55 protein-coding genes and 1 tRNA gene are annotated in these 56,825 nt (G+C 61.9%); 25 read left to right on the top strand and 31 right to left on the bottom strand.

The features are described from left to right. Window positions 1-1,369: 1,369 nt before the first annotated feature. The 8 genes from RCO24_RS17785 to RCO24_RS17750 form a co-directional block, all read right to left on the bottom strand. Window positions 1,370-1,894 carry a hypothetical protein gene (locus RCO24_RS17785; protein WP_308964016.1) on the bottom strand — a complete coding sequence of 175 codons (525 nt, stop codon included), beginning with the start codon at window positions 1,892-1,894 and terminating at the stop codon, window positions 1,370-1,372. A 27-nt stretch (window positions 1,895-1,921) separates the two neighbouring features. After that, window positions 1,922-3,790: a hypothetical protein gene (locus tag RCO24_RS17780; protein ID WP_308964014.1), complete on the bottom strand. Its 1,869-nt coding sequence runs from the start codon at window positions 3,788-3,790 to the stop codon at window positions 1,922-1,924. 51 nt (window positions 3,791-3,841) lie between these two features. Then, window positions 3,842-4,207 carry a hypothetical protein gene (locus RCO24_RS17775; RefSeq protein ID WP_308964013.1) on the bottom strand — a complete coding sequence of 122 codons (366 nt, stop codon included), beginning with the start codon at window positions 4,205-4,207 and terminating at the stop codon, window positions 3,842-3,844. Further along, the gene (locus tag RCO24_RS17770) at window positions 4,204-4,890 is read right to left on the bottom strand and encodes a hypothetical protein (RefSeq protein WP_308964011.1); all 687 of its coding nucleotides are present in this window, start codon (window positions 4,888-4,890) and stop codon (window positions 4,204-4,206) included. Before RCO24_RS17770 ends, RCO24_RS17775 begins: the two co-directional genes overlap by 4 nt. 105 nt (window positions 4,891-4,995) lie before the next feature. Further along, window positions 4,996-5,967: a hypothetical protein gene (locus RCO24_RS17765; protein ID WP_308964010.1), complete on the bottom strand. Its 972-nt coding sequence runs from the start codon at window positions 5,965-5,967 to the stop codon at window positions 4,996-4,998. Between the two features lie 366 nt (window positions 5,968-6,333). Beyond that, window positions 6,334-6,510 (bottom strand): hypothetical protein, encoded by a 177-nt coding sequence (locus tag RCO24_RS17760; protein WP_308964009.1) that lies wholly within the window; start codon window positions 6,508-6,510, stop codon window positions 6,334-6,336. A 140-nt stretch (window positions 6,511-6,650) separates the two neighbouring features. Next, window positions 6,651-6,914 (bottom strand): helix-turn-helix domain-containing protein, encoded by a 264-nt coding sequence (locus RCO24_RS17755; protein WP_308964008.1) that lies wholly within the window; start codon window positions 6,912-6,914, stop codon window positions 6,651-6,653. Between the two features lie 100 nt (window positions 6,915-7,014). Then, window positions 7,015-8,058: a hypothetical protein gene (locus tag RCO24_RS17750; protein ID WP_308964006.1), complete on the bottom strand. Its 1,044-nt coding sequence runs from the start codon at window positions 8,056-8,058 to the stop codon at window positions 7,015-7,017. Window positions 8,059-8,384: 326 nt separating this feature from the next. On the opposite strand from RCO24_RS17750, the gene RCO24_RS17745 reads away from it, so the two are divergent. Both RCO24_RS17745 and RCO24_RS17740 read left to right on the top strand, forming a co-directional pair. Further along, a complete protein-coding gene (locus tag RCO24_RS17745) occupies window positions 8,385-8,648 on the top strand; it encodes a hypothetical protein (protein WP_308964004.1) in 264 nt (87 codons plus the stop codon). A 14-nt stretch (window positions 8,649-8,662) separates the two neighbouring features. Further along, window positions 8,663-9,751: a tyrosine-type recombinase/integrase gene (locus RCO24_RS17740; RefSeq protein ID WP_308964002.1), complete on the top strand. Its 1,089-nt coding sequence runs from the start codon at window positions 8,663-8,665 to the stop codon at window positions 9,749-9,751. 79 nt (window positions 9,752-9,830) lie between these two features. On the opposite strand, the gene RCO24_RS17735 is transcribed toward RCO24_RS17740, so the two are convergent. Then, window positions 9,831-9,905, bottom strand: a tRNA-Lys gene (locus tag RCO24_RS17735). Between the two features lie 269 nt (window positions 9,906-10,174). Between RCO24_RS17735 and RCO24_RS17730 the strand changes: the two genes are divergently transcribed. Next, entirely contained in the window at window positions 10,175-11,113 is a 939-nt protein-coding gene (locus RCO24_RS17730) for a DMT family transporter (RefSeq protein ID WP_308964000.1), read from the top strand. A gap of 12 nt (window positions 11,114-11,125) precedes the next feature. Here the strand turns inward: RCO24_RS17730 and tgt are convergent, their stop codons facing one another. The 8 genes from tgt to coaD form a co-directional block, all read right to left on the bottom strand. Then, window positions 11,126-12,277, bottom strand: a complete 1,152-nt coding sequence (gene tgt, locus RCO24_RS17725; RefSeq protein WP_308963999.1) for a tRNA guanosine(34) transglycosylase Tgt — start codon at window positions 12,275-12,277, stop codon at window positions 11,126-11,128. Next, window positions 12,270-13,385 (bottom strand): tRNA preQ1(34) S-adenosylmethionine ribosyltransferase-isomerase QueA, encoded by a 1,116-nt coding sequence (gene queA, locus RCO24_RS17720; protein WP_308963998.1) that lies wholly within the window; start codon window positions 13,383-13,385, stop codon window positions 12,270-12,272. Before queA ends, tgt begins: the two co-directional genes overlap by 8 nt. Window positions 13,386-13,705: 320 nt before the next feature. Continuing rightward, the gene (locus RCO24_RS17715; RefSeq protein WP_308963996.1) at window positions 13,706-13,951 is read right to left on the bottom strand and encodes a hypothetical protein; all 246 of its coding nucleotides are present in this window, start codon (window positions 13,949-13,951) and stop codon (window positions 13,706-13,708) included. A gap of 48 nt (window positions 13,952-13,999) precedes the next feature. Further along, a complete protein-coding gene (locus RCO24_RS17710) occupies window positions 14,000-14,227 on the bottom strand; it encodes a hypothetical protein (RefSeq protein WP_308963995.1) in 228 nt (75 codons plus the stop codon). A 256-nt stretch (window positions 14,228-14,483) separates the two neighbouring features. After that, window positions 14,484-14,864, bottom strand: a complete 381-nt coding sequence (locus RCO24_RS17705) for a DUF423 domain-containing protein (RefSeq protein WP_308963994.1) — start codon at window positions 14,862-14,864, stop codon at window positions 14,484-14,486. 42 nt (window positions 14,865-14,906) lie between these two features. Further along, window positions 14,907-15,380 carry a peptidylprolyl isomerase gene (locus RCO24_RS17700; protein ID WP_308963992.1) on the bottom strand — a complete coding sequence of 158 codons (474 nt, stop codon included), beginning with the start codon at window positions 15,378-15,380 and terminating at the stop codon, window positions 14,907-14,909. Window positions 15,381-15,469: 89 nt separating this feature from the next. Further along, the gene (locus tag RCO24_RS17695) at window positions 15,470-15,958 is read right to left on the bottom strand and encodes a peptidylprolyl isomerase (RefSeq protein WP_308964080.1); all 489 of its coding nucleotides are present in this window, start codon (window positions 15,956-15,958) and stop codon (window positions 15,470-15,472) included. Window positions 15,959-16,223: 265 nt separating this feature from the next. Then, window positions 16,224-16,727, bottom strand: coding sequence for a pantetheine-phosphate adenylyltransferase (coaD, locus tag RCO24_RS17690; RefSeq protein WP_308963991.1), 504 nt, complete (start codon window positions 16,725-16,727; stop codon window positions 16,224-16,226). Window positions 16,728-16,830: 103 nt separating this feature from the next. Here coaD and RCO24_RS17685 point away from each other — a divergent pair, with 103 nt between their 5' ends. Beyond that, entirely contained in the window at window positions 16,831-17,139 is a 309-nt protein-coding gene (locus RCO24_RS17685; RefSeq protein ID WP_308963990.1) for a hypothetical protein, read from the top strand. A gap of 39 nt (window positions 17,140-17,178) precedes the next feature. On the opposite strand, the gene RCO24_RS17680 is transcribed toward RCO24_RS17685, so the two are convergent. The 3 genes from RCO24_RS17680 to RCO24_RS17670 all read right to left on the bottom strand — a co-directional run bounded on the left by RCO24_RS17680 (window position 17,179) and on the right by RCO24_RS17670 (window position 20,490). Further along, window positions 17,179-17,643, bottom strand: a complete 465-nt coding sequence (locus RCO24_RS17680) for a c-type cytochrome (protein ID WP_308963988.1) — start codon at window positions 17,641-17,643, stop codon at window positions 17,179-17,181. Between the two features lie 75 nt (window positions 17,644-17,718). Next, complete coding sequence (locus RCO24_RS17675; protein ID WP_308963986.1) at window positions 17,719-19,470, bottom strand: PQQ-dependent dehydrogenase, methanol/ethanol family; 1,752 nt, start codon at window positions 19,468-19,470, stop codon at window positions 17,719-17,721. A gap of 321 nt (window positions 19,471-19,791) precedes the next feature. Continuing rightward, entirely contained in the window at window positions 19,792-20,490 is a 699-nt protein-coding gene (locus tag RCO24_RS17670; protein WP_308963985.1) for an OmpW family outer membrane protein, read from the bottom strand. 426 nt (window positions 20,491-20,916) lie between these two features. Between RCO24_RS17670 and RCO24_RS17665 the strand changes: the two genes are divergently transcribed. Next, a complete protein-coding gene (locus tag RCO24_RS17665) occupies window positions 20,917-21,618 on the top strand; it encodes a Crp/Fnr family transcriptional regulator (RefSeq protein ID WP_308963984.1) in 702 nt (233 codons plus the stop codon). Window positions 21,619-21,731: 113 nt separating this feature from the next. Here RCO24_RS17665 and RCO24_RS17660 read toward each other — a convergent pair whose 3' ends face one another. Both RCO24_RS17660 and gyrA read right to left on the bottom strand, forming a co-directional pair. Beyond that, window positions 21,732-22,013: a hypothetical protein gene (locus RCO24_RS17660; protein WP_308963983.1), complete on the bottom strand. Its 282-nt coding sequence runs from the start codon at window positions 22,011-22,013 to the stop codon at window positions 21,732-21,734. A gap of 57 nt (window positions 22,014-22,070) precedes the next feature. Continuing rightward, window positions 22,071-24,842, bottom strand: a complete 2,772-nt coding sequence (gene gyrA / locus RCO24_RS17655; protein ID WP_308963982.1) for a DNA gyrase subunit A — start codon at window positions 24,840-24,842, stop codon at window positions 22,071-22,073. Window positions 24,843-25,172: 330 nt separating this feature from the next. On the opposite strand from gyrA, the gene RCO24_RS17650 reads away from it, so the two are divergent. Together RCO24_RS17650 and RCO24_RS17645 are read left to right on the top strand one after the other, a co-directional pair. Next, complete coding sequence (locus tag RCO24_RS17650; protein WP_308963981.1) at window positions 25,173-25,802, top strand: PRC-barrel domain-containing protein; 630 nt, start codon at window positions 25,173-25,175, stop codon at window positions 25,800-25,802. A gap of 156 nt (window positions 25,803-25,958) precedes the next feature. Beyond that, complete coding sequence (locus RCO24_RS17645; protein WP_308963980.1) at window positions 25,959-27,095, top strand: cation diffusion facilitator family transporter; 1,137 nt, start codon at window positions 25,959-25,961, stop codon at window positions 27,093-27,095. A 218-nt stretch (window positions 27,096-27,313) separates the two neighbouring features. Here RCO24_RS17645 and RCO24_RS17640 read toward each other — a convergent pair whose 3' ends face one another. Continuing rightward, entirely contained in the window at window positions 27,314-27,856 is a 543-nt protein-coding gene (locus RCO24_RS17640; protein WP_308963979.1) for a single-stranded DNA-binding protein, read from the bottom strand. A 681-nt stretch (window positions 27,857-28,537) separates the two neighbouring features. Continuing rightward, window positions 28,538-30,592 carry a pentapeptide repeat-containing protein gene (locus RCO24_RS17635; RefSeq protein WP_308963978.1) on the bottom strand — a complete coding sequence of 685 codons (2,055 nt, stop codon included), beginning with the start codon at window positions 30,590-30,592 and terminating at the stop codon, window positions 28,538-28,540. A 278-nt stretch (window positions 30,593-30,870) separates the two neighbouring features. Between RCO24_RS17635 and RCO24_RS17630 the strand changes: the two genes are divergently transcribed. Next, window positions 30,871-31,230, top strand: coding sequence for a YkgJ family cysteine cluster protein (locus RCO24_RS17630; RefSeq protein WP_308963977.1), 360 nt, complete (start codon window positions 30,871-30,873; stop codon window positions 31,228-31,230). Window positions 31,231-31,472: 242 nt separating this feature from the next. Further along, entirely contained in the window at window positions 31,473-31,916 is a 444-nt protein-coding gene (locus tag RCO24_RS17625) for a hypothetical protein (protein ID WP_308963976.1), read from the top strand. Window positions 31,917-32,021: 105 nt separating this feature from the next. On the opposite strand, the gene RCO24_RS17620 is transcribed toward RCO24_RS17625, so the two are convergent. Then, entirely contained in the window at window positions 32,022-32,636 is a 615-nt protein-coding gene (locus RCO24_RS17620) for a hypothetical protein (protein ID WP_308963974.1), read from the bottom strand. A gap of 466 nt (window positions 32,637-33,102) precedes the next feature. Here RCO24_RS17620 and RCO24_RS17615 point away from each other — a divergent pair, with 466 nt between their 5' ends. Next, window positions 33,103-33,411 carry a hypothetical protein gene (locus tag RCO24_RS17615; protein WP_308963972.1) on the top strand — a complete coding sequence of 103 codons (309 nt, stop codon included), beginning with the start codon at window positions 33,103-33,105 and terminating at the stop codon, window positions 33,409-33,411. Window positions 33,412-34,306: 895 nt separating this feature from the next. Here RCO24_RS17615 and RCO24_RS17610 read toward each other — a convergent pair. Continuing rightward, a complete protein-coding gene (locus RCO24_RS17610) occupies window positions 34,307-35,650 on the bottom strand; it encodes a PAS domain-containing protein (protein WP_308963971.1) in 1,344 nt (447 codons plus the stop codon). Window positions 35,651-35,951: 301 nt separating this feature from the next. On the opposite strand from RCO24_RS17610, the gene RCO24_RS17605 reads away from it, so the two are divergent. Further along, window positions 35,952-38,021 carry a PAS domain-containing protein gene (locus tag RCO24_RS17605; RefSeq protein WP_308963970.1) on the top strand — a complete coding sequence of 690 codons (2,070 nt, stop codon included), beginning with the start codon at window positions 35,952-35,954 and terminating at the stop codon, window positions 38,019-38,021. A 25-nt stretch (window positions 38,022-38,046) separates the two neighbouring features. Here the strand turns inward: RCO24_RS17605 and RCO24_RS17600 are convergent, their stop codons facing one another. Beyond that, window positions 38,047-40,773, bottom strand: a complete 2,727-nt coding sequence (locus tag RCO24_RS17600; protein WP_308963969.1) for an autotransporter domain-containing protein — start codon at window positions 40,771-40,773, stop codon at window positions 38,047-38,049. Between the two features lie 258 nt (window positions 40,774-41,031). Between RCO24_RS17600 and RCO24_RS17595 the strand changes: the two genes are divergently transcribed. From RCO24_RS17595 to RCO24_RS17575, 5 genes are all read left to right on the top strand, one after another. Further along, entirely contained in the window at window positions 41,032-42,003 is a 972-nt protein-coding gene (locus RCO24_RS17595; RefSeq protein WP_308963968.1) for a helix-turn-helix transcriptional regulator, read from the top strand. A 184-nt stretch (window positions 42,004-42,187) separates the two neighbouring features. Further along, window positions 42,188-45,211 (top strand): excinuclease ABC subunit UvrA, encoded by a 3,024-nt coding sequence (gene uvrA / locus RCO24_RS17590; RefSeq protein ID WP_374990977.1) that lies wholly within the window; start codon window positions 42,188-42,190, stop codon window positions 45,209-45,211. Window positions 45,212-45,675: 464 nt separating this feature from the next. Next, window positions 45,676-46,593, top strand: a complete 918-nt coding sequence (locus RCO24_RS17585) for a hypothetical protein (protein WP_308963967.1) — start codon at window positions 45,676-45,678, stop codon at window positions 46,591-46,593. 288 nt (window positions 46,594-46,881) lie between these two features. Then, the gene (locus tag RCO24_RS17580) at window positions 46,882-47,745 is read left to right on the top strand and encodes a DUF5677 domain-containing protein (protein ID WP_308963966.1); all 864 of its coding nucleotides are present in this window, start codon (window positions 46,882-46,884) and stop codon (window positions 47,743-47,745) included. An 821-nt stretch (window positions 47,746-48,566) separates the two neighbouring features. Then, window positions 48,567-48,917, top strand: a complete 351-nt coding sequence (locus RCO24_RS17575; protein ID WP_308963964.1) for a zinc ribbon domain-containing protein YjdM — start codon at window positions 48,567-48,569, stop codon at window positions 48,915-48,917. 147 nt (window positions 48,918-49,064) lie between these two features. Here RCO24_RS17575 and RCO24_RS17570 read toward each other — a convergent pair whose 3' ends face one another. Further along, window positions 49,065-49,319, bottom strand: coding sequence for a hypothetical protein (locus RCO24_RS17570; protein ID WP_308963963.1), 255 nt, complete (start codon window positions 49,317-49,319; stop codon window positions 49,065-49,067). 117 nt (window positions 49,320-49,436) lie between these two features. Further along, window positions 49,437-49,562, bottom strand: coding sequence for a hypothetical protein (locus tag RCO24_RS17565; protein ID WP_308963962.1), 126 nt, complete (start codon window positions 49,560-49,562; stop codon window positions 49,437-49,439). Window positions 49,563-49,893: 331 nt separating this feature from the next. Here RCO24_RS17565 and RCO24_RS17560 point away from each other — a divergent pair, with 331 nt between their 5' ends. After that, window positions 49,894-50,466, top strand: a complete 573-nt coding sequence (locus RCO24_RS17560) for a hypothetical protein (protein WP_308963961.1) — start codon at window positions 49,894-49,896, stop codon at window positions 50,464-50,466. A gap of 132 nt (window positions 50,467-50,598) precedes the next feature. Here the strand turns inward: RCO24_RS17560 and RCO24_RS17555 are convergent, their stop codons facing one another. After that, window positions 50,599-50,910 (bottom strand): hypothetical protein, encoded by a 312-nt coding sequence (locus RCO24_RS17555; protein ID WP_308963960.1) that lies wholly within the window; start codon window positions 50,908-50,910, stop codon window positions 50,599-50,601. Between the two features lie 246 nt (window positions 50,911-51,156). Between RCO24_RS17555 and RCO24_RS17550 the strand changes: the two genes are divergently transcribed. From RCO24_RS17550 to RCO24_RS17525, 6 genes are all read left to right on the top strand, one after another. Beyond that, window positions 51,157-51,348, top strand: a complete 192-nt coding sequence (locus RCO24_RS17550) for a hypothetical protein (protein WP_308963959.1) — start codon at window positions 51,157-51,159, stop codon at window positions 51,346-51,348. Window positions 51,349-51,624: 276 nt separating this feature from the next. Then, a complete protein-coding gene (locus RCO24_RS17545; protein ID WP_308963958.1) occupies window positions 51,625-51,954 on the top strand; it encodes a hypothetical protein in 330 nt (109 codons plus the stop codon). 170 nt (window positions 51,955-52,124) lie between these two features. Continuing rightward, entirely contained in the window at window positions 52,125-52,379 is a 255-nt protein-coding gene (locus RCO24_RS17540; protein ID WP_308963957.1) for a hypothetical protein, read from the top strand. 177 nt (window positions 52,380-52,556) lie between these two features. Beyond that, window positions 52,557-52,865: a hypothetical protein gene (locus tag RCO24_RS17535; RefSeq protein ID WP_308963956.1), complete on the top strand. Its 309-nt coding sequence runs from the start codon at window positions 52,557-52,559 to the stop codon at window positions 52,863-52,865. A gap of 103 nt (window positions 52,866-52,968) precedes the next feature. After that, on the top strand, window positions 52,969-53,895 hold the full coding sequence (locus RCO24_RS17530; protein ID WP_308963955.1) for a hypothetical protein: 927 nt from the start codon (window positions 52,969-52,971) through the stop codon (window positions 53,893-53,895). Window positions 53,896-54,067: 172 nt separating this feature from the next. Further along, on the top strand, window positions 54,068-55,168 hold the full coding sequence (locus tag RCO24_RS17525) for a hypothetical protein (protein ID WP_374990976.1): 1,101 nt from the start codon (window positions 54,068-54,070) through the stop codon (window positions 55,166-55,168). A gap of 141 nt (window positions 55,169-55,309) precedes the next feature. Here the strand turns inward: RCO24_RS17525 and RCO24_RS17520 are convergent, their stop codons facing one another. Continuing rightward, the gene (locus tag RCO24_RS17520; RefSeq protein ID WP_308963954.1) at window positions 55,310-55,753 is read right to left on the bottom strand and encodes a hypothetical protein; all 444 of its coding nucleotides are present in this window, start codon (window positions 55,751-55,753) and stop codon (window positions 55,310-55,312) included. A gap of 293 nt (window positions 55,754-56,046) precedes the next feature. Between RCO24_RS17520 and RCO24_RS17515 the strand changes: the two genes are divergently transcribed. Next, complete coding sequence (locus tag RCO24_RS17515; protein WP_308963953.1) at window positions 56,047-56,295, top strand: hypothetical protein; 249 nt, start codon at window positions 56,047-56,049, stop codon at window positions 56,293-56,295. A gap of 314 nt (window positions 56,296-56,609) precedes the next feature. Beyond that, the gene (locus RCO24_RS17510) at window positions 56,610-56,747 is read left to right on the top strand and encodes an aa3-type cytochrome c oxidase subunit IV (RefSeq protein WP_308963952.1); all 138 of its coding nucleotides are present in this window, start codon (window positions 56,610-56,612) and stop codon (window positions 56,745-56,747) included. The last annotated feature ends 78 nt before the right edge of the window (window positions 56,748-56,825 follow it).

Below are 56,825 nucleotides of genomic sequence, written 5' to 3'. Positions count from 1 at the left end.
GGTTTTAGTGCTCCATGCAGCACCAGCATTAGCCAACCGGCCTGGCTCCACGATCATCTATGACGATGGAGGCTGTTCGGTGTATGCGCCCTTCGACATACCCGACATACCCGACATTCCCTCAATCGCTTGTCCTGGACTAAGCGGTCTGTAACCTCAGCAAGAGCGGCGGAATGCTGAAGCCAATGGCTACATCGACGCCATCCTCACCAGGGTCGACATTCGCCTCGGTCCGCGTCGCCACATATGTGGCCATGTTGTGCCTGATTAAGATGAGGCATCTTGCACTGCCCCCGCTCGAGCATCGGCCGCGATGGCCTTTCTAGGTCTCCCAACACGGGTGACCGTTTGACGGCGATGCCACCGTGTCGGCCAACGCTCTATCGGGACGCCCTCTGCCACAAGTGTTTCTAAGAGTTCCGCTGTCGCGATGAGATGTGATTGCGCTCGAGCTGGGAACCCTCTCGCGTCCCGCTCCTCCCGCCAAATGCGAGACAAATAGTCAGGGGTCATGCCCAGAGCTTCCGCAAGCCGAGGGTTTAGTCCGTCGTGTCCCAAAACTGTGGCAAAGCGACTTTGGATCTCACGGCCGGAAACTTCCAATGGCCGGCCGGCTTGCCTGATCGGCACTATACGTTTGACCACAGGCTGCACGCGCCAACGGTCAGGCCACTCGTCACGGCCGATGTTCCGAGCTGAAAGCAGTTCCAAAAGCTCTGCAATGGCGACAAGTTCAGTTCGACAACCTTCGTAGCGACGCCTCTCAGCCCAGGCGAGCCGCACGGTCTGTTTTGCCAATCCTACTGCTACTGCCGCTGCCACCGAGATCGTCACCTTCTCAGGTCCCAGCAGTTTTACGAACCTGTCTCGCAACGCATCGTCGGCAGCGAGCGAGCGACCACTCCAACGCTCGGGCAACTCGGCCTCGCCTTGGCATTTGGCCCGGACGAACTCGAGGAGCTCAACAACCGCCAACACAACAGGCTGCGGAGGATTATTGAACCTCTCGCAGGTACAGCGAAGCGCGAGCGCAAGACGCTCGCGCCACTGACCGCCAAGCAACAGGCGCATGCGATGTTCAAAGGACAATTCCGACACTTCAATAAACCTCCAAGGCCTATTCCAATCCCTTTTTGAGACGGGACAAAGCGTGAATCGCCACGCTCGTATTGCATCATCACCGAACGCAGCACCGTTGATTTGATTCACGCATTAGCCCCAGATGCCCTGTAACGGCATCCGAGAAATTTTGTCTTTGGTCAAAACCTGCGCCCGGTTTTTCGACAGTAAACGCGCGGTCCCGTGGCCCTCTAACCATATGAATCAGATCCCCCCCTCCCCCATCCCTACAGTCCCGGTGTCCTGACTTTCATTCTGCATCGGCTAACCTCGCCGCCTTCATCGCCGACCTAACGAGACGATCGAGGTCCTGGAGCTTCTCAAGCCGGCGAAACAAATTGATCTGGGCTGGACGAAACCAGGGGCGAGCCGGCATGGCCGGGCGGCCGCGCTTGCGCCTTCGAGCTTTCCGCAAGCGTCCACTTCTACTGCGCTTGTCGACGACACCGGGGTAAAGGAGTTCACCCTTCGCGCTGCCTTTCGTGCCGAACTCGATCCAGAAGAGGTAGTAGGCGGCCTTCTGAATCGCGATTGTGATCATCCCAAACGACCACGTGGTCTCACCGGATCGACCATCCGTGTCCTTTTTCAGCGCCGCTTCCGAAGCAAGCGCGTCCCGAGCCTTACCCGTATCAACGGGGATAAGGCTCACAGCCTCCTCTTGCGCAGCGATCATCTCGCGGTCGTATAGCTCGAAGCAGAGCTTGCCCATCGTGTCGGCAAACACATCGAGCTTTCCTATCAACTGGTCAGAGCCTTCAACGTGAGACATCATCGTTCCATTCTTGGTTGTCGCGATAGGTCAAGCGAGCCCTCGGCGTTCACGTATGTCGGAAACTGTCTCGACCGCTTGACTGACAATCTGCGGGCTTCGCCGTACGACAACGCCTTCCGCAGTGCTGACAACGCGGGCATCAAACTCAGAAGTGCCGTGGACATAAACGTGCACCTCGCCGCCCGTACGAGATGCCCCTTTCGCCGGCGCGAATGCAGGACCTGTCAATTGCGAGAGGTCTGGAATTATTGTTCCTGGGCTACTTGGAATGAACAGCTCTGGCCGGCGCTCGCCGACCAGATAAGCCAACCCAGGAACGACCGGTCCACCTGCTTCGCGTTGGCCACCGAACGCGGGTAAACCTCCAAGAAGAGAGGTCAGCGCTCCTCCTAGCAAACCCCCGCCATCTCCCGGTTTGCTGCTTCCGAACAAAGGCTCGAGCACCAAATTCCTTGCAGATAGCATCGCGAGGTCTTCGAGCATGCTGGCGATCATGGTCTTCCACGACACTTCGCTTCCGCGGATCCAGGACGTGAAACCTTCTTCAAGGGCTCGCCCTGCTATGCGTGCGTGTTCCTGAAGAAGTTGCAGCTGCTCGGACTGCTCAGCAGTGGCCCGGCTCGCATTCACGCGCGCGGCCGCGCTGTCTCGAATACGCTTTATTTCCTCCTCGTTTGGCTCCCTGCCGGCAAGCCTGATCTGAAGCAACGCGCTCTCCTCAAGCGTGAGCCGTTTGGCTTCGTCGGCGGAAAGCCCGACTGTTCGGGCCCTCGTTTCCTCGAGTGCAAGGTCTCGATCCATGCCTTTGAAAATATTCTCGATCGACCTTTCACGGTTCTCACCGATTTGTTGTTGCCGTTTAGCCTCCTGCCCTGCTTCGAGTGTCCTCTGAGCATCAGTGTATTTCGTGATCAGCTCCTCGAGCTTTCTCTCACCGTCGGGAGCGAGCGCAAAACCCTGCTGCTCGTGATCCTGTCTAATTTTTTCCCGCATGACGTACGTTGCTGCCGCGGCCGCACCCATGTTTAGAGCCGCAGCCTTGGCTTCAATCATGCGGATTTCGCGTTCGATCGATGCCAATGAGCGATCTGCCTCGGGAGTAGCAACCGACGCCGTCCATCTTTCTTTCTCAATCGCAACGATCTTTGCGATGACATCGCGCTGCGCGTTCAGAGCATTCACCTGATCTTGCAGCCCCATGCCCCAGCCCCGTTCGAAATCTGCATACTCAGCGAGCACACCCTTCAAGGTGTCCCACCAATTTTTAGATTCCTTCTTTCCGGAGACCATCGAAGCTTCGATGGCTTTGATCTTTGCATCAATCCGATCGAGCGATGTCGCTAGTGTGTTGTATGTCTGCTGTTCGATCGGCGCGAGTTCACGGATTGTTTGAGCTAGATCTGATGTCCTTTCCGCTACCTTTTTCAGAGTCCTCTGCGCAAAATTGTCAGCAGTGGCGTCCGCTTTTGCAGTCGAGGCCTCGAACCCCATGAGCGAGACCGCTGCGTGGCTTGCCTCCTTCTGCACGGCAGAAAATGCGATGCTTGCCAGGTCGAGCAAAGCGTTTTGCACTTCACCGACAGAAGACTTTACGGCATCGAATTCCTGCCCAGCGCCAACACTGTTCGCAACCTTCTCGCCCACGGCGCCGACTTGTTGAATGACAGCGCCTGCCGTCGCCAGCGCTCCGACGGCGATGTTCAATCGACCGGCTAATGATCCGATCGAGCCGCCGACGCGGCCAAGCACACCGTCAAGAGCACCCAATCCCGAACTCGCATCGGTACTAAAGGATCTGATCAGAGCCTGCGCGTCTTTGATGCCGTCTTGTAGAGGGCCTGTCGCGGCGCTGATGACGATTTTGAGATCCGAGACCTTGGAAAAGCCTTCAGGCATCATGCGCTCCTTGTCGCGTTGGGTGGAATGACGGCTTAGTCGAGGAGAAGGCTATTGGCTTTGCCTGCGCTCCGCGTTCCATCGAACGGTTCTCGCAATCTCTTCTCGTCCCATGGTCAGCGAGAACAGGAACACGGAAAGATCGTCATGATTGGTCAGACCCTTTTTGAAGATCCACTCGTCGATTTCGGCCAAACTCGGAATGGCAGGAACTGGCGGCGTCGCCACCTCAAGGATAGCCGCATACATGCGGGCTATTTCCTCGAGCTTGCACTCCTTGTGCTCTAGGCGCTCGGCCCAAGGCGCTACGGGTCCGACCAGCCATTCGGCGCGCTGAAGTGTCCGAAGACAAAACGGGATGTGAAACGCGCGACCGCACACTTCGATCTTGAGAGCTTCGCCAAGTTGTACGGTCATGCCGCTTCCTTCATTTCCAGGGGTCGGAGTCGGTTTGGCACCACCGTCTTTTGCTTTCCGTCAGTGGAAGCGTTAGCCGGCTTTGCACTCTTGCGTGGGGGCGAGATTGTGTAGATCGTCTCTCGCTGCGGAGTGCCGCTCGGCAAGTGCAGCACGCGCCCGGTCAACTTGTCCTTCACGCGCTCGCGGCTCTTTTTGACCTGCGGATGACGTGCAATCATCCGGAGCAAAATGGATTCCGGAAGCGGGACGATGCCAAGCCGTACCGCCCAGGTTCGGTAGTTGCCGACAAGCTGCTTGTCGCGAAATCGCACGTGGTGCGCTTGCCCATCTTCGTCGACACTGGCCCAGAGAATGAACTCGGTGACGTGATCGCTGGCTGGAAGAAGGGCAGAGCCGCGCTCGATAGGCGGCGGAATTGCTCGCGAGTTGCAGAACAAAGGGGGCTGCATCGCCGCTGGAGAGACCTCGGCGCCGGTACCGCGGACTCGGACGTCCGGTCCCTGGACTCGGTCAATATGACCGCGACCCTGACCTTTGGGACCACCATGGACTCCCGAGACCAGTGTGGACTCAACGCCAATCGAGCCGCGGACTCCCGAGTTGCCAACCCAGCGCCACGCGACAACAGTCGCGAGCAGGATGGACAACGCACCCACTACGATCGAGTCAATGCTAAGCATCTGACCTCCTCCGCAGCGACCCGCCGGCGTGAGGCCGCCAAGCCGCCGCGACGATCCAACAGGGGCACGCTGGCCCCATTCCTTTCCGCGCGATAGACAACGGAGTCATCCCGCCGCCCCCTGCGTGTTACCGGATGCTGGCGGCCATTCGCTCGGCACCTGCCACGATGTCTGCTTGCGGACGACGGCGGCTTGGCGGGGATCGGCGGTCTCGAAATATTCGAGCCAGCGCGTCCACTGCGCCATGCCGGGCATGATGACGAACTGAGCGCCGAAATTGCGCGCGCGGGCGATCTCATCGCGGATATTCGCAACCGTCAGCTTGCTCGACTGCGCGGCGAGCCGCTTCACCGCCGCGTCGAGCGCAGGGCGCCCGATGCCATGCGCGGCGGTGGCGATCTCGACAAGCGCCTCGACCGGTGCCTTGCCTAGCGAGAGCCGCTTGTCGGAGGCCAGCAGCGGCGCGATCAGACCGTCTACCGCGTCTCGGTGCTTGCCGCTCTCGAGCAGCGCTGCCAGCCAGGCAGCCTTCCCATTCAGAGATTTTGCCTCAAGTCCCCCATCGGGGGATTTAGGGGGAAGTGATCTCTGATCTTTGATCTCCCGCGCGCGATCTCTATTAATAGGGGCGTGCCTTCCGTCGGCGGCACCCGTGCAACTTTCAGGGGTTGCACCCGTGCCGTCTGTGTGCGGCACGTCCATTTCGGAGGGGGTGCCGTCTGTAGGCGGCACCCCCTCGTCCGTCTCCGGTTCGTCGATCAGCACGCGGTAATGGCAGAAAGCGGTCTTGGTTTGCTTCTGCGTGCGGCGCTCCACATAAAGCCACTCGACGAGATCGCTGATCGCAGCGTTTACAGTATTGCGGTGCATGCCAAAGAGGTCTGCGGCAGCCGTCTGGGAAAGCTGGCACCAGCCCTGCTTCGTGTTGACCTTGCCGATTAGTACCAGCACGCGCAGATGCGCGAGTGTCAGGCGCTCGTCAGTGGCGGCGCGAGGCGGGACGTGCGAATAGCGCGCCGCGTCCCAGTCCTCGATGCGCTCGACTTCGCGAACGCGCTTCGTTGGATTGACGCTCATGAGCGCAGCCCCATGCGGGCGATGTCGATACCGCTTGCGTTCACAGGACGGATAGAAGCTACGCCGACGGTGGGCGTTGATGCGGCGCCGATATGTTCTCGTGTCATGTGCCCTCTGTTCACAATCGTGAGGGCGCACTTGAGCGAACAGAGAAATCATGAGATCCTCTCCGCTTCGAGCAGCGCCCCTGTGCTGCTCACCTACCGAGCGTTCGGCCACACCGAGCGGTTCGGTCGTTTCGGAAAGCCCTGCAGTTGATCGCTGCAGGGCTTTCATTTTTGTTACGCGGAAGAACAACCCGCCATCACGGCGACACTCAAAGGCACGCAGACCAGATAGCGGTAGGGGCGTGAAGCCCGCCCAGCGCTAAATCGGAATTGGAACCGGGAACACGTAGTTCCCCGGCGGATCTGCACCGTAGATTTCGCGATAAGCGACTTGCATCGCCCGTCCCATCTGGGCCCGAGCGCCCACGATCGCGTCGAGCGCGACAAGCTCCGCGGCTTGGCGCGCAACGTCCGCTTCAATACTGGCCAGCAACATGCGTCCGTCTTGTGCGCGATTGGACGCTCGAAAGCCGTCTGCGCCTAAGCGTGCCTCCAGGTCGACTAGAAGAGCACGGAGATCGTTTTCCATCCGACGCGCATGCGCGAGGCTTGCGATTGTTCGGTCGCGCAAATCGATCATGCCCGCTCCCCTATTTTAGGAGGCGATATTTGACGACTTGCGTCGAGTGCAGTGATCAGGTCTGCGCCGCGATAGAAGACCTTTCTCCCGAACCTGGAGAATGGCAGAGCAGAAATACCTGCCCGCATACGCTTGCGACGCATGGTGTCGACCGACACGCCGAAAAGCTCGGCAGCCTCAGGCTCGGGGTAATATGTCTCGGGATCAAGTTTCAGCGGCTTCGCACCGCCGGCGGTTGCCACGTTCGAGCCGTGCTGCATTCTTTGACCTCCACTGCATACGAGTGCACGTGAGGGTCATTGACTGCCTGAATCGCCAAGAAGAGCGCGAAACGGAAAAAGGGGGTACGGCCTTAACCTGTTATTTGAGCGACGCTTTTTTATTTTTTGCACTTCCGGCTTTGGAGCGGAAAGAGCGGCCTTCCCCATACTTGCGCATTCTCTTGTCGTCGGCATCCGTCACAAGTTGCAGGCCGACCAGCTCTCCAAGTTCCTTCACAAGCGAATGAACGACACCGGACCTTTTCGTAATGCGACCCACCGCAAACGAACTGTCTACTTGGGAAACAGTAGCCCCCCCAACTCGTCGGTTTGCAAATACGGCTGCCGCCAGCTGAATGTGCTCGGTAACGACATCATGGGCGTAGAGTGGTGTTCGACTATTGAGTGATCGATCTTCGTCGAGTGCATGCCGCGCCACCGAAACAGCCGCAAGGAGCTCATCGCGGTCAGCGACGAGCCGGCCATCCCGAGCAACTATGGCAAAGTCTGGAAAAGGGTAACGCCCTGCGTGCCGGGCCAGCAAGTCTTGGCAATAAAATGACAATTCATATTCCGCGCGCGTCGCGAGCAGACCATTACAGCCATCCGCCAGAGCATTTTCACACCGGCGTCGGAATAGCTCAATTTCTCGCTTAGGTGATAAATTTTTCCTGATCCGAACTGCACGAGGAAAGCGGCTCCAGACCGGTGTGAAGACCGCTCTGCGCAAAGTTGGATGGATAACAGTTCTTACTTGCCGCCTCTGCCCTCTCCTCTCAGCAAGTCGTCCATAAAGGAGGCCGATGCTCTTAGCCAAGGTGCTATATTGGCTACCGCTAACCCGATAGTCCCTTGCGATCGTCAAGAGGCGCGCGAGGGCGTATGCAGTCAACTTGATATCCACTTCGTCGACTAACGCAGAAGCTTCGCCGTGTTCCGCAGTAAATTCTTGAAGGGTACGAAAAACGCGTTCAACCAAGCTGTCCGCAACGGGATCAAGCTGGAGTGCTAGTGGATCTTCACGGTTCCCGATCCGGCTGCTAATCAAACGAAGAAGGGCATTAACGTCGCGAATATCGTTTAAGTCTTCGGCGTCCGGCAAATTCCAGCACGGATCATCGCAAACATCCTCCGCATCAGGCATGTGCCCTCCTGCCTATGAATCGGACCAACGAAAGCTGCCAACAAATCGCGAGTTGGACCTCTGACAGACGATCGCCCCTTTTTCCGTTTTGTCACGCCACTCGCATGCCACCATACAAGCATTCGAACGCAGCCGACGCACGTCCGCACATATTCGCTGGATTTCGGTCGCGCCAGCAGTTCGATGTAGGCGTCAACTCCAATCTCCACAGATTTGTGTAGTCGGTTGCAAACACATGGCCCGCGAGCGCGAAATCGAGCGGCCCTACGCTCCTCACCAACACCTCTCCGAGAGAGGCTCGCGGAACACTGCGAGGATCACACCTCATGCCTAGAGCCCGCTCCCGCCGTGAAACCCTGCCTCCGAGCCTACCGCCTCGCGGACTCTCCCGCGAGGAAGCAGCTGCCTATATCGGCATCGGCGCCACCAAGTTCGATGAGATGGTTGCAGATGGTCGGATGCCAGGAGCCAAGCGAATCGACAGCCGCAAAGTCTGGGACCGCCATCGGCTTGACTCTGCATTCGCCGCCTTGCCCACTGATGGAGGCGACGACTCAAGTGAGGACATCTGGAGCCGCGTCGCCGTATGAGGGCTGACGCGGACATGATCACGGTCAAGATCCCATACGTCCACGAGGACGTTGACCGGCATGGCAACGTCCGCATCTATTTCTGGCGTAAAGGTCAGCGTAAAATCCGTATTCGCGAAGCGCCAGGCACCGAAGGCTTCGAGAAGCGCTATCGTGAGCTCCTCGCCGAGAGCGAGGCAGGAAAGCTTGCCCCTTCAGACAGCGCGCCCGGGCGCATAGCGCCGGGAACCTGGCGCTGGCTGTGCGTCGAGTATTTCAAGTCAAGCGAGTTCAAGTCTCTCGACCCGACCACCCAGCGCCCCCGCCGCGGCATTCTCGAGTCGACCTTTGACGAGATTCTGTTTCCCGGCTCGGACGAAACGTTCGCCAGCTTTCCCCTTGCCCGCATGACGTCGAAATCCATTCGCGTTCTGCGCGACCGCAAACGCAAGACGCCCACAGCGGCCAACGGGCGCGTGAAGGCTATCAACGGCGTTTTCAATTGGGCGCTGGCCCAAGACCCGCCGCTAGCGCAGACGAACCCAGCGCGAGATGTACCGAAGCTCGCGACCCCCAGCGGCGGGCATCATACGTGGACTGTCGACGAGGTCAGCCAATTTGAGGAGCACCATCCGATCGGCACCATGGCGCGTCTCGCGCTGGCAATCTTTCTGTTCACCGGAATTCGCCGCTCTGATGCCGTACGTCTAGGCCGCCAGCACGCCCGAGACGGATGGTTCAAGTTCCGCCAATGGAAGAACCGCAACCGGCATCCGGTCGACATTGAGATTCCGATCTTGCCTGAGCTGGAAGAGATAATCAGACAATCACCGACCGGAGACCTCACTTACATTGTCACCACGTACGGCATGCCATTTGCCGACGCCGGATTCGGCAACAAGTTTCGTGAGTGGTGTGATGAGGCGGGCCTGCCGCAATGCTCAGCCCACGGGCTGCGTAAGGCCGGCGCGACCCTGGCCGCGGAGAACGGCGCGACAGTCCACCAGCTCATGTCGATATTTGGTTGGCTGACCCTCAAAGAGGCCGAGCGCTACACCAGAGCCGCGGAGCGAAAGAGGCTGGCCAAGAGCGGCATGCACCTGCTTGTCAGGGGCAAAGAATGAACAAAAGTTTCCCACCATTTTGGTGAGATCGGTTTCCCACTTCTCTAAACATATGATATAGAATGGAAATTCCAAGGGGTGGTGAGCCGGGAGGGAATCGAACCCTCGACCCCATGATTAAAAGTCACGTGCTCTACCTCTGAGCTACCGGCCCGAAGCCAACCGCAAACCCGAGCGGCCGACCTCAATGAGAGTGCGCTTTCTAAGGGCCGACCGGCGAACGGTCAAGGCAAGCTCGCACCCTGATGACAAGATGCCCAAGGAATTAGGCGCCCGCACCACCCGGAGCCCGGAAAACCCACCCGCTATCGAGGCCTCCGACCGCGGATTTCCACGCCTCGTACTTTCTTCTCAGGAAAAATGCCGCGTCGCTTTCGCACTCCGATGGAGTAAGAGAGCGCATCCTCACGAGCCCGGCGCGCCATGCAAAATGCCATCGATCCGCAGAGCCTGGACGAAACCGCCCGCAATCGCCTGAAGGCCATCGGCCTGATGGTGGCGGCCGTGGCCCTCTTTTCGTGCCTCGACACCGCCGCGAAGTATCTCGTGACGAAGGAAAATCTCGGCGTCTGGCAGGTCGTGTGGGCGCGTTGCATCGGCCAGTTCACGCTGATGCTGATCCTGCTTCCTGCCTTCGGCGTCATTGGCGCCAAAGCGCTCTTCATAACCAAGCGGCGCGGCCTGCAGATCCTCCGCTCAGGCTTGCTGTTCGGAACGACGGCTTTCAACTTTCTGGCCCTCGAGTACCTGCGTCTCGATCAGACCGTGACGATCGTGTTTCTGGCCCCGCTCGTCGTGGCACTGTTGGCGGGGCCATTGCTCGGCGAATGGATCGGCCGCAATCGCCTGATCGCGATCCTCGTCGGCTTCTTCGGCGTCGTTGTTGCGGTGAGGCCGGGCTTCGGCGCCATCCATCCGGCGGTCATCTATGCCTTCGCGGGTATGCTGGTCTATGCGCTGTTCATGCTGCTGACGCGCTACATGGCGCACTTCGATCCACCGCTCGTCACGCTGTTCCACTCGATGTTCGTCGGCACCTTCGCCGGCGCCCCGCTCGCGTTCTTCAACTGGCACGCGCCGATGAGCCTCTCGGCTTGGGCGCTGCTCTGCGCGCTCGGCATCTTCGGCGGCGTCGGCCACTGGCTGTTCCTGCACGCCTATCGGCTCGCGCCCGCATCCTCGATCGCGCCCTTCATCTACATGCAGCTTCTGACCATGGTCGCCTGCGGTTACGTCGTGTTCGGCGACTTGCCGGACGTCTGGACGCTCGCAGGCGCGGCGCTCATCGTCGGATCGGGCGTCTACCTCGTGCACCGCGAGCGCAGTCTCGCCAAGGAAATGGTCGACGCGCCGCCTCCGTGACGCGGCAAGGCTTCACGCAGCCCTTGCCTCCGGCTTCGCAATGCGCGCCTTGGTTTCTTCCGCCCACGCAGCGAACCGGCGCTCCTCGATGGCCGCGCGCATCGCCGCCATTAGGTCCTGGTAGAACACCGTGTTGACCCACGAAAGGATCATCGCGCCGAGATACTCGCCCGAGCGGATCAGGTGGTGCAGGTAGGCGCGCGAATAGTCCCGCGCCGCCCGACACGAGCTTTCGGGATCAAGCGGCGCATTGTCTTCGGCATGGTAGGCATTGCGCAAGTTCACCGTGCCGTTCCACGTGTAGGCGAGCCCATGGCGCCCGTTCCGGGTCGGCAACACGCAGTCGAACATGTCGACCCCGCGCCGAACGGATTCGATCAGATCGAGCGGCGTGCCGACGCCCATCAGATAGCGCGGCTTGTCCTGCGGCAGGAACGGCAGCGTGGCATCCAGCGTCGCCAGCATCAGCTCGTGCCCTTCGCCCACCGCTAGCCCTCCGACCGCATAGCCTTCGAAGCCGACGCCAACCAGAGCCTCGGCCGAGCGCCGCCGCAGCTCCGGATCGATACCGCCCTGCACGATCCCGAACGACGCCTGCCCCGCAGTCACTGCGCCGCTTGCACGTTGCGCCTCAAACGCACGCCGGCTCCGCTCCGCCCAGCGCAGCGAAAGCTCCATCGCGCGCTGCACCTCGCGGCGCTCGGCGGGAAGCTGAATGCATTCGTCAAACTGCATCTGGATGTCTGCGCCGAGCAGGCTCTGGATTTCGATCGAACGCTCCGGCGTCAGCATGTGCCGCGACCCGTCGAGGTGCGATTGGAACATCGCGCCTTCCTCGGTGATCTTGCGGATCTTCGACAGGCTCATGACCTGGAACCCACCGGAATCGGTGAGGATCGGCTTGTCCCAGCGCATGAATTTATGCAGCCCGCCAAGCTTCGCGACGCGCTCCGCACCCGGGCGCAGCATGAGGTGATAGGTGTTGCCGAGCAGAATGTCGGCGCCTGCTTCACGCACCTGCTCCGGATAAAGCGCCTTCACGGTCGCAACGGTGCCAACCGGCATGAACGCCGGCGTACGGATGATGCCGCGCCCCGTCACCACCTCTCCGCGCCGCGCAAGTCCGTCGGCGCCGAGCGCGCGATAGTGAAACGTCTCAGTCATGGTGTCCCTTGTCGGCAGGATGAGGTGTCGGCGCGCGCAGCAGGAACGACGCGTCGCCATAGGAATAGAACCGGTAGCCGCCAGCAACCGCATGCGCGTAAGCGCTCTTCATCGTCTCGAGACCGGCGAAGGCCGAGACCAGCATGAACAGCGTCGAGCGCGGCAGATGGAAATTCGTGAGCAGCACATCGACCGCGCGGAACCGATAGCCCGGCGTGATGAAAATATCCGTATCGCCCGCGAACGGCTGGATCGCGCCGTCCGGCGCGGCAGCGCTTTCGAGGATGCGAAGCGACGTCGTTCCGACCGCGATCACACGTCCGCCCCGCGCGTGCACGGCATTGAGTGCGGCCGCCGTCTCGGCGGAAACCTCGCCGTACTCCGAATGCATTTTGTGCTCGGCGGTATCGTCTGACTTCACCGGCAGAAACGTCCCTGCGCCCACATGCAGCGTCACGAAATGGCGCGACACACCGCGCGCGTCCAGCGCCGCGAACAGCTCCGGCGTAAAATGCAGCCCCGCGGTCGGCGCGGCAACCGCGCCTTCACGTTCCGCATAGATGGTTTGATAGCTGGCCCGGTCGCGCGCATCCGGCCCACGCTTGAGCGCGATGTAAGGCGGCAGCGGCATTTCACCAACGCCCTCGATCGCGCGGTCGAGGTCCGCACCCGCGAGATCGAAAAGAAGCTCCACTTCACCCGCACCGAGCCGCGCCGACACCGTCGCCTCGGGCGACGAAAGCAGGCACGCCATATCGCTCTCGGAACCGAAGCGAACCCGATCGCCGACGGCGAGCCGCTTCGCCGGCCGCGCCAACGCCCGCCACCGGCTCTCGTCCACACGGCGCAACAGGTTGAACGCAACGCGCGACCGAAGCTCACCGCGGATCCGGATACCCTCCAGCGCTGCAGGAATGACGCGCGTATCGTTGAGCACCAGCGCATCGCCCGGATTGAGCAGCTGCGGCAGCTCCCGCACGACGCGATCGGAAAGCAAAGGCCCACCGGTAGGATCGACGACCAGCAGGCGCGCAGCATCCCGCGGCTCCGCCGGGTAAAGGGCGATGCGGTCCTCGGGCAGCTCGAAATCGAAAAGATCGGTGCGCATGGCCGCTCTCATAGCCTCAACAGCGGGCCAAGAGGAACCCCTGCGACAAGAGAGCGTTTAATTCACAAGCCCACGAAAACGAGGAAACCCCGTGCCCGGCCCCACCAAACCGACACGATCCCCAGCAGATCCCGACCCGCATCGGCCGCCTGAGCCCGTAAGGCCCGATCCGACGAAGGAGCCGGTCCCGCCGCCCGACGAGCAGCCGGAGCCCAAGATCGACCCGCCGGAGGGCCCAGCGCAGCCCCTGCCCAAATGGGTTTAGCTGCCGAGGCGAGCCGCGTGTGCCCACCGCGAGCCTGTCCGGCGCTTGGTCTGCTTTAGGAGGCCAAGTTCCGGCGCGTCACAATCCAGTAGGCCATGAACACCGCCACGAGCGCCACGACAGTCCCCGCCGGCAATCCCTGCAGGAACGTGTTGGCATTCGTGGCCACCGAGGCGACGAAATCGCCGCTGCTCGACGGCCCGAGGATGATGTTGAGAAGCACGCAAAGGATGACGATCAGCAGCCCGGCCTCGACGACAAGCCATCCGGCGTTGCGAACGTGCGCGATAAAATCAGGCATGAACGGCCGGCGCGGGGTTTCAGCCCCGCGCCCTCCCCTGTTTGATTGTCAGGCGATCGTACGCTTCGAGAACAGCCAGAAGATAAAGCCGAGCGCGATGAGCCCGACGAGACCGTTCGTGCCGAGTTCCTTCACCATATTGACGATGTTGGCGACGACGCCGCCGAAAAACGGCACCGTGCCGCCAGCCAGCAGCGACGCGACGATGGCGAGCGCGATAAGCATCAGGCCTACTTCGGTCAGGCCGGCGATCCAGGACTTCGTGGTGTTGATCATTTCCATGTCGTCTCCCCCAAGCGGGTTTGGTTGCAATGAGCCGAGCGCGCGGCCCGGCGCGAAAACGCGAGCCAAAACACTCACCAGCACTTTTTATTGAGACGCCATTCACCTGCAGCACATGCCACGCCGGCACAATTCCGACGCAGCGACTCAGGCTGGACTGTTGCAAGCGTAATCCACCCGGCAGCAAATTCAACTACCAGGCAGAGACTTGTCCAATATTGCTGCAACGCAATGAGAAGAGCGCGCCCGCTCAGCCGCTTTTGAACGCGGTGATGACACCGCTCAAAGACGCCACCAGCCAGCTGATGATTAAGAGCGACCCGCCGATCGGCGCCGCCATCGGAAACAGCCGGTCACCGAGCAGAACGCGCGCCGCCACGTCCCCCGAGAACAGCGAGACCGCAAACAGCATCAGCGAGCCCGCCACCAAAAAGCCGGTCGGCCACGTCGCGTTTCCGGCCAGCGCCGAAAGCGCGAGCGCGGCCGCACCATGCAGGATCAGAAAGAGCGCGGCAGTCGTGAGTGAGGGCTCGGCCACCCGGTGTGCCGCGACGGCGGCGAGCGCAACGCCCGCAGCGCCGAGCAACCCGGCGATGCCGATGTTCCAATACGCCCACACCCCGCCCGACATGCCACGCTCCTTCACAATCAATTCCAAACGTTCCGGCTAGGCTTACGCTGCGTCCGCCGCAACCTTCACCGAGATCATCTTGTCCGGGTTCTGCACCGGCTCGCCGCGCTTGATCTTGTCGACGTTCTCCATGCCTTCGATCACCTGTCCCCAGACCGTGTACTTCTTGTCGAGGAACGTCGCGTCGTCGAACACGATGAAGAACTGACTGTTGGCGCTGTCGGGAGAAGCCGCCCGCGCCATCGAGCAGATGCCGCGCACATGCGGCTCAGCGTTGAACTCGGCCTTGAGGTTGGGATACTTCGAGCCGCCCGTGCCGGAGCCGTGCGGGCAACCGGTCTGCGCCATGAAGCCCTCGATCACGCGATGGAACACGACGCCGTCGTAGAAACCTTCGCGTGCGAGCTGCTTGATGCGCGCCACGTGGTTCGGCGCAAGGTCCGGCCTCAGCTGGATGACGACCTGTCCCTTCGTCGTTTCGATGATCAGCGTGTTCTCGGGATCGATATCGGCCATGGCAAAGCTCCACTAGAGGATGAAACAGAAAAAGCGCGGAGCCACGCGCACGTGCGGCTCCGCATCGGGCTTGAACGTCGGCGCGCGGATCAGTGCGCGCCCGAAGCCAGGTACATTTTGATGATCGTATCGGGCTTCGGCGGCGGCTCGCCCGGAGCGATCTGGTCGACGAACTGCATTCCGTCCACCACCTGGCCGAACACGGTGTACTGACCGTTGAGATTGGTCGCGTAGGTGAAGCAGATGAAGAACTGGCTGTTGGCGCTGTTCGGATCAGAGGTGCGCGCCATGCCGAGCGTGCCGCGCTCGAAAGCCGTCGGCGTGAACTCGGCCGGCAGGTCCGGAAGCTTCGAGCCGCCCGCGCCGGTGCCGGTCGGATCGCCGGTCTGGGCCATGAAGCCCGGGATCACGCGATGGAACTTGAGCCCATTGTAGAAGCCCTGCGCGGCAAGCGTCTTGATGCGCTCCACGTGCTTCGGCGCCAAGTCAGGCCGCAGCCGGATCGTAACCTTGCCGCCCTTGAGCTCCAGGATCAGCGTATTCGAAGGATCGTCCGCCACCGCGCCGGTGGTGACCATGCTATTTGCGCTCTTCGTGGTCTTATCGACGACCTGAATGTTCGGAGCGCTACCGCTGCAGGCGGTCATCACGAAGGCCAGTGCAAACGCGACCAAGCCTTTCAACGGAACCAAGTCCCTTAGAGACAGCAGTCCCCTGATCGTTTCCATGAGCGCTCCCCGAGCCCTTGCTGTTTGTCGTCGTGGGCGGAATTCGACGCCCGCCGTTATGGCCTGTCGCATCACGCCCGGCAACCCGGCATGAAACGATAAGCTTCTCAGTGCCTTACCGCTTACCCTTCGCCTTCGTGGCGAGTCGCGCTGCAACCGCCTTGGAAACGAACGGCGTTACGTCCCCGCCCAGGAGCGCAATCTGGCGCACGAGATTGGCCGCGATATGCCGAACCTGCGGCGAGGCGGCGACAAACACCGTCTGCACGCTGGGCGCCATCTCGCCGTTCATGTTGGCCATCTGCATCTCGTAGTCGAAGTCCGTGCCGTCTCTCAATCCGCGAAAGATGACCTCGGCTCCGAACCGCTGCGCGGCCGTGACCGCGAGATCCGAGAAGGTAACGACCTCGATCGGAATGCCGGCCGCCTTGGCGATCGGCTTCGTTTCCGCTTCCAGCATCGCAACCCGTTCGTCGTCCGCGAACAACGGCGACTTGGCCGGATGCACGCCGATCCCGATCACCAGCCGGTCGACGAGCCGGCTCGCGCGCGAGATGATGTCCGTATGGCCCAGCGTGACCGGATCGAACGAACCTGAGTAAAAGCCTGTTCTGCTCATGCCGCTATCTAGCCGCGCCGCAATCCCAAGAGCAAGTATGGCGCCTTGGCGTGGTCACCATCCTGCTGCACGGTCCGCCATGCACCAGCAACAGGAGACCCGAATGCCACCGCACCACGCGCTGAAAGTTGCATGTCGGCCGAAATCGATCGCCCCACTCGCCGCCTCCCTGGCTCTGGTCGCCCTCGGCCAATCGAGCTTGGCCTTGGCCGCCCCGGCCTGCGTCACCAAAGCTGGATCCGCAACCGGCATCACGCGCGGCTTCGCCGAATACGAGGCGTTCCTGATCATCCGCCAGGTAACGGGCAACTGGCCGATCGAACAGGATCGCTTCTCGAAGCCGGTCTACAAATGCGCGCAGGATGGCGTGCTCTGGACCTGCCGCGCCACCGCCAAAGTCTGCAAGAGCTGACCACACGCGAGATGACCCGCCACTTCTCCTGCCCGCGCGTCAGCGGCGGCTGGAGTCCTCGTCGTCATCTTTCGACTGATGCGCGTAACGTTGGGCTTCGTATCTGAGATAAGCAACAATCTTCCAGATCTCGTCTTTCGTCAGCGCATCCTTGAACGCACCCATCTGCGTGTTTGGCCGCCCTTCGGAGATCGTACGAAACATCAGCTCGTCCGTGTTAGCCCCCTCAGGCCCCCACGCCCCGTGAATGAGCTGCGGACACTTCCCGCCGATCCCGCGCGTGCTGTGGCATTGCTGGCAGTTGCGTCCGAACAAATCCGCGCCCTCCAAAAGGGCTGCGTGATCGCCCGCGAAGGGGTTCTGTGACGCCTTTGACGCCGGAGCTTGAGACTGCCCCCCCGACATTGCGGACACGTTGCCGAAGTGCGCCGAAGCGGCAAGGCTGCCGAGCAACACGACGGCAGTGATCGCCCGCAGGTGCGACCGAAGGAAATTCCTTATCATGCGATAGTCCCGATTGTTGTCAGTGCCGAGGGTTTCGGTCCCGCCCGAGAGCGGGACCGATGCCGTCCGTCGTTGCTAGTTCGGGAGCCCGAACAGCATGACACCGCCGCCGCGGTTGTGCGTCTTCATGAACTCGGCATAAGCGAGCGGCCACAAGCTGCCGCCGCCCGGCCCATAAACGATGGCGACGACCTGCTTGCCGTTGACCGTGAACGTCGTGGGATTGCCGTGGATTCCGGTTCCGACGTTGAAGCGCCAGAGTTCCTCACCGGTATCGTCGGCAACAGCGCTGAAGTATCCCTCCGCGTCACCCGAGAACACGAGGCCACCCGCCGTGCTGACAAGACCGCTCGTCGCCGGGAAGCTTTGCGGCTTCGTCCACACCAGTTCGCCGGTCGTCGCGTTGAACGCCTTGAGGCCGCCCGTGTACGGATTGACCGACAGCACCTTCGAGCGAAGGAACCACTTGCCGCGTTCGAACTTCTGATCCTTGAGCTCGATGTTCATCGAGCTGTCGATGAACGGAATGTAGATCATCTTCGTCTTGGGGCTATAGGTTGCGGGATGCCATTCCTTGCCACCGTCGAGCACCGGCGCGATGTCGGTGACAAGCTTGCCCTTGACCGGCACCTTCGCCGGATCGGCGATCGGGCGGCAGTTCTCCTGCCATTCCTTCACCCAGTTCACGCGCGCGATCGGCACGACCCAGTTGCATTTGCCGTTCGTCCGATCGATCGAATAGAGGTGCCCGTTGCGATCGCCGTGCAGCCACACTTTGCGCCCCTGCTCGTCGTCGAGCAGGATTGCTTCGTTGTTGCCCGAATAGTCCCACGCGTCGTTCGGCGTATACTGGAAATGATACTTGATCTCGCCGGTCTCGACGTTCATGGCGATGGTGGAGTCGCTGTAGAGATTGTCTCCCGGCCGGCTATGCCGATCGAAATCCGGGGCCGGGTTGCCGCCACCCCAGAACAGTGTCTTTGTCGACGGCTCGTAAGAGCCTGTCAGCCACGCTGACGCGCCGCCGTTCTCCCACGAGTTGTTGCCCCACGTCTTGGCCTGCGGATGGTCCGCGCTCGTCGGGCGCGTGAACTGCTCCCAGATCTTCTTGCCCGTTTCCGGGTCGAGCGCGCTGATACGGCCCGCGTTTCCGCCGAGATCGCCGCCTGAATTGCCGACGATGACCTTCCCATCGGCGACGAGCGGAGCCGAGGTATAGATGTCACCGCTCGTGTAATCGCCGAGCTTGACCTTCCACACCTCCTTGCCGCTCCACGCATTCAGCGCCACGACTTGGGTGTCGAGCGTCGCCATGTAGACTTTGTCTTTATAGACCGCAACGCCGCGGTTGATCGCCTCGCAGCACAAGAACGGCCCGATATCGGCGGGCAGCGGATGCTCGTATTTCCAAAGGATGCGGCCGGTCGATCCCTCGACGGCGAAGACTTTGTTTTGGCTGGACGTGACGTAGAGAGTGCCGTTGACCGACAGCACCTGGCTGTCCTGCGCGTCGTTGACGCCGAACGACAGATTCCACAGCGGCACGAGCTTCTTGATGTTGTCCCGGTTGATCTGGGTGAGCTGGCTATAACGCTTCTGGTCGTAGCCCTTGCCGTAGTTCAGCCAGTTGTTGGCGTCCTTGTCGGCGTTCTTGAGCATGTCGTCGCTGACATAGTTCGGACGCCATTTAAACGTCGCCTCCAGCGTATCTATCCCGAGCGGCGGTTCTGCATCTTGCGCAAGAACTGTAGCCGATGGAACGATGAGAACGGCAGACAACAGCATCCTCGTCGCCGCCGAAGAGCGGCGAGCGCTTATTCTCGTCATGGGGTCTCCCTTCAGTTTTTTTTTCGATAGCTTGGTTCAAGCAGCCAAGCTTCGGCGCAGACTACGCAACTGCCGTGCCACCGCATGCGCACCGTCAAATTGTTGGAACTTTATATAGTTACATATTTGGTCGGCTGCGTACGCGCGCGACATCTGTAGCGTCCATGCCGCAGTTGGCATCTATGGAGCCGTCGCGACAACAGACGGCTCGCACCTGCAAACGAGCATAAAAAAGGCCCGGTTTGCACCGGGCCCAGAGCAGCCTCCGAGAGAGTGAGAGATCGGCTCTCGGAGACATTCGAAAACAGGAAGCGTCGCGGCCTACTTCAAGGCGACCGGCGCCGAGCGCGGCGCGAACAGATCCTCGAAATTGAAGCGATAGCCGACGCCGACGCTGTAGATCCACGGATCGATCTCGACATCCGCCGTGATGCCGGTGCCCTTCCACGACGCGTCCGTATCGATGAAGGTCTTCTTCACGTCGGCGTTGAGGTACCAGCCGCCGCCGAGCGAGATGTCGACACCCGCCTGCAGCGTGAACCCGAAGGCGTCGTCGAGATCGATCTTGGCGCCGCCAAGATCGCTACGCCCTTCGCCGAAGAAGTGGATGTACTGCACGCCCGCGCCCACGTAGGGCTTGAAACGGCCGAAGTTGTCGAAGTGGTACTGCAGCGTCAAAGCCGGCGGAAACACCCAGAAGTCACCGAGATCGGTGCCGTTGATACCGCCCTTTCCTTCTGCCTCGAGCTTGGCGAAGCAGCAGAACAGTTCGACCGCAACGTTCTTGTTGAGGAAGTAGGAGAGCGTCAGCGTCGGCAGCACCTCTGTGTCGACTTCCGCGTCGTAGCCCGCAACCACGCTGCCGCCGGACGAAACCTTGGCGCTCGAATCCGGATCGACCACCGTGCCCTGTACGCGAACCATGAAATTGCCGCTCTCGCTTCCGGCCGCTGCCGGCTGAGTTGCTGCAACCAAGCTGCCGATCACGGCCAGCGATCCCAAAAGTTTTGTCCTCGTCATCATCGAGTCCTTCCCGACTGAAAATTCCCCCGACCGGCTCGACCAACGCGCCGGCACTCATTCGCTCGCGACACCATGGGCTGCGTCGGCGTCCGGGCTTAAGCGCCAAATCGCTGGCATTGCTGACACAAATCAGCACCGCCCCCATTCCGATGGCTTCGTTGCAGCCACGCCACGAAACCATTGATCGAGATCAAAAGGGGTGCGGCGTCGCGCGGCTCTCTGAGCCCCTGCGGCCTTGATCGCCGTCAAAGCGAACCATCGCCGAGATGCCGAAGTGTTCGAGATCCGCGGGAGAAGGGGATCGGACCGCCGGGATAAATCCCGCGCATCGATCGTCCGCCATCGGACCGCGGGCCGCGCCAACGCGCTGCTCTCTACCCGATCGGCCCCGAAGCTTCGACACCGACGAGACCTGCCGAGCAAATGAAACCATCACCCGAATTCGTTCTGCAGCAGCTCGAACCGCATACGGTGCGCATCTCCACGCGCAAGCGCCAGAAGCTCGCCATATCCGCCGAGTCCGACGAGACGCTCTATCTGATCCAGACCGGCGTCTTTCTCGTGCGCGCCGCCTGGCGCGACGACCGCCACCAGATCCTGAGCCTGCTTTACCCCGGCGATTGCATCCGTTCCTCCGCGATCCCGCCATTGGACGGGACCGAGATCGCCGCCGCCTCGGAAAACGGCGAAGTCTGGCGGCTGCGCTGGTCAATCGCCCGTGGCCTGTTCGAAGGCGACCCGGATCTCGCGCACCACGTCTCCGATCGCCTCGCCGACCAGACCGCCCGTCTTGCCCTGCACAACACGATCATCGCGGGCCTCACCGGCGACGAACGTGTCGCGGCGTTGATGACCGAGATCGCGCTCCGCGTCGGCAAGCAGACTCCTGCCGGAATCGTATTCGACATGCCGCTCTCACGCACCGATATCGCAGAGCACCTGGCGCTCAACGCCGACACCGTATCCAGAATCGTCTCGCGCATGAGAGCGAACGGGCTGATCGCGGTCGCCGGACGCAACCGCCTCGTCTGCCGCAGCATCGAAGCGCTCGCCTACGAGTGTCCGATCGCCACCACCATCAGGCGGATGCACGAAACCGCACCCCGCCGCACGCTCGTGGCCTGAGGGACATCAGTCCCGACCCGCCGACGCATCCAAAAAACAAAACGCCCGGTTCACGAATGAACCGGGCGTTCCAATCTCTCGTCACTGGATATCGGCAGAAAAAGCGCGGGCGCTTACTTCGCAGCCGCCTTCTTCGCTTCCTGCTCCTTGAGGTACTCCTCGACGTCCTTCTCGGTCACTTCCTTGTTGTCGACGAGCGCCTGCAGGCAGCCCGTCGAAAGCTCGGTCGCCTTGGACTTCATGCAAGCCCGCAGCGCATCGCTGCCGACTTCCAGGTTGTCACAATGCTTGTGATAGTCGTCGCGGCACGCATTTTTCACGGCATCATTGACAGCCAGCGCCGCAGACGCGGAAAACGACAACGACAGCGCGGTAATTGCGATCAAACGTTTCATCTAGTTCCCTCATAAGAAGAATCGCCCAGCAAAGATGCCCCGATCGCGCGGCATAATTTAGCCCGCTTCGCCGTTTTCCTCATTCGTCTCGCTTTCGGTCCCGTCGTCCGGGATTCGTTCGACCGAAACGACACGCTCCTCGGCTTCGGTCTTGAAGATGCGCACGCCTTGCGTGTTGCGTCCCGCGATGCGCACGTCGTCCACCGGACAACGGATCAGCTGGCCGCCGTCCGTCACCAGCATGATCTGATCCGAGTGATCGATGGCGAACGACGCGACGAGATTGCCGTTCCGGTCGTTGACGACCATGGCAACGATGCCTTTGCCGCCGCGGCCCGACGTCCGGTACTCGTAGGAGGAGCTGCGCTTGCCGTATCCCTTTTCGGACACCGTGAGCACGAACTGCTCCTTGGCGGAAAGCTCGGCGTAGCGCTCGGGCGTCAGCTCCGCCGGCGCGTCGTCGCCGTCTTCGGCTTCCACCTCCGCTTCCACGGGAGCTTCGGCCTCCTCGCCGGTCTCGCTACGCCGGATCTGCGCCGCCTGCTTGAGATAGGCGGTGCGTTCGGCGGGAGACGCTTCGGCGTGCGTCAGGATGGCCATCGAGATCACCTCGTCGCCGTCGTCGAGCCTGATGCCGCGCACGCCGGAGGAATCGCGGCCCTTGAAGAGGCGCACCTCGTCCTTGATCAGGAATCGGATGCAGCGCCCCTGCGCCGTCGTCAGCAGCACGTCGTCCTCGGGCGAAGCGATGGCAACCGACACGATGCGATCCGGCTCCGCGCCCTCTTCCGCGTCGAGCTTCATCGCAATCTTGCCGTTGCGGTTGATGCTCTCGAAATCGGTGAGCGCGTTGCGGCGCACGCCGCCGCTCTTGGTCGCGAAGATGAGTTCGAGCTTCGACCAAGTCGAGGTGTCTTCCGGCAACGGCAGGATCGACGTGATCACCTCGCCCTGCGCGAGCGGCAGGAGATTGATCAGCGCCTTGCCCGAGGCCTGCGGCGTCGCCGCCGGGAGCCGCCACACTTTCATGCGGTAGCACATGCCTCGCGACGAGAAGAACAGCACCGGCGTATGCGTCGAGGTAATGAAGATCTGCGTGACGAAATCCTCGTCGCGCGTCGACATCCCCGAGCGCCCCTTGCCGCCGCGCCGCTGGGCCCGATAGGTCGAGAGTGGCACGCGCTTGATGTAGCCCTTGTGCGAAACCGTGACGACCACGTCCTCGCGCTGGATCAGGTCCTCGTCCTCGACCTCGCCTTCGATGTCGACGATCTCGGTTTTGCGCGGCGTCGCGAACTCGTCCTTGATCGCGGTAAGCTCGCCCTTGACGATATCGACGATGCGCGCGCGCGAAGAAAGAATGGCGAGGTAGTCCTTGATCTCCTCGGCGATCTTCTTCAGTTCGTCGCCGATCTCGTCGCGACCCAGCGCTGTGAGGCGTGCGAGGCGGAGATCGAGGATCGCTTTCGCCTGCTCTTCCGAAAGCTTGTAGGTACCGTCAGATGCAAGGCTATGCCGAGGATCGGCGATCAGCTCGATCAACGGCGCCATGTCCTTCGCCGGCCAGTCGCGCGCCATCAATTGCGCCTTGGCTTCCGCCGGAGAGGGCGAGAAGCGGATCAGCTTGATGACCTCGTCGATGTTGGCGACGGCGATAGCCAGGCCCACCAACACGTGCGCACGCTCGCGGGCCTTGAACAACAGATGCCGCGTCCGCCGCGTCACCACGTCCTGGCGGAAGGTCGTGAACGCTTCGATGATGTCGCGCAGGTTGAGCTGCTCGGGCTTGCCGCCGTTGATCGCCAGCATGTTCGCGCCGAACGTCGTCTGCAGATCGGAATAGCGCCAGAGCTGGTTCAACACCACGTCCGCAATCGCATCGCGCTTGAGCTCGATGACGATCCGCATGCCTTCGCGATTGGTCTCGTCCCAGATGTCCGAAATACCCTCGACGCGCTTTTCGCGTACGAGGTCGGCGATCTTTTCGATCAGCGTCTTCTTGTTGACCTGGTAGGGGATCGCAGTGACGACGAGCGCCTCGCGGTCCTTGCGGATTTCCTCGACCTCGACCTTGGCCCGCATGATGATAGAGCCGCGGCCCTTGTGATAGGCGGCGAGTGCGCCCGCGCGTCCGAGAATGAGGCCGCCGGTTGGGAAATCTGGCCCCTGAATGATCTGCGTGAGGTCGTCGACGTTCGTTTCCGGATTGTCGAGCATCAGCACGCAAGCGTCGATCACCTCGCCGAGATTGTGCGGCGGAATGTTGGTCGCCATGCCGACCGCGATGCCGCCGGCGCCGTTGACGAGCAGGTTGGGGAACTTGGCCGGCAGTACCGACGGCTCCTGCAAACGGTCGTCGTAGTTCGCCTTGAAGTCGACCGTATCCTTCTCGAGATCGTCGAGCAGGTACTGCGCGATCTTGGAAAGGCGCGCTTCCGTGTAGCGCTCGGCTGCGGGCGGATCGCCGTCGACGGAGCCGAAGTTGCCCTGCCCGTCGATCAGCGGCACGCGCATCGAGAAGTCCTGCGCGAGGCGCACGAGTGCATCGTAGATCGCGAGGTTGCCGTGCGGATGGAAGTCGCCCATCGTGTCGCCCACCACCTTGGACGACTTCATGTGCTTCTTGTTCCAGTCGAGCCCGAGCCGCTGCATCGCGTAGAGGATGCGCCGGTGCACGGGCTTCAGGCCGTCACGCACGTCAGGCAGAGCGCGGGAGATGATGACGCTCATCGCGTACTCGAGGTACGAGCGCTTCATCTCGTCCTGTATGAGCACGGGGCGGATATCGCTCGGACCTGAGGCGCCGGGCCGGTCGCTGTTATCTGTCAATGTCGGAGTCCTAGTTGCGGGGCCGTAACGGCAAGCGAAACTTGAGATCAGATCTCAAAGAATTGAACCGAGGGCGGCCCTGCCGCGTTCCAGATTCGATGATTGGCTGAGTTTAGCCGACCCATCCCCCGAACCGCAATCCTGGACCACCCGTCCAAGCCCCCCGCCCACGAGAATCTCACGGATTTGAGGGGCTTGGCCCAACTTTCTCCCCAGGGATCTTTCGACGCACGGCTGCCAAAAAGTAGTGCTTACGTGCGTTCAGTGCTTAGTAGGCGGCTTCTCTTCACCACACGCCAGCACGCTCTTTTTTCCTCCAAGGAACTGAACATGAAACACATATCGCTTATTGCCGCCGGCCTTATTGCATTGGCCCCCGCCGCCTGGGCCGACACCACGTTTCTCCCCGCCCAGACCGACGCCGAATATCTGGCCAAGGATCATCTGATCGGCGCCAAGGTCCACGGCAAGGAAGGCACCATCGTTGGCGACGTCGAGGATCTCATCATCAACGACCAGAATCAGGTCGTGGGCGTCGTGATGGGCACGGGCGGCTATCTCGGTTGGGCCGAGAAGAAGGTCGGCGTCGACCTGGCGTCCCTCAAGTTTGAGGAAAAGGACGGCGCTCTGTTCGTTTCGCTCCCGGACCTGACCAAGGAGACGATCGACTCCGCACCCGACTTCCAGCGCAAGAAGCCCGCAAAGTCGCTGTTCGAGCGCGCCAAGGAAAAGGTCAACGAGTTCTCCGACAAGTCGAAGCCACAGATCGACGAGGCCAAGAAGAAGGCCCAGGAAGCGCTCGACGCCGCCAAGGAAGCAGCCGGCCCCGCACTCGAGAAGGCAAAGGAAGCCGTTTCCGGCGCCATCGACACCGCCAAGGAAGCTGTCGGCTCAAAGCCGGAGGCGACACCGGCCACCCCGCCCGCCGATCCGGCCGCACCGGCTCCGGCCAACCCGTAATCGCCGTTTGACGGCTGTTCTGCAAAGCCTCGCCCGAAATCTCGGGCGGGGCTTTGTGTTTGTTTGAGGCCGTGTCGCGCGCACTCTTCCGGCCACCCGCAAACACGCTTAAACACGGAAAGCACGAGATATCGGCACGGCTGGGAGGAGCGACACGTGGCAGCGGCAGGCTCGACAAGCGTCGTCGTCGTGGCCCTCGCGTGCAATCTCGGCATCGCGTTTGCAAAATTCGCAGCCGCCGCCTGGACCGGCTCGTCCGCCATGTTGTCGGAAGCGATCCATTCGCTGGTCGACACGTCGAACCAGGCGCTCTTGCTGCATGGCATCCGCCGCCCGCGCCGCCCAGCCGATGCCTTCCACCCCTTTGGCTATTCGAAAGAGCTCTATTTCTGGAGCTTCGTGGTCGCGATCCTGCTGTTCTCGCTCGGCGCCGGCGTCGCAATCTATGAAGGCGTCGAAAAGCTGATCGATCCGCGCCCCGTCACCGATCCGATCGTCAACTACGTCGTGCTCGCGGTCGCCTTCGTGCTCGAAGCCATCTCCGCAACCAAGGCCGTGCAGGAATTCAACGGCCGCCGCGGCAGCCTGCCCGCCCTCGTCGCGCTGCGGACGTCCAAAGACCCCGCGCTTTTCACCGTCTTGCTTGAGGATGGCGCAGCCCTCGCCGGACTGACCATCGCCACCGTCGGCATCGCGATTTCGCACGCCACCGGCTCATCCACCGCCGACGGCTACGCCTCGATCCTGATCGGTTTGCTGCTCGGCGCCGTCGCGGCCTTCATGAGCATCGAGATTCGAAGCCTCATCGTCGGCGAGGCCGCCTCTCCGGCCGTGCTGCAGGACATCCGCGACGCCATCGCCGCCGAGCAGGGAAGCGGCAAGCCGATCCGCGCCATCAACGACGTTCGCACGATGCACTTGGGACCGACCGACATCCTGGTCGCGGTGAGCGTCGATTTCGAGGACGGCGTGACCGCAGAGACCATCGAGAGCACCACGACACGCGTCGAGCGCGCGATCAAAGCGCGTCAGCCCGCGGTGCGCCGCTTTTTCATGGAAGGCCAGTCGAGCACCGATCACGCGGAAACCGAACGCGCCCTCGCCGCAACGCTCGACGGAAAGACTTCGCATACCGACGCCCTAGTCACGCCGCCAGCCTCGGCACCCGCCGAGCGCCCCGCGCAACCCACTTCGTCCTCGGCAATCACAGAGGCGCCCACCCGGCAGACGCCCTCCGCTCCGGCCCCGCACCTCAGCCGCAAAGAGCGCAAACGCCACAAGCACAAGCGCTGAAGACCGCTGTCATCCTCGATTTTGTCGTGAGGGTCGCGCTGCCAGCAAGGTTGACGCAACCTCGCCTGAAGCGCTCGCCAGCCCAAACCATGGATCCCAGGCACGAGCGTTCAGCCCAGCCCGGACAGATCACCGGCGGGTGTTCGGGGACATGGCCGACATCGACAACCGCCTGATCGACAATCGCCTGCCTGCTGCCAGTGGCCCCCCGCCAACCCCTAGAACGGGATCTCGTCGTCGAACGGCTTGTCGAGCGCGCCGCCGCCCTTGGAGCCGCCGCCGCTGCTGCGCGAAGCCCGCTTCGGCTCGCTGCTGCCGCCGCTGAACCCACCACCACCGCCGCCACCGAAGCTGCCGCCGGCATCGCCATAGTCCGAGCCGCCTTCAGACAATCCGCTGCCCGCGCCCGAGCGCCCGTCCAGCATCGTGAGCTGGCCGTTGAAGCCCTGCAGCACCACTTCGGTCGAATAGCGCTCCTGGCCCTGCTGGTCCTGCCACTTGCGGGTCTGCAGCTGGCCCTCGATGTAAACCTTCGCACCCTTCTTCAGGTACTGCTCGGCCACCTTGCACAGGTTCTCATTGAAGATGACGACCGAATGCCATTCGGTCTTTTCGCGACGCTCGCCGCTGTTCCTGTCCTTCCAGGTTTCGCTGGTCGCGATCCGGAGGTTGGCGATCGGGCGCCCATCCTGCGTGCGGCGAATTTCGGGATCGCGCCCGAGGTTCCCGACGAGGATCACTTTGTTGACCGATCCGGCCATGTCGTCACTCCTTGGCTGTGGCGCGCCCCGATCAAGACCGCAAACGGCCCATCTCGAAAGCGCGGCAAACTCGAATTCCGGCCGGCTCGCGTGGCATTCATCCTGACGGACGCATCACCGCGAGCGACTCAAGTTGCAGAACCCTACTCGCAATAACGGCCGGCCGGGAAATCCCGTCCGCGGTTGTCCAAAGATTTCTCAATTCGTAGGCGTCGCGCGGGGTTAGAGCGCAAACGTTCGCACGAGTTCCACACTCGGCGTCGCTTTTCGATCACCCGCTCAGGCGATTCCGCCACAGTTCTCGTTATGTTCTAGCATGCCGGGCCCATACTGGCAACACAGTAGGCTGTGAACTCATTCTGGCTGGCGCATTGCCGCGAGGACTTTTGCGTCGCTGGCAGGAGCGAGGCCGCCGCAAACCTCCATGGTTTGCAAGGTCTCGCGACGAACCGGCGGCGGAAAAGGACCGCGCCCCTGTGGGGTGAGCCAAAGCGAGCCAATGGCGTCGTCGTCATGCTGAAAGCATGCCTCCGGCATGACCCGCTTGTCCGATGCGATGGGCATCGACCGTCATGCTGAAAGCATACCTCCGGCATAACGCGCTTTTCCTGGCCCTCGGCTCGCTTTGGCTCATCACTGCACCAGCCAGAATGAGTTCACAGCCTAGGGCACCGGAAAGCCTCACCCGCCGCGCGCGACATCGGCCGCCGCCGACAGATCCTTGAGCGCCTTCGGCAACACGGTTTTGGAAGCCGGGCAGTCGTCGGACTTGAGCCGGTCGTAGATCGCGACCAGATCGCCGCGGAATTCCTGCCGCGGCGCCCGACGGGCGATACCGGTCGCAACTGCGCCATTGCCCCAGCGCGGCCGGCACATCAGCCGCGAGAGATAGTCGGTGATCCGGGGCTTGTAGAGCTCGGGATAGGCCTGCGAGCCGGCGGAAGCCAGGCTCTGCCACTGTGCGTAGTCTTGCGACGAGCCCCACTTCGCAGCCTCTGCGAGATTGGTCAGCGGCTCGATAAGCTCCGCCACCCGCGCCTTGACGCGCCGGCTGATGATCCGCCCCTCGGAGAATTTGAGATCCGACACGTCCGCGTCCGTGATCGCCGCGATTGAGACACCAGTGAGATCGACGAGCCCTTCGGGGTCGGCCGCCGGCGGCACCGTCTTCCACACTTTCGCTTCCCGGAAATCCGCGCCCGTGACGCTCGCGCCGATCAGATCCGCCCCGCGCAGCGAGGCCCGATAAAGCACCGCGCCGTCGAGCTTGGCATCGCGGAAGTCGGCGAGATCGAGATGCGCATAGCTGAGAATTGCGCCCGTCAGATCCGCACTCGAAAAATCGGCCGCCAAGAGATGCGCGCCGGTGAGGTCCGCCCCTTGCAGGTTCGCGACCAGGAAGTTCGCACCCTGCGCCTGCACGCCACCGGTGAAGTCCACCTTGTCGAGCCGCGCCGACGAGAAGTTCGCGCCCTGCACCAGCGAATAGGGAATCTCCGCGCCTTCGAGACGCGCTTCGTCGAGCTTGGCGTTGCGGAGATCGATGCCCGTCATATGCGCCCCGTCGAGGCGCGCACGTGTGAAGATCGCCCGCCTTGCCGTCGTGCAGTTGGCGGCGTCGCGATCCTCGGTCAGGATCAGCTGCATCGCATCCGCGCACGCAAGCCACGCACCCCGGAGGTCCGTCCCGCTCAGCGAAGCTCCGCGCAGGTCCGCGCCCGTGAGATCAGCCTGATGAAGATCCGAGCGGTCGAGCTTAGCGAAGCGGAGGTCACGATCCCGCAGGCTGAGGCTCGGCTCGCCCGCCGTCTGCTCCTTGTCGACGACGAGATCGGTATCGATCACCTCGAGATTGCGCTTGAACACGCCGAGCAGCGCGCCGTCCGAGCCGAACGACAACAGCGGCACCGCGTAGCCCGCGATATAGCGCGGCCGCGTCCCCGTCTCGTCTTCGTTTTCGATACCGAGCACGCGCTGCGTCGCGCGGTCGAGCCCCTCTCCGGGAATGGTCGCAACGAAGAACGAGAACAACCATACGGAGAGCAGCACGACGATGGTCGCGACGAAGCTCACCGGATGCGCCGATGTGGTCCTGAGGAACGCCTGCATGAACGACGTCTCGGCCCGCATCAGGAAAACGCCGATCGAGATCAGCATCGCGATATCGACGAGCAGCGCGACCCTGTGCGTCCAGGTGATGCCGACATCGTGGTAGGGCAGGAACACCACCTGGATGTAGATCAGCAGCACCACCGGCAGCACAACCAGCGTCAGCCAGCTCATGCCATGCAGGAACGCGCTCATCACCCGGCTGCGGTAAGGCCCCGCAATCGCCTGCACGAAGAAGAAGTTGTTGAGCTCGAGCCGCAGCGGATGCGTGCGCCGCTCGGTCGCCTCCAGAAGCCGGATCGCATAGTCGAATTCCAGCGTCTCGCGGGCCAAAAGCGTCAGTTGCGACACCAGCCCCAAGTGCATCAGCACCAGCACGATCGGCGCAAACTGGAAGAACTGGGTGAGCTGGATGTTGACCTGCAGGATCGGCAGCGAAACCGGAGTCTCGAGCAGCAGGTCCTTGTGGGTGACCCCGGCCACCGCGATCATGAGGTAAGCCATGATGGCGAGGAAGATCAGCCAGCCCGTATGCGCGGTATCGCTCGAGCTGTTGACGGCCTCGAGCAGGCTGTACGGGTTGACTGGCGTTTCACCCTCTGGCGCGCCACGTGTCAAATCCGTCATACCTGAAACCCTCGATAAAATACGCGTACTGACATGCGCCGACATTAAAGGAGAAAGTGTGTCAGGAAGCCAAGGCACCCAGGAACACTCGGCACGACTTTCCCCCGCCGTTGTGGCCCCCTGGACGCAAAGTCGCGGAAGAAAACCATTCTACGGCCTTGGCATAGCAGGCTTTACCGTTGCCGACATCGCAAAGGGAAGTTAACAGAGAGGGAAGGGTGAACTTGCCGGGCGCGCAATGCTCCGGTCCGCCCAAGGGGTCAAGACGGATACGTCTCGTGTACGATTGCAAGAAGTGTCCCGGCTACTGCTGCTCATACCCGCTGATCGCACTCGATAAGCGCGACGTCGAGCGGCTCGCCCGCCATCACAACATGGGCTTCGAGGAAGCCCGCCGCGCCTTCACGCGGGAAGCCCACGGGCGCAAGTATGCGATGAAGCGGAAGAAGGACCGCCACTTCGGCGCGATCTGCCGCTTCTTCGACACCGTAAATCGCCACTGCACGATCTATAAAGCGCGCCCCGCCGTCTGCAGGTCATTCCCAGGCAAGGGACGCTGCGGATACTACGACTTCCTGAGCTTCGAGCGCCGCTCGCAGGAGGATCCGAATTGGGTTGCCGTGACCACCAATACCTAACCTCGGCAATCCGGGCGTCACGCACCTGCACGAATCACAATAGATTGGGTCATTCAATGCGTTACGGTCTGGGGGGTAACCCTGGAACGAAACGCGTTTAAGTAAATTGTTAAGCGTCCTTTATTTATGATGCGCGCTTGGTCGCCGAGTGTTATGGGGCGGCCGCATTGAGCGCCGATGCTTCGGTTGCTTGAGCAACGGCCGAAGCCGACCAAACTTGTGTCGCTCATAAGGAGACGACCATGACCCTCACGAGGCGCGCCGCGACCGCTGTCGCCGTCCTTGCGGTGGCTGCCATCCCGGTTGGCGCCCTGACCCTCACGGGCACCTCGTCGAAGCCCGTTTCCGTCGCGGTCGACACCGGCGTAGCTGTGGACCAAGCCCCAGCCGAGAACCTTTCGCGCTTCGTCGCCGAGAACGCCACCCTGACCGCAGACGACGACGTGCTCGTCACCGTCGCCGCGATCCCGCAGACCCAAAGCCTCGTCCCGCAGGACCCGATGACAGACCCGTCGGAAGCGGCAGCACCCATTGCAACCGGCGCACTGCCCGACGCCACGCCCACAGAAGCCGAGCCTGCCAAGCCCGCCGCCAAGTCCCGCCGCCCCATCCGGCAAGCCCAGAAAAAGGGCGGCCCTTCTTCCGGCAGCTTCGAAATGCTGTTCTCGGGACCCAAGAACAAGTAGCGCCAGGAAACGCCGCGGCTAGCGCCCGACGCACCGCCTCCCATAAAATGAAACCGCGGATCGGGCCACCCGATCCGCGGTTTTTGTTCTAAGCAGGCAACCCGATCACCCCGTGCTGGCGGTGCACTTGGTCTCGCACGGCACCTCTTCGCGCTTGTCCACCGAGCCACGCATCGGCGACATGATCTCGCGGAAGCACTTGCCGCCCTCTTTGACGACGCGCACGAGCTGCGTCTTGCTGACGAGCGTTTGGCACACGACCTCGAGGCTCTGCGCAACGCGCGTTCCCTGAGACGCTGCAGTATCCGCCCGCGCCGCCCCGATGATGAGATCGAGGAAGCCGGAAGGAGGCACTTCACCCGGCTTCTGCAGCTGATTGTAGGCGATCCACTCGTAGGTCGCCTTGCCGTCCGATGTCGAGACCTTGAGCGAAATATCCCCGGTGCTGGCGCACGCGCCGGCATCCACCTTGGTTCCTTGCGACGTCGAGAGCGCCTTGTACTCGATCTGGCAGTCGATGTTCCGCTCCCAGATCGCGTATTGGGCGAGGCGGTGCGAAACCTGCGTGAACGGCACCTTGTACTGCCACGCGTGATAGGCCGTGATCGCCGTCGGAACCGCGCCGACGATCGTCACCACGAGTGCGGCCGTCTTGAGAAACGGAACGAAACGCTGCACCGGGCCTAGATGCGGTTCGTCGGCTATACCTCGATCTGTCATCGGTCTCGCTCCCTCGAAGGTCGTTGCTTTGGACATCGTGCGCGGCGCTCGCTTCGCTATGCGAAATCTCTGGCCGCTGTGTGACACGCCCTGCCTGAACCAGGCTTGAGCGAAGAGTTCATATGCCGTTCAGGTGCTCGGAACGGTGTGCCGAAACTAGCGTCACGACCCGATATTGACCATCGCGTTTACTTTGCCCGAGCCAACTCGCGGCTTTTGTCCGGCTCGATGGCACATCTACGTCTACCTGCGGGCACCTGCGGACGGGGCGCAAGTTTCACGCGCCCAACGGCCAACGAAACCGACTGTAGGGCTCCTTAGGGACATCGGAAATGCCCCTAGCCGAAATCCATAATGGTTCCCACAGAAGGCACCGGCCGGAATGGTGGTCCCGCGCTTGCTTCCTAAATCTTGTGACGATCGCGGCAACGACCGCGGGACCGATCACAAACCATGGAGAGGAAGCATGTTTCATTTCAAAGCCTCGTGCATTGCCATCGCTGCAGCTGCCTTGCTCGCGACGCCGGCCGCGGCGTTGACCATCGAAAACCAGGACAAGGCCGAACTGAAGGTCGGCATCGACGAAGGCAATGTCGAGCACGTCGAATCCGTTGCCGCCGGCAAGAGCGCGGACCTATCCGCCAAATGCAAGGAGGGTTGCGGCCTGACCGGCCCGTGGGGCTTCTCGTGGATGGCGAAGCCCGGCGACAAGCTGACCTTCAAGGACGCCAAGCTGAACGGCGCGACCGTCGTTGAAGGCTCGGTCACCCAGTAAGGCCATCTCTCTGGCCTCACACATAGACCGGGATCGCGAGGCGTCGCTCCCAAACCGATCATGACCATGTGGTTCCGGTCTTGTCAGAAACCGCGCACCCCCGACGCGGTCCCGGGGTGCTTCGGCACCCCAAAAACAGGGTCGGACGCGAAGGTTGATCCCGCCTGAAGCGTCCGGCCCTCCCCTGTGCGGACGAATGAATTCCGCATCCCCAAAAAGCCGAAGTCACGCACACAAGAAGTCACGCACACAAAAAGAATGAGCCCCGTCGCGCACTCGGCCGATCGGGGCTCTCTGTCTTCGATAACCTACCCAGCTGAGCCGGGCTTATGAGGCGAGGCTCTGGCACCACGGCCCAGATCTTGACCGGGTCTCCGCCCTCGCATGAAGTTCGACAATGTTGATCTTGGAAGAACCTGGATCTGTGGAGCCTAAGCTGCAGCAGCTCGCCTTATCCAAGCTTGGACCTCGCTTCAGCGCGGGGTCCGGCAAGGTAACCAGGTGGCGTCATGCTCCCTCCATTCGCTGTTGATCCTAGACCTCGTGTCCGCTTGCAGCCGACCAGCGGGTTCAAGCCGACAAGCTCGAGGTCTGAGCTCCTAGGACAGCCGTCCTCACAACCGGGGGTGCTGCGGGCCTTAATGAACGGGACCACCCATTCCAGGGAGACCGAAGGCAGCGACAGCCGTCACCTATGAGATTTGGCCTCTAAGCTCTTGCTGTCAAGGGTCAAACGTCGTTGCATTGCGAGAGTACCGAGCGGCTCGGATCAGTGCCACGCCGACGAGAAACTCTTGGGCGCATGCGCATCCTCAGCTATCAGTAGACCGATAGACAGCACCCCGGAGCATGCATTGGTGGCCAACCCGTTTCCGCTTCGGGAGCTGACCGACGACTACTCGGCGAGGACAGACCCGGTCGGTGCACTCAGTTTCCAGACCAGGCCCTCGGAATGAAAGTTGAGCGCCACCTCCGCGCGGAGAGCAGCGGCTGGGTTGCTCTCGATCACGACGGTGCCAAAGCCCTTGCGAGACGGCGCAATCACCTTCGGTCCGCCGGCCTCGGTCCATTGCAGGTGAAAGCGGGCGCCATCGGACGCATCCTCGACAGACCATTCCACCGCCACCGTTCCACTCTCATTCGAGAAAGCGCCGTACTTGAGGGCGTTGGTCGTCAGTTCGTAGATGGCCAGACAAAGCACCTCGGCTGCGTTCGGACTGATCCGTAGCTCCGGGTCCCCGATAAGCTGCATCCGGGTGCTTCGCAGCTTTCCGACCGCAGCCGTCTGGAAGACGATGACGTCGCGCACTTTCGAGCCGGTCAAGCGCCCGCGAATGAGCAAATCCTGATTTCGAGCGATCGATGCGATACGCCGCTCGAGCACTTTGACGAACTCCGCATCCGGATTTGGAACGGATTGCCTGATCAGCTCCTGTATCACCGTGAGCATGTTTTTGGAGCGATGATTTAACTCATGCACGAGGAGTTCGATCTGCTGCTCGCTTTCCCGCTGCGCGGTGACATCGCGCGAAACGCAGAGGATCGATTCAACCTCTCTATCCTCGTTCATCAAAGGCGTGAGCATGTTGTCCCAATAGCGAGGACGCTCGTTCGGCAGCTTGCTCACTCCCGGGAAGCGCGCACTCTTTCCGGCCAGCGCCTCCGCAAGCGCCAGCTTGCCGATTGAATGGACTTCTTCAGGCAGCAGGCCAAGCCACTCCATTCCGAAGCCGGTTTCTTCCGACACGTTGAGCGCAACACAGCCCGCCTTGTTCATTTGCGACAAGGTGCCGTCCCGCTCGATCATTTTAATGCAATCGACGCTCGCATTGAGCATGTCTGCTTGCGCCCGCGACTTCTGAACCAGACCAAGCTTGCGAAGTTTTATCTGATGAATGTCGGTAAGGACGCACAGCCACTCCATGACAGCGCCGCCCTCATCCAGGCGCGGACGGGCCCGAAAGAGAAACCAGCGAAATCCATCAACCGAATGCTCGAGGCGCACATCCGCCTCAAGTAGTTCCTCGGACCTGACAGCCTCTTTCAGGTTGCAAGCAACGCGATGCCGATCGGACGGATGGACACATTCGAGCCAGTCATCCGAAGCAAATTTCGGGGACTGTTCAGCCGCGTAACGGCGCCAGGCTTCATTAAAATAATTACAAGAACCATCAGAACGAACGATACAAATCGGATCAAAATATTGGTCTAACGTTTTACATTCCTCCTCGACCCACACGCCTCCGTCACGAGATCATATCCGGGCGCGCGTGGAGCGCAATCTTTCTACAGTAGGCATGCGCAGGAGAGCTGCCCTCCCAGCGCGAACCCACCCCACCTCGCGTCACCTCTTACGGATCGGCGCGATCTGGAAACGCGCACGCCTACCGCGCATGTTCCGGCTTAAAAATATTTCTCCGGTCCGATGGAACTCGGAGGCAGGCTAGCTATTAGGAGACAGCCCTTTTTCCCTTCCAAAGACCAGTCGCGAATATCCGGTGCGACCCTCCTTCGATCGGCACTAGCATTGGATCGTCCGCGTGACATCGGAACAAATCGACCAGCTGCAACGCCGCATCAAGTCTCTCGAAGAGGAGAATTCGCGGTTAAAATCAGCCCCCTCCCAAGGAAGCCAGCTCGATCTTAGCGCCGAGCGCTATCGCACCCTCTTCGACTCGATCGACGAGGGCTTTTGCATCATCGAATTCCTCGACGGCCCGCATGGCCCCCTCAGCGACTACATCCATATCGAAGCCAATGCCGCCTATGCCCACCACGCCGGCATCCCAAATGTCGTCGGCCAGAAGGTCCGCGACATGGTTCCGGACGAAGCCGACGCCTGGGTCGAGCTCTATCGCGGCGTATTGCAGACCGGAGAGCCGATCCGCTTCGAGCGCGAGTTGATCGCCACCGGCCGCTATCTCGCCCTCTCTGCATTCCGCATCGAGCCGCAGAGCCTCAGGCAGGTCGCCGTCCTGTTCCAGGACGTGACGGCGCGAAAGCGGGCAGAGAACGCGCTTCAAAAACTCAACGAAACACTCGAGGCGCGGGTCGCCCACACTCTAGCGGAGCGCAAAGTTCTGGCGGATATCGTCGAGGCAACGAACGCCTTCGTTCAAGTTCTCGACAACGACTACAGATGGATCGCGCTCAATAGCGCCGCGGCGCAGGAGTTCGAGCAACTGTTCGGCGTCCGTCCGACGGTGGGTGACAATCTGCTCGCGCTCCTCGAACGTTTCCCCGAGCAACAGACCGCCGCGCGAGCGCTCTGGCAGCGCGCATTTTCCGGTGAATCGTTCATGGAGGTTGCCGACTTCGGCGAGCAAGCCAAACGGAAATTCTACGAAATGCGCTTCAACCCGCTCCACGACGCGAACGGCCAGCGGATCGGCGCCTATCAGTTCGTCTACGATGTCACCGAACGCCTCAACGAGCAGGCGAGATTCAAAACCGTACAGGAAGCGCTCCGCCAGTCGCAGAAAATGGAGGCTGTCGGCCAGCTCACCGGCGGCATCGCTCACGACTTCAACAACATGCTGGCTGTCATCCTGAGCAGCCTGCGGCTTGCCGAACGGCGCATGGCGCGCGGCGACTTCAACATTCAGGAATTCCTCAGCGGCGCTGTGAAGGGCGCCGAGCGCGCCGCGACGCTTGTCTCACGTCTGTTGTCATTTTCGCGTCAGCAGCCGCTGTCGCCCCAGAGAACAGATGCCAACAGGCTGGTGGGAGGAATGGAAGATGTGCTCCGCCGCACGATCCCGGAAAGCATCACGATGGAGTTCGTGCGAGCGGGTGGCTTGTGGAGCATCCATGTGGATCCGCATGGGCTCGAAAGCACGCTCCTCAACTTGGCCGTGAACGCGCGCGATGCCATGCCCGACGGCGGCAAGCTGACCTTTGAAACCGCCAACGCTCATCTCGACGATCCCTACGCGGCCGCGCATGCCGACGTCGCGGCCGGCCAATATGTGCTCGTCGCCGTCACGGATAACGGCCATGGCATGACCCCGGAAGTCGTCGGGCGCGCCTTCGAACCGTTCTTCACGACGAAGGAAGTCGGGGCCGGTACCGGCCTCGGCCTCAGCCAAGTCTACGGTTTCATCAAGCAATCACGTGGCCACGTCAAAATCTATAGCGAGGTCGGTGTCGGAACGACGATCAAGCTCTACATCCCAAGGCTGGCGGAAAAGCTCGTAACGAGCCCCTCGGAGATCGAGCAGACCGCCACTCAGGTACGCGGCAAAGGCGAGCTCGTGCTGGTCGTCGAGGATGACGACGACGTGCGCCGCCTCACGACCGAGATGCTGAGCGAGCTAGGCTTTTCGGTGCTATCCGCGAGTAACGGACGCGACGCCTTGGTGTTGGCCGACAGGCATCCGGAAATCGTGCTCCTCATTACCGATGTCGTGATGCCGGGCATGAACGGCCGCAAGCTGGCCGAGGAGGCCCAGCGCCGGCGTCCAAGTTTGAAAATCCTGTTCACGACCGGCTACACCCGCAACGCCATCGTGCACAATGGCGTGCTGGACGAGGGCGTCCAGCTGCTGCCCAAGCCGTTTTCCCTCGAAGCCATATCCGCCAAGATCACCAAGCTCCTGAGCGAAAGATGAGGCGCGGAACAAACACGCCCGTCGGTCAGAACTTCACATCCAGATTGGCTCGCACCGTTTGATCGACCGCCCCCGATCCGTACTGTCCGTTGGCCGACACGCCCAACGTCGCAGCGGGCGAAAGCGTGAAGTCGAGGCCGGCTTCGACCACCACGACATCCTCCGCGATCGGCACGCCGCCGATCGAGAAGGCATTGCCACCGGAAGCAAAGCGAACCGATGACGACGGCGAAATGTCGCCGAAGCCATGCCGCCAGCCGATTGTTCCTTTCGCCGTCGCCGAGAGCGCCCCGAGCGAGAAGTCCGCGGCCGCCCGCACACCCAGCGTTGTAAAGGCCGTGTCCATGCTCCCGCCCCCGATCGCGAGCGCAGCTGCTCCCCCGGTTTCGCGGAGGCTATCGGAGCTGAGATTGACATAGGCGACGTTGCCGAACGGCTCGTAGCGCACGCCACCGGCCTTGAAGCCAAAGCCAAGCTCCGAGAAAACCTGAAGCGTTTCCGCATCAAACTGGCCCGTCACGTTGTCCGAGAAGCTCGGGAGCACGATGGCGCGCGAGACATCGGCATCGTGCCACGTGTACGCGCCACCAGACCGCCAGGCCAAGGCTCCCCACTGCCGGCCGCCGTAGAGGCCGAGCGAATAATTCTCGCTTTCGCCGGAAGAGCGCCGTTCGTCGGCGTCGAAATCGGTGCGGCTGTAAGCAGCGATCGCGCCGACGCGCCACGCTTCGAACGCACGCGCATCCGCGCCGACGATGATACCACCCGTCACCCGGTCGAGCTTCGCGGCGTTGCCGTCGCCATCGGTCTCCCCCCAGGAACCGAAGCCATGCCCCCACGCGGCCAGGCGATCGCCGCCGGCCGGCGCGCCGTCTTCAAACGCGGTGCGCAGGCGGTCGAGCGCCGCGGCCCGCACGAAGCCGCTATCCTCGATGAACGCACTGCGCGCCGACGCGTAGATTTCGCCGGAAAGCTGGTCGAATGCGTGCTGCGCCTGCGGCAGCGCGAGGTAGAGAACGGCGTCATAGAGCGGATTGCCAAAACCGAGGCTGTCGACGCCATCGCCCGTCGCGACCTGATTGGGTGTCGCGCCCACCGCTCCAAACCCGAACGCATTGCGCGTCAGCGTGAGATAGGCGTTGTTGGCATCATAGCTCAGCGCCGGATTGAGAAAGGCGAAGTTGGAGGTAACGCTGTCGAAAGCCCCCGTAAGCCCTCCTGCTGCAGTGAGGATTGTATAGGGCGTCGACGCGGCGTAGAGGCCGGCTTGCGCGAGCACCCGCACTTGGCCGCCGTTGAGAGTGGCAGCTCCCGTCGCGTCGATGCGATCCGACTGGCCGGCGGCATTCACCTCCGCCTCGTAGATCGAACCTGCGTCAAAGTTGATGTCGCCCGCGACGTTGAGCGTTCCAATTGAAAGCCCCGGTGCGACCACGCCTCCCGCCGAGACGTATGTCTGCCCCACGGTCCCGTTGCCCCTTAGAACACCATTGCTACTGACATTGATACGCCCATCGACAAGGCCTCCGTTGGAAACCGTAAGCTGTCCATCCCCACCAAACCCGACAAGGAGCGTTCCACTTCCGAGATCCCACACGGAATTTGTGCCGGTCACCAGAACCGTTCCCGACCCGGCTCCATACCGACCGATGACACCGCCGTCGCTGAGGACCTGCGCACCGCCTTCGATGGTGAGTGATCCATCACCCTCACCGCCCACCCACAGATCGCTTGTGTTGGTCCACGTCGAACCAGAACCGGATACCGTGACCGAACCTGACGAGCCATCACCTTCCGCAATGAAGCCGCGATAGTTGGTCACCGCGGCCCCATTGGTAATGGACAGGGTACCCTGGCCTTCCACACCGATCGCCAGGTTGTTTACGTTGTTCCATCTCGAGTCCGCGCCATCCACGCTCACCGAGCCCGAGGATCCCGCGTACCGGCCGACTAGGCCCGCGGAATTGCTGACTACGCCGCCGTTGGTCACGGTCAGGGTGCCCGTACCTTCTCGCCCGACGATCAGATTGCCGGAGTTGGTGAGCGTTGATCCGGTCCCATCCACGGTCACCGTGCCGGTGGACGCACCATAGAAGCCGAGCGTCGTGACGACCGAGGACACTGTGCCGCCGGTGGCCACGTTCAACACGCCCGTGCCTTGGTATCCGACGAACAGCTCCCGCGAGTTCGTCCACGAGCCGCCAGTAGTCACATTGACCGTACCGCTGCCGGCAGCCCGATTGCTGAGATATCCGTCCTGGCTCGTGACAGCGCCGCCGTTCTGGATCGTCAATGTGCCGGTCCCGAGAAACCCCAGCTCCATGTGTGTCGCGACGGCCCAGAGCGACCCGGCCCCGCTCACCGTGGCCGAACCGACGCTGTTGAGACCGATATCCGCCGAGAGGCTGGAGAGCGTTCCGGCATTGTGAATCAATAGATTTCCACCTGCTGCGGAAACGCCGATACGAACCACCTCCGCATATTCGTTGGTGCCATCGATCACCGGCCAACCCGCGCCTTGCGTGTCGATGGAAACCGAGGTCGCCGCCGTCGGAACAACGTTCGTGTCCCAGTTGGCGGCACTGCTCCATGCGTCCGAAACCCCGCCGGTCCAATCGGACGCCACCGACGGCCTCGCCGTCGCCGCCACGGCAAGAGCCAGCGCGGAGACGGAACAAAGCCACGGGCGGGCCCACCCATGCGCAGCCCCACGCTCTGCCGCACTTCGCCTGCCGATCGTCTTCGACGTCATCTTGCCCTCTTGCATCAACCCGCTTCCGGCCTTCGACTCGACCTGGCCATTGGGATGCAAGATAAGGATCGCGCCCCGTCCGTATTGACGCTCCGCGACCTGGGACTTGTCGCTGAGCGACCTCGCGCGGGAAATCCCGGCGATGTGCCAAAAGTGCTTCAGTTTCAGCGCTCAATCCGCCTCACGGATTGAGCGACCAGTTGATCGGCCATGAGCTCCGTGCTCATTAGTCGGCATACCGACACTGCAGGATGCGCAATGGAGACTGACACGTCGCAACCGGCTCCGTCGCTCAGCTTCTCGGCTGTCGGCGTCCCGGACCGCAAACGGCTTTCAGCACTGCGGGACTATCTTTCCGACATGATGCGGACCGAGGTCGAGGCGCTGAATCCGGACGCACCATTCGAGTATGCGGCCAGCCTGCGGATTGTTCCTGGAGCAAGTTGGGGAAGCGCGGTTTCCTCGGCAGTGGCGACCACACGCACCGCCAGCCTCGTCAAGGACGGCTGCGATGATCTGATGCTGGTGATGCCGCAATCCCGCATGACCGTCGTCGCGCCGGGCAAAGACGATCTCGTTATTCAGCCCGGCGATGCGGTGCTGCTGTCCAAAGCCCGGGAAATGCAGGTTATCCTTCACGAGCGCGGGACATGCTGGGCGTCGAGCGTCTCCCATCGCGACATCGCACGCCTGGTGCCGCAGATCGGCTCCGCGCCGATCCTGGCGATCCGCAACGACGTACCCATGCTGCCGTTGCTCGCCCGCTATGGGAACTTACTGGAAAACGATCCTCTGATCGGCTCTGCCGTCCAGGGAATGGCCGCACGCCACCTGCAGGAGATGATGGCATTGGCGATCGGCGGCTCAGCCGACTTTCAGGAGGAGGCCGCCCAGACCACGCTCGCATCCGTCCGGTTGAAGGCTCTGGAAGCCGACGTCTTCGCCAACCTTGGCGACACCAACCTCAGCCTCGAATGGATCGCTGCCCGTCAGAACGTGTCGCCGCGTCATTTGCAACGGCTGCTCGCCCGCAAAGGGACGAGCTTTTCGGATCTCGTGCGCCGGGCACGCGTGTCACGCGCCCGCGCCATGCTCGAGAGCCCGCACAATGCCGGCCGCTCGATCCTGTCGATCGCCCTCGAATGCGGGTTCCCCGAAGCCTCGGCCTTGAACCGCGCGTTTCGGCAGGAATATGGCCTCACCCCCGGCGAGGTCCGCTGGCGCCGCTGACGCCTGTCGGATCGGCCCAGGCGGGCGAAACCGGCGCCCGGTCAGAGGCTTCACGCCGCCCCGCGGGGGGCGGGGCCTGAAAACCCGTCTTCCCCACCCTATATAGCGCCGTCCCTGTCAATTTTTGCCCCCGCGCCGTTGGGTTGCATTGCCGCCGCGCGGAGCCTCGGCTAGATCTCCTCCCATGAGCAAATCCCCGAAGAAATCCGCACCCCGCCCCGGCTCCGACTTGATGAAAACCATCCATGTCCGGGGTGCGCGCGAGCACAACCTGAAGAACGTCGACCTCGAGGTCCCACGCGACGCCCTCGTCGTGTTCACCGGCCTCTCGGGCTCCGGCAAATCCTCGCTCGCCTTCGACACCATCTACGCCGAGGGCCAGCGTCGCTACGTCGAGAGCCTCTCTGCCTACGCCCGCCAGTTCCTCGAGATGATGCAGAAGCCGGACGTCGACCACATCGACGGCCTCTCGCCCGCGATCTCGATCGAACAGAAGACAACCTCGAAGAACCCGCGCTCGACCGTCGGCACCGTCACCGAGATCTACGACTACCTGCGCCTGTTGTTCGCCCGCGTCGGCGTCCCCTACTCGCCCGCGACCGGCCTCCCCATCGAAAGCCAGACCATCTCGCAGATGGTCGACCGCGTGCTCGAGATCCCCGGAGGCACCCGCCTCTACCTGCTGGCCCCCATCGCGCGCGGCCGCAAGGGCGAGTACAAGAAGGAGCTGGCCGAGCTTCAGAAAAAGGGCTTCCAGCGCGTCAAGATCGACGGCACCCTTTACGAGATCCCGGACGCGCCGAAACTCGACAAAAAGTTCAAGCACGATATCGATGTCGTCGTGGATCGGATCGTCCTGTCGAAGGCAGGCGATGAAAAAACTCGCGCCGACATCAAGAAGCGCCTGGCCGACAGCTTCGAAACCGCGCTCGGCCTCGCCGACGGCATCGCCATCGCCGAGTTCGCCGACAAGCCGCTCCCGAAATCGGAAACCGAAGGCGCCAACAAGAGCAAGAACGAGACGCACGAGCGCATCACCTTCTCGGCCCGCTTCGCATGTCCCGTGTCCGGCTTCACCATCGAAGAAATCGAGCCACGTCTGTTCTCGTTCAACGCACCCGCCGGCGCCTGCCCCGAGTGCGACGGCCTCGGCACGGAATTGCAGTTCGAGCCCGAGCTGGTCGTGCCGGATCCCGAGCTTTCGCTGAAGGACGGCGCTATTTACCCCTGGTCGCGCACCGGCAACACCTCGCCCTACTACGAGCAGACCCTCGAAGCTCTCGCCAAGCACTACAAGGTGCAGATGTCGATGCCGTGGGAGCGCCTGCCGAAGCACGTGCAGCTCGCGATCCTCTACGGCACCGGCGAGGAAGAAGTCGAATTCATCTACGAGGACGGCGCCCGCCGCTACAAAACCGAAAAGCCGTTCGAAGGCGTCATCGGCAACATCGAGCGCCGCTGGCGCGAAACCGACTCCGAGTGGGTGCGCGAAGAGCTTTCCCGCTACCAGGGTGCCCACAAGTGCGAAGCCTGCAGCGGCTATCGCCTGAAGCCGCAGGCCCTCGCCGTCAAGGTCGGCGGCCTCCACATCGGCGAGGTCGGCGACATGTCGATCAAGACCGCCAACCAGTGGTTCGCCGACGTCCCGAAAACCTTCACCAAGCAGCAGACCGAGATCGCGACCCGCATCCTGAAGGAGATCCGCGAGCGCCTCGTCTTCCTGAACGACGTCGGCCTCGAATACCTGACGCTGTCCCGCGCCGCAGGCACGCTCTCCGGCGGCGAGAGCCAGCGCATCCGCCTCGCGTCGCAGATCGGCTCGGGCTTGACCGGCGTGCTCTACGTGCTCGACGAGCCTTCGATCGGCCTCCACCAGCGCGACAACGACCGCCTGCTCGGCACGCTCCGCCACCTGCGCGACCTCGGCAACACCGTCATCGTCGTCGAGCATGACGAGGACGCGATCCTCACCGCCGATCACGTGGTGGACATCGGCCCCGGCGCCGGCATCCACGGCGGCGAGATCATCGCCCAGGGCACGCCCGACGACATCATGGCCGACCCGAAGAGCCTCACCGGGCAATATCTCTCGGGCGCCCGCCAGATCCCGCTGCCGAAACAGCGCCGCCCCTTCGACAAGAAGCGCACGCTCAAGATCACCGGCGCGCGGGGCAACAACCTGCACAACCTCACCGCCGAGATCCCGCTCGGCACGCTGACCTGCATCACCGGCGTCTCCGGCGGCGGCAAGTCCACGCTGTTGATCGACACCCTGTTCAAGGCCGTCGCCCGCAAGCTCAACAACGCCCGCGAGCACCCGGCGCCCTTCGACAAGCTCGAAGGCCTCGAAAACCTCGACAAGGTGATCGACATCGACCAGTCGCCGATCGGCCGCACCCCGCGCTCGAACCCCGCGACCTACACCGGCGCCTTCACGCCCATACGCGATTGGTTCGCGGGCCTCCCCGAGAGCAAGGCGCGCGGCTACGGCCCGGGCCGCTTCTCGTTCAACGTCAAGGGCGGCCGCTGCGAGGCCTGCCAGGGCGACGGCGTCTTGAAGATCGAGATGCACTTCCTGCCCGACGTCTACGTCACCTGCGACCAGTGCAAGGGCAAGCGCTACAACCGCGAGACGCTGGACGTCACCTTCCGCGAGAAATCCATCGCCGATGTGCTCGACATGACCGTCGAGGAAGGCGCCGCGTTCTTCAAGGCGGTGCCGCCGATCCGCGACAAGCTCGAAACGCTGGCCCGCGTCGGCCTCGGCTACATCCACATCGGCCAGCAGGCGACGACGCTCTCCGGCGGCGAAGCCCAGCGCATCAAGCTCTCGAAGGAACTGAGCCGTCGCGCGACCGGACGCACCCTCTACATTCTGGACGAGCCGACCACAGGCCTCCACTTCCACGACGTTGCGAAGCTTCTGGAGGTGCTGCACGAGCTGGCCGACGCCGGCAACACGGTCGTGGTGATCGAGCACAATCTGGAGGTCATCAAGACCGCCGACTGGATCATCGACCTCGGCCCGGAAGGCGGCGACGGCGGCGGCAAGATCGTGGCCGCCGGCACACCCGAGGACGTCGCGGCCGTCAAGGAAAGCTACACCGGGCGGTATTTAAAGGACTTGCTCGTGCGGCGAGCGAAAGGGCGTCCTGCCGGAGGCGGGCAAGCAAAAGACGGAAACGGCAAAAAACAGGCGGCGGAGTAGCCTCAGAGCGTTCGCCGCCCCACCACCGTCATGGCCGCGCAGGCGGCCATCCATGCAAGCTTCAACGGTCTGTCCGCTTCTGACCCAAAGCAGTCCTGAGCTAGTGCAGCGTGCCGCGAACGGTGACGACCGTAGTGCCGAGTTTGCGGACGTGACAAAGTCCGCTCGTGCTCATCGAGGCTCCCGCGCGAGATGTCAGCTGCTAACTCAAAAGCGGACTTTAGGAGAAGCGACGCGATAGCAGAAATAAAGAATCGCGATGGATGTCCTTGATTGCCCTGGCTTCATCATCCGCGTGCCAGCAGGCTTCCCAGAAGGGCTTCCGCTCACGCAACTAGGTAATGGCTATACACCATTAGGAATTTCGTCGTTCTTGAACGGCACCAACTTCTGCTCCATTACTAGATGCATTCAGCTCACAGAATTTCCTGCCCTGTCAATATGCAAGAGCGGCACGGACGCCGATGGACCTCCGCGAACTCTCCGACGATGGCTTTGTCTTTTACTTCGCAGGCAAGCGATCTGACATTGATGTCGACACGCTTGGCGATACGCTCTCTGCGTTGGCCGAGGCGCTGCGTCGTATCAACGAAGTCGTGGACCCTGAGTTTGAACTTGAGATAACCATCGAGGCGACCTCTGGCGGCAGCTTCTTTGCCAATGTCAGGATACGAAAACTAGCCAAGAGCCCTCTTGCCCGCATCGCTGGTCATCTTCTTTTGGCGATGCTGTCCGCCTACCTGTACGACCTCGCGACCTACAAGAAACCAGTGTTTAGGTTAGAGGGTGACGAGTTTGTCATCGTAACGGATCAGGAGGTCATCAAGCTGCCTATTGCTGTGCTTGAAAATCAGGAACGGATCGCTCGAAAGCCTGAGATTGCAAAGAGCATTAAGCAGGCGTTTGAAGCTGTAGAAGATAACGAGGAGGTCAACGGCGTTGCGATTATTCCGATAACACCTGAAGCCCGCCCGCTGATAGTGCTACCCCGTCACGAGTTTAAAACGATCATCCACAATGCTGGGCGGATTATTGAAGGTTCGAGAACACCGTTTCAGCTGACTCCACGCCGGACTTTCACTCGCACTACGACGGAGAGGGTAAGCCTCGTGATCGTCAAGGCGGTCTTACGCCGATCTCGTCGCAAGTGGCAGTTCACGTGGAACGGCACCGACATTTCAGCGCCAATCACCGACGCACCTTTCTTCGATAGGCTTGAATCTCGTGAGATCAGCATCTCGCAAGGTGATGCTCTTGACGTCGATTTAGCAGTCACTCAGTCCTTAGATGAAGATTCACAAGCATGGTCAAACGTGGAATTCGTCGTCACGCTAGTTCATGGCCTCATCCAGATGCCAAGGCAGCAAAATCTAGGTTTGTAGCACGCGCGTCTGAAGGCGCTCCACCGCCGCCACGCTGCGATGTGCCGACATGATTATGCAGGCGATCGCGGCCGGAGTGGCGTGTTGCAAAGAGAAGTAGGCATTCGAATGCCTATGCTTTCGTTCTGGCGCTCGGCTTTCTGTTAATCGCCCCGGCGTTGGCGAAAGCACGAGGCGAAACCAGCTTGTCAGGCAGATGCGTAACGCTTCTAGTCCGCAAGCGGATCCTGAGTGGGAGAATCGTACACCATAAGCCTCGCCAATAATTTTTGCTCAGGATCGCCCGCCATGTTGATGGTGAACGAAGCGCTTGCCGAAATTTCAGCCGCCGCGAAATTCTTACACAACGCATGGCGGCCGGTGATCGACCACGTTTCCCTGTTAAACATGGAGGTTCACAACCATCTCGACTGCGTGCGCAGGGTCGCGCTCAAGCGGCAGCACGATTGCATCAAAGCAACGCTCGCCCTCACCGAAGTCGAGCTGGGCGAGACGACCGTGCCTTTCCTTCGCCCTGCCGTCGAAGAATACATCTGGTGCGAGTATTTTAATCTCATTGGCCGTGAGAAGGCGTCTGTGCTTGTGGAGCACCTGCTGTTCTTCGACATGTACAATACCTTGGAGGCTCAGGCGGCCCATACCGGTGATGAGTCAATCGAAGCGATGGGCGTCACCATCCCGCGTCAGGCGTTCAAAAAAATTGAACCTGAACAACGCGAGAAGTATTTCAAGCTGTCTAAGGAGCTGGGTTTTCCCCGCCCGAAGCTTGACAAGCCAAAACCTCCTTCTTTCTTTTTCATTGCGACGAAGGTCGACCACGAGCGACTGTACAAATTCCTATACTTTGCGACCTCAAAGACGGTGCACTTCAGCACACACGAGCTTACGCGCCGCCCTTGGGGCAAGGTTCCTCACTTCAAAATTAAGTCGGAGATGTTCCGCGACTATTGGACGTGCTTTGCCCTGATATGGGGCATTCGGCTCTTCTTCTTCACTATGCAGGCGAACAAAGACATCATCATCGACCTTCCGGACCTCGACATGGAGGAGTTCAAAAACGCTCTCGATGCCATCCACAAGCACCGACACATCCCAATTTTTCTCGCGCGGGAATTTGGTTGGCATCCCGACGTCCCGCTCCCGACTATTTGAAATGACTACGTGGTTACCCCCAGCGGTCCAGCGCGCGATTGCAGGAGTCAGCGGCCAGCGTTCCGAACTGCATCCGCGAGGATGATGAGCCGACACTCCGGCCGACGATGCGCGTTCATTTGCCACTCCTCGTCGGCGTCCGCTTTTCACCTCTATCCGATCCGGCTGACGTCATCGCTCAGCACGTTCCGGCTGACGCCGCCTACTTCCGCTTATGGGACGAAGCATCTTTGTGCGGCGCACTGGGCGAATAGTTCGTCTTGGCCGCTACGGGCCCGTAGCTGACATCCAAAACCTTATCCCCACCTCCCCAACGCACGCCTACCCTCTCCCCATCCCGCTCATCCGGGGGCCGGCGCGAGCTGGGCGTTTGGTGGGTAGGAGCTGCGCCTCCGCTTATCGCTGGTAACATCAGCTAGACGAGCAAGGTGCGGAGCAGCTTTCTCGATGTGATGGATCGGGGAGCAAACGCGCGCACGGTGGATGTTCGGGCGCGCGGTTCCGTATCGGTGGAGGTCGTGTCGCGATGGAGCAACCTCATAAGTTGCTCATCTCCTCGCGATGCTGGGCAGCAGCGGGGCGGTCGAGGCCGCATCCCCGAGTTCTACCCACGGCCCGCCGCTCCGCTCCCCGGAGTTTCAACTTCTCTAAGGCCGCTCTTTGAACCTGCCTGGACACAAACCGTGAGCTCGGCGCCTCGCGGCTATTCAAGCGTACCCATCACTCAACAGTCGCGGCCGATTGCCCTCCGACGCATCAAACATGCTATAGCGCCCGCCATCACTTACACACACCTCCGACCCGCACACCACGGATCCCACATGACCACGCTGCCCGCCTGCCCGAAATGCAAATCGACCTTCACCTATGAGGACGGCAACCTTCTGATCTGCCCGGAGTGCGCCCACGAATGGTCGCCGGAAATCGCGACGGCGGTCGCCTCCGAGGAAGCGGGCGCCAAAGTGTTCCGCGACTCCGCCGGAAACGTCCTGCAGGACGGCGACACCATCACCGTCATCAAGGACCTGAAGCTCAAAGGCTCGTCCAAGGTCGTGAAGATGGGGACGAAGGTAAAGAACATCCGCCTCGTCGACAGCGATCACGACATCGATTGCAAGATCGACGGCATCGGTCCCATGAGCCTGAAATCGGAGTTCGTGAAAAAGGCCTGAGGCCGCACGTTCAGGGATCGATCGGCCACGGCACCGCGCACCGGACTACCCGCACCGGCCCGAGGAGGGCACCGGGACCGCCTATTCTGCACCGGTTGGCATCGGTAAGGATCTGCCAACCCCCGCGCCCCGTGGCGCCGAGCGGCCCTAGCTCTCGCCCTGCTCGGCCCGGAAGTCCGACAGATCCACCACGTTGCTGCCCGGCCCGTTCACTTCGGAGAAATGCGTGACCTTGTTGGCGTCGCACACGTAGAGCCACTTCCAGTCGAACAGCTCCCCGTCGCGGAGATAGCCCAGCACCGCGCCCTTTTTCGTGCGCCAGAACAGCCACGGCGGCAGCTCGGTGCCGTCCTTGACCCAGTTCGGCTCGATGTATTCGGACACGTCCTTCCAGTGGATCATAGGCATTCCCAAGAGGAGTGAGGCGCGCCCGTGCGCCGGGCTCGGCGGTTTGACGAGGGCACGCGTTCGAAAGCCCGCGGACGACGGGTCCGTTGACAGTGTGTGGATCTGCGAAGCCTAGCGCTTCTTGCCGCCGCCGACGTTCACGCCCGACCCGAACGTCGAAGTCTGCGCCGCGGGCTTGACCTTGTCCTGCTTCGGCTTGCGCTTTTCCTTGTTGCTCTTCTGCTGACCTTTGGCCAAAGCGCGTATCCTTCTCGATGGAGGGACGGCACCAGCGCCGTCTTGTACGGCGCAATACGCCGTCGACTCACCCTACCACGCGACGCCTCCCCTTGCCGAACATTCGCACGCGCCGACCGGAGCGCCGTCGTGCCGGAGCCGCACCCCATCGAACGACATCGCCCTGGCCGCATTCCACCGGAGACGGATAGCAATGGAGTGCCGCAGGCGAACCCGATGTGGAGCAGGCAGTCCCGAGACGTAATCCACATCTAAAGCGCCACCTCGCTCCGCCAACGGATAAAAATGCTGTATATTTTATGCGTTTCGGTTTTCAGGGGCGCGCCCGACCATGGCCAAGAAGCCTATCCCTGCCGAGTTGGCAAACCGCGAGATCAAGAACAATCTCACCGAGGCCGAAGTCACCCAAATCATCGAGGGCCGCGGCACCGATGACAAGGTTCAGGAAGTCTACGGCCCGACGCAGACCGGAGACGTCGTCTTCTGGGAAGCATGGGTCGTCGATGAGGACGAGCGTTGGGCCACCCGCTTTGTCGAGGTCTACGAGGACGGAAAATATTCGGTCTACGAAAGCTTCCAAGCCCTCTGCGTCCGCATCAACAAAACCCATCATGCCGCGATTTCACGTCGCGAGGAGGCTGAATGGGAGCGGGCGCAAAAGATGGCCGCGCAACAACACGGAAACCGCACTCAAGATCTCAAGCACATCGTCGGCGCTACGGCATTTATCATTGTCGTATTGGTGTTCGCATACGCCATCCTGCAAAGGGATACGGCGAGCGCCTATGTCGCCGCGGTGATATTCGCGTGCCTGATCGCAAGCGCCTGCTACTTTTTCTACGGCAAATTTATCGAGCCCCAAATCGCGCGGCCCCTCCCGGAAACCCCGAGCGACCAAACCTGAAATTTGGAAACCCGACGCGAGGCGGCGACGGGGGCGGACAGGTAAAGAAAGACCGGGTCGCAACGCTCGCCATCCCCAAAAAAACGTCATGGCCGGGCTCTACCCGCAGCAGCGTCGCGATCGCCCGCGCCCTTACGTCCCGCCCTTCGCAACAACCGTCTCGCACATGGACGTGATGCCAGACAGCTTATTCGTCGCCAGCGCCTCCCACTTCGCCATCTTGTCCAGGCACTGCGCGATTCCCGCGCGATCCGCATTCGCGTTCTCAAACTTGAACGCCGCGATCCAGGCATCCTTCTCAGCCTGGCTCGCCGAGATCCACGCCGGCGCCAAGCTCTTCTGATCGAGCGGCGCGGCCAGCGCAGTCCCACCCGACACGAGAATCGCAAGCGCGGCCAGCGGCACGAGCAGCTTCATGAGGATCACCTCTCGCTTCGAGACCAAGCGAGTGTGCTCACTTTCAAACCCAACGGCAATCGGCATCAAAACCTTCGATGGCCCATCCCTTCAATCGAGTGCCGGGTGCCCAATGCTGCGTGCCGCCCTTACCTGCCCCCTGCCGGCTGCCCGCTGCCTCCCCCCCTGCACAGCTTAGGAATAAAAAATCGTTGCACGCCTGTCCCACTGGCTTGCTAGCCTATGGGCCGCGACGCTCCCGAGGGGGGAGCCGCTTTTGAAGGGGAGGTGTTCATGAAGTTCGCAGCACAGGCTCTGTCCGCTCTCGCCGCCGTTGGCCTTCTGGTCGGCGCCATGGGTTCGGCTCCGGCGCTTGCCGGCGCCAAGAAGGAAGCCGCGCCCAAAACCATCTTCGACTACATCGAGGCCGACCTGAAGGCCATCGACAAGGAGATCGTCAAGGTCTTCACGCCGCCGAAGAAGTAACCCAATGCAGCACCGGCGCGGGGCGGCCCCAGGCGTCCTCGCGTCGGTCTCGACATCCCAAAGCAAAGGGACCGGGACAAAGGCCACACGCCTGGCCGCCCCCTGTTTATGAGCCCGATGGTTACCATGTCCCATCGCGGCCCTTGAAATCCCGCGCGGCAAGACTTTGATGTTCTGGCAGGCGTTTCAAGTGAGGCGTCACGGCCGGCGTTTGGTGGGGACCGAACCGTTGCGTTCTCGGTTCTGCGTTCACACCAGCCCATCGGAGCCCCCGCCGTGCGCACGCATTCAACCTCTCTCGTTTTCGCAGCCGCCGCCATCGCGCTCGGCTTCGCCACCCACCACGCCGCTTTGGCAGCCCCGCCAACCGCGACGCATCTGCCGATGATCGCGCAGGCCCAGGACACTGCGCCCGAAAGCACCGAGCCCCAGCGCGCCCCACCGCCGGACGATCAGGCCCTGACCAAGCCCAATACCAACCAACCCGTCACCGCCGCCGACATCGCCGAATGCATGAAGACCTGGGATGCCGACACCGGTATGACCAAGGCCGAGTACGAGAAATCCTGCAAGCGCACGCTCAAGTACTTCCCCGAAGAGCCCTGAAACGCTTTCCGCGCCGCAAAAGCATCGCGCCCATCGCAGCGCTCTGAAGCAGCCAGGAACAATCTGGATTGCCGCGCTCCACCGTCCACGCGCAACAGGAGAAACATTTCGGTCAACTGAGCGTTTCAAGCACGCCACCGACACAAGAAGCCAACCAGAAGGAGAAGGCCATGACCATGACGAAAGCTGCTCTGGTTCTCGCTGGCGCCCTCACCCTCACGGCGACAAGTGCTTCTGCCGCCGTCGTTTGCAACGATGAAGGCGACTGCTGGCGCGTCAAGGAGCGCTACGAGTACAAGCCCGAGTTCCGCCTCCGCGTCTACGAGGACGACTGGAGATGGCCCGAGGCCGAAAGAGAAAGATATCGCTGGCGTGAAAGCCGCGGCCGCGGCTACTGGCGCAACGGCATCTGGATCGAATTCTAGCTTCACGAAAGGGGCTGACGCCGGCGTAACCGTCGTGAGCCCCATACTGCCTCTTGATTTTGCTGAACACGTCTTGCCAGCGCTGCGCGAAAGCGTGAGAATTGCTTTTTATCGCGAAGATTTTTCTATCATCAGCAGCATTGGTGAGCGCTAGGATCAGCCCAAGAGGTACCCGTAATGCCCAACCAACCGACGCTCGATCTCGAGGAATTTCCGGCCCTTCCCCACAACAGCGACCACTGGTTCCACCACGACGGCAGAACGTTTTTCATCTGGCCGGCGCGCGACAGCAAAACCAAAGAAGTGGTTCACGTCCAGGTCGAGGTCACGAGCATCAGGACCGATGCAGTCGCCGAGCAGTTGAAGCCAAGCCGCCGCGCGATCGAGTTCGCCGCCCGGGAGCTGTATCACCCAGGCACGGATTTCGTTCGCCTGATGCGTCCGGATCGATACTGGTTTCAGCGTGGCGAAGACGGCGACCATTGAGTTGCGCTGGCACGCGGCACTGTTCCGCGTGGATCATCCCGGGCACGCGTCAGGCGGTATCATGACGGTCTGAAAAACACGCGCCGCCCGGGAGGCTTCCCCCGTGACGACCAGCGACCCTGAGCCCACATCTCGTGAACCCACCGCGATCAAAGTTCACGAAACCGTCGCCTACCGCGTCGACACCGCGCTGTACCAGCAGCTCCCGCTGGCGCTGTTCCTCGTGCTCCTAGGGCTCACTGTCCTCGCCTTCCCAGCCGGCAACAAATTCGAGCATCTGCTTGCCGCCGGCATCCTGATCGCAGCCGGCATCACCTGGATCGCCTACGCCCTCTACCGGCGCGCACATCCCGGCAAGGCGCTGATCACGCTGACGCCATCCCACCTCCTGTTCCGCATTCCTATGGTGAAGGACATCCGCATTCCCTGGCGCGAGATCACCGCTGTCGAGGTCATCGACACCTCCGCGTTCTTCCCGAGCCTCGTCCGGCCGCGCTTTCTCAAATTTCGCAACGTCACCGCAATCCGTGTCTCGCGCGCCTTCTACGACCGCAACATCCACATCAACTCGGCGTTCATGCGGGGACCTGGTTGGGGCAACACCTTCATCGTCGACGACAAGAGCGCCAAGGTCGCGCTTCACCACGAGGCCGTTGGCGTTCCGGCAGAGGAACTACGCCACGGGGTAGAAACCCGCTGGCGCGCGTTCGGCCCACCTGCGTCGACAGCGCTTGCTCAGGAAGCAACGCGCTCGCCGTCTTCACCTGCGCACGGACCCTCAAGCGAAGGCGGGACATTGCGCTCAACCTGGCGCACGACGAAGATCGCGGTGCTGCTCGTTGGCATCCTCGCGTTGCTCACCAACATCGCCGGCCTCTGGCAAACCTCGAGCCAGGAGAAAGACCGCAAAGAAAAAGACGAATGGCAGGCCCAGATCCGGAAATGGGAAGAGGACGACCGCCGCTCCGCCGAAGAAAGCCGCAAGCGCAATGAGGAGTGGGACGCATTCTGGCGCAGAAATCAGTTTTGAGACCCGCCTCCGACATACAGACAACACAGCAATCGCGATGGCCGCGAAAGAAGTTCCCCAGCATCGCGGCTAAGCTAATCTGCAGCCTCTATCGACGTGACGGCCCAGCACGTTCCCGCTATCGTCGCGTATGGCTTCTCTCGCAACATCCAAACCGATCCGCTGGCACTGCGTGGCCACTTTCGCAATTGCACTGCAGGCCCTCTTAACCTGCGTCGGGCAACTCGGCGTCATCAAACCGGCGCACGCCGAGCAGACAAAGCTCTCCAAGGAACAGGCGGCCGCCGCCGCGGCCTATGACAAAGCCCTCGCCGACTTTAGGAAAATCCTGGCGGAGCGGCGCGCGCAGATCGACGGCAAAAAGGCATCTTCGAAAAAGCTACCGCGCCTCCCAGGACAAGCCGTCTACCTTGCCCGCCTCAAGGTAATGAGCACCTACAAAGACCTGACCGAGGCTTGGCCCGAGCGGATCGGCCGAGCCAACAAATTCGGAGTTCCACCGGATCACTTCGACGCCGACATCGAGCCTCTGATCGACGAATACGCTGCCCTCTTCCAAGTCATGCAGGCGCCACCCGCGTTCGCTCAAGCATCCGAGACGCCGCGCCGCGATGTCGTCGAGCTTGGCACCGCCATCGCGCGCGCCAAAGGCGCGGACAAAGCCGCTGCCGATATGGCCGGCCGCATCGCGCTCGGCATCTTTTTCGCCGAAACCAATGCGCGCCAGAACATAGGCAATGCACGCTCGGATACCTACAAGGGAAGCCTGCAGACCGGGAAGTCCGAGGATCGGAATGGCCACAGGAAATGGGCAGCGATCAAGAAGAAGGTCGCGGCACTCGATCCGAAACTTGCCGCGCGCGACGACGCGGAGACGGCGCGCGCCGCGAAGATCGACCAGCGCTACAATCATTGGACGGCCGTGCGCAACGGCCTCATGAACGCCCACGCCGATCTCTTCTCCGATCTTCCGGAGATCGCGAAAATGCTTCCCGACGAGGTTGATCAGATGAAGCTGTTTCAGCTCATCCAGATCGTACCGACGCCGACGCGGGCCGCGTTGAAATCCGGCAATGTCGAGACCTACCGGATTTCCGACGCGCGCGTGATGGGCTTTCTGCGCAACAACAGCATCTTCACGTTCGGCAAGGCCAACCGGGCAAAGACCTCAGCCACCTACCGCGAGATCCTGGATGCGATGTGGCTGTTCACGCCGAAATTCGAAAAGGCACAGGCTAGCTTCAACGCCATCAAGCAAGGCGCCGCGGAATAAGCTTGCAAGGACATCCGGCACCCTATGCGCGTAAATTTGCCCTCGTTCTCGTTCCTTTGGTTAGGCTCTCGCGCCTGGACAAACGCCGGAGGGCAAAGATCCATGGCTTTCCCTGCTCGCTGCCAGTTGCCCGAGCGCGCCCTACTCGCAAGGCACCTCGACGGTCGTCCCGGCCGTCGCCGAGAACTTCTTGCAGCCGACCGGAGCCTCAGGCTTCGGCTCCCTGGCACCCTGCGCAGCCAATGCAGCAGTAGCGGACCCGGAGGGCGGGGCAGCGGCAGTTGCCACCCCAGCCGCGGCAGGCTCATTGGCTTTCGCACTATCGGTCGTGACGTCCTTGGGGGCGTCGTCGCCCTTGGCAGTTTGGGCCGGGGCAGTGGGCGGCGGCTTCTTGGCTATGTGCTTCTTGGCGGGCGGCGTGGTCCGCTCCGGCTTGGCAACTTTCTTGGCCTTAGGAGGCTTGCCGACGGGCGTGTTGACCACTTCCGGCGTGTAATTGCAGGAGATGCAAGCCTCGGCGGGCGAGCCGAAAAGCCCTGCGACGGCAAGAAAAGCGGTGGCGACGGCCAATTTCGTCCTGGTCACGGAAGCCTCCTACCGTTGAACAGCGGGCCTCGATCCGTTCGAACCCTGTCTATCCACATCCGGCACTCTCTCATTTGTTGGACGTCTGCACAACGGCCGCGACCAATAGAGAGCGGGAATCTCAGCACAAACCCAGATGGTCGGAAGCATTGGTCGGTTTCCCAAAGCCTCGACAGAGGCCAACCCGTTTTCCCCAGCTCGATCACAGACCCGTCGGCCGCATCCCCACAGAATCTGGCATTGGGAAATGGGCTGCCTTGCCCGTGCGCGTCGCAGCCGAGAAGGATGCGGACATGCTGGGATTGATCTCGGTCTTCGTAGCAAGCCTCGCGGGTTACGCGGATGTCGGCCTTTGGGCCATCGCCGCATGTGCGATTGCGCTCGCGTCGGCATCGTACGCAGAGCACCACGCTCTCTATCGTCGCGGCCAGGAAATCGGCCTTTCCGAGACCCTTCGCGGCACCGTGCTACGCAGTTTCGGCAACGGCCTGGTCGCTGCCGGAGCGGCCTACTTCTGCGGCTGGTTTCTGCGACTGATTTGATTGGACGAACGAGCACGGAAGTCACCGGTGTCGCGAGTCTTCGGGCCGCGCACGACGGTAGCGCGCTGTCGACCATCCCGGATGCGCTTGCGTAACCGGGATGGGGACTTGTCCGGCTCCCAGCGCTTTCGCTCTGATGGGTCGCGCCGATAGGCCGAAAGCGCTGCAAAAAAATCAGCGCAAATCCCATCTTCACCCATTCCCTGGCGGGCCGGCCCTTGCAAAGGCGACGAGCCGATCCACCTCCTGATCACGGGGAAACTGCAAAAGGCCCGAGCCAGTAGGAAGGCCGGCCGGGACTATGGAGGTAAGCCATGGTGACCGCTGATCCCGTCGCCGCTGCCGATTACCCGGCTCACGTCGAGACCTATCGGAATTTCCTGCTCGGCATCCGCTTAGCCGTCACTGCGATTGCGGTTTTGCTCGCCGTGCTCGCGTACGTCCTGATCTAGCGCAGGCGAGAACAGACCCTTTCTAAACGCGGCGCAGCACCGCCCCGCGCAGTGGGAGGGCGCGGTCTGCGCAACCGC

This window comes from Hyphomicrobium sp. LHD-15, assembly GCF_031157355.1.
Lineage (GTDB): Bacteria > Pseudomonadota > Alphaproteobacteria > Rhizobiales > Hyphomicrobiaceae > Hyphomicrobium_C.
The sequence above is the reverse complement of the archived record's forward strand: the minus strand, read 5'-3'. Positions and strand labels throughout refer to the sequence as shown.

Bases quoted from the DNA above. Each gene is read 5' to 3' on its own strand.
- RCO24_RS17785 (WP_308964016.1), bottom strand. From the start codon at position 1,894: ATGATGTCTCACGTTGAAGGCTCTGACCAGTTGATAGGAAAGCTCGAT.
- RCO24_RS17780 (WP_308964014.1), bottom strand. From the start codon at position 3,790: ATGCCTGAAGGCTTTTCCAAGGTCTCGGATCTCAAAATCGTCATCAGC.
- RCO24_RS17775 (WP_308964013.1), bottom strand. From the start codon at position 4,207: ATGACCGTACAACTTGGCGAAGCTCTCAAGATCGAAGTGTGCGGTCGC.
- RCO24_RS17770 (WP_308964011.1), bottom strand. From the start codon at position 4,890: ATGCTTAGCATTGACTCGATCGTAGTGGGTGCGTTGTCCATCCTGCTC.
- RCO24_RS17765 (WP_308964010.1), bottom strand. From the start codon at position 5,967: ATGAGCGTCAATCCAACGAAGCGCGTTCGCGAAGTCGAGCGCATCGAG.
- RCO24_RS17760 (WP_308964009.1), bottom strand. From the start codon at position 6,510: ATGTTGCTGGCCAGTATTGAAGCGGACGTTGCGCGCCAAGCCGCGGAG.
- RCO24_RS17755 (WP_308964008.1), bottom strand. From the start codon at position 6,914: ATGCAGCACGGCTCGAACGTGGCAACCGCCGGCGGTGCGAAGCCGCTG.
- RCO24_RS17750 (WP_308964006.1), bottom strand. From the start codon at position 8,058: ATGCCTGATGCGGAGGATGTTTGCGATGATCCGTGCTGGAATTTGCCG.
- RCO24_RS17745 (WP_308964004.1), top strand. From the start codon at position 8,385: ATGCCTAGAGCCCGCTCCCGCCGTGAAACCCTGCCTCCGAGCCTACCG.
- RCO24_RS17740 (WP_308964002.1), top strand. From the start codon at position 8,663: ATGATCACGGTCAAGATCCCATACGTCCACGAGGACGTTGACCGGCAT.
- RCO24_RS17730 (WP_308964000.1), top strand. From the start codon at position 10,175: ATGCAAAATGCCATCGATCCGCAGAGCCTGGACGAAACCGCCCGCAAT.
- tgt (WP_308963999.1), bottom strand. From the start codon at position 12,277: ATGACTGAGACGTTTCACTATCGCGCGCTCGGCGCCGACGGACTTGCG.
- queA (WP_308963998.1), bottom strand. From the start codon at position 13,385: ATGCGCACCGATCTTTTCGATTTCGAGCTGCCCGAGGACCGCATCGCC.
- RCO24_RS17715 (WP_308963996.1), bottom strand. From the start codon at position 13,951: ATGCCTGATTTTATCGCGCACGTTCGCAACGCCGGATGGCTTGTCGTC.
- RCO24_RS17710 (WP_308963995.1), bottom strand. From the start codon at position 14,227: ATGATCAACACCACGAAGTCCTGGATCGCCGGCCTGACCGAAGTAGGC.
- RCO24_RS17705 (WP_308963994.1), bottom strand. From the start codon at position 14,864: ATGTCGGGCGGGGTGTGGGCGTATTGGAACATCGGCATCGCCGGGTTG.
- RCO24_RS17700 (WP_308963992.1), bottom strand. From the start codon at position 15,380: ATGGCCGATATCGATCCCGAGAACACGCTGATCATCGAAACGACGAAG.
- RCO24_RS17695 (WP_308964080.1), bottom strand. From the start codon at position 15,958: ATGGTCACCACCGGCGCGGTGGCGGACGATCCTTCGAATACGCTGATC.
- coaD (WP_308963991.1), bottom strand. From the start codon at position 16,727: ATGAGCAGAACAGGCTTTTACTCAGGTTCGTTCGATCCGGTCACGCTG.
- RCO24_RS17685 (WP_308963990.1), top strand. From the start codon at position 16,831: ATGCCACCGCACCACGCGCTGAAAGTTGCATGTCGGCCGAAATCGATC.
- RCO24_RS17680 (WP_308963988.1), bottom strand. From the start codon at position 17,643: ATGATAAGGAATTTCCTTCGGTCGCACCTGCGGGCGATCACTGCCGTC.
- RCO24_RS17675 (WP_308963986.1), bottom strand. From the start codon at position 19,470: ATGACGAGAATAAGCGCTCGCCGCTCTTCGGCGGCGACGAGGATGCTG.
- RCO24_RS17670 (WP_308963985.1), bottom strand. From the start codon at position 20,490: ATGACGAGGACAAAACTTTTGGGATCGCTGGCCGTGATCGGCAGCTTG.
- RCO24_RS17665 (WP_308963984.1), top strand. From the start codon at position 20,917: ATGAAACCATCACCCGAATTCGTTCTGCAGCAGCTCGAACCGCATACG.
- RCO24_RS17660 (WP_308963983.1), bottom strand. From the start codon at position 22,013: ATGAAACGTTTGATCGCAATTACCGCGCTGTCGTTGTCGTTTTCCGCG.
- RCO24_RS17650 (WP_308963981.1), top strand. From the start codon at position 25,173: ATGAAACACATATCGCTTATTGCCGCCGGCCTTATTGCATTGGCCCCC.
- RCO24_RS17640 (WP_308963979.1), bottom strand. From the start codon at position 27,856: ATGGCCGGATCGGTCAACAAAGTGATCCTCGTCGGGAACCTCGGGCGC.
- RCO24_RS17635 (WP_308963978.1), bottom strand. From the start codon at position 30,592: ATGACGGATTTGACACGTGGCGCGCCAGAGGGTGAAACGCCAGTCAAC.
- RCO24_RS17625 (WP_308963976.1), top strand. From the start codon at position 31,473: ATGACCCTCACGAGGCGCGCCGCGACCGCTGTCGCCGTCCTTGCGGTG.
- RCO24_RS17620 (WP_308963974.1), bottom strand. From the start codon at position 32,636: ATGACAGATCGAGGTATAGCCGACGAACCGCATCTAGGCCCGGTGCAG.
- RCO24_RS17615 (WP_308963972.1), top strand. From the start codon at position 33,103: ATGTTTCATTTCAAAGCCTCGTGCATTGCCATCGCTGCAGCTGCCTTG.
- RCO24_RS17600 (WP_308963969.1), bottom strand. From the start codon at position 40,773: ATGACGTCGAAGACGATCGGCAGGCGAAGTGCGGCAGAGCGTGGGGCT.
- RCO24_RS17595 (WP_308963968.1), top strand. From the start codon at position 41,032: ATGGAGACTGACACGTCGCAACCGGCTCCGTCGCTCAGCTTCTCGGCT.
- uvrA (WP_374990977.1), top strand. From the start codon at position 42,188: ATGAGCAAATCCCCGAAGAAATCCGCACCCCGCCCCGGCTCCGACTTG.
- RCO24_RS17585 (WP_308963967.1), top strand. From the start codon at position 45,676: ATGGACCTCCGCGAACTCTCCGACGATGGCTTTGTCTTTTACTTCGCA.
- RCO24_RS17580 (WP_308963966.1), top strand. From the start codon at position 46,882: ATGTTGATGGTGAACGAAGCGCTTGCCGAAATTTCAGCCGCCGCGAAA.
- RCO24_RS17575 (WP_308963964.1), top strand. From the start codon at position 48,567: ATGACCACGCTGCCCGCCTGCCCGAAATGCAAATCGACCTTCACCTAT.
- RCO24_RS17570 (WP_308963963.1), bottom strand. From the start codon at position 49,319: ATGATCCACTGGAAGGACGTGTCCGAATACATCGAGCCGAACTGGGTC.
- RCO24_RS17560 (WP_308963961.1), top strand. From the start codon at position 49,894: ATGGCCAAGAAGCCTATCCCTGCCGAGTTGGCAAACCGCGAGATCAAG.
- RCO24_RS17550 (WP_308963959.1), top strand. From the start codon at position 51,157: ATGAAGTTCGCAGCACAGGCTCTGTCCGCTCTCGCCGCCGTTGGCCTT.
- RCO24_RS17540 (WP_308963957.1), top strand. From the start codon at position 52,125: ATGACCATGACGAAAGCTGCTCTGGTTCTCGCTGGCGCCCTCACCCTC.
- RCO24_RS17535 (WP_308963956.1), top strand. From the start codon at position 52,557: ATGCCCAACCAACCGACGCTCGATCTCGAGGAATTTCCGGCCCTTCCC.
- RCO24_RS17515 (WP_308963953.1), top strand. From the start codon at position 56,047: ATGCTGGGATTGATCTCGGTCTTCGTAGCAAGCCTCGCGGGTTACGCG.
- RCO24_RS17510 (WP_308963952.1), top strand. From the start codon at position 56,610: ATGGTGACCGCTGATCCCGTCGCCGCTGCCGATTACCCGGCTCACGTC.